The 51,980-nt window shown below is 62.1% G+C and carries 41 protein-coding genes; 24 read left to right on the top strand and 17 right to left on the bottom strand.

Annotation, left to right across the window (positions count from 1 at the left end; translation table 11 throughout):
• Positions 1-398 precede the first annotated feature (398 nt).
• On the bottom strand, positions 399-650 hold the full coding sequence (gene oprI, locus ACIPOO_RS27255; RefSeq protein WP_025113130.1) for an outer membrane lipoprotei OprI: 252 nt from the start codon (positions 648-650) through the stop codon (positions 399-401).
• Between the two features lie 683 nt (positions 651-1,333).
• On the opposite strand from oprI, the gene ACIPOO_RS27250 reads away from it, so the two are divergent.
• Positions 1,334-1,615 carry a GNAT family N-acetyltransferase gene (locus tag ACIPOO_RS27250; RefSeq protein WP_274136801.1) on the top strand — a complete coding sequence of 94 codons (282 nt, stop codon included), beginning with the start codon at positions 1,334-1,336 and terminating at the stop codon, positions 1,613-1,615.
• Positions 1,616-1,688: 73 nt separating this feature from the next.
• Here ACIPOO_RS27250 and ACIPOO_RS27245 read toward each other — a convergent pair whose 3' ends face one another.
• Entirely contained in the window at positions 1,689-2,765 is a 1,077-nt protein-coding gene (locus tag ACIPOO_RS27245) for a 3-deoxy-7-phosphoheptulonate synthase (RefSeq protein ID WP_274136803.1), read from the bottom strand.
• Between the two features lie 256 nt (positions 2,766-3,021).
• Between ACIPOO_RS27245 and ACIPOO_RS27240 the strand changes: the two genes are divergently transcribed.
• The 5 genes from ACIPOO_RS27240 (at position 3,022) to cysB (ending at position 7,014) form a co-directional block, all read left to right on the top strand.
• The gene (locus ACIPOO_RS27240; RefSeq protein ID WP_274136805.1) at positions 3,022-3,357 is read left to right on the top strand and encodes a thioredoxin family protein; all 336 of its coding nucleotides are present in this window, start codon (positions 3,022-3,024) and stop codon (positions 3,355-3,357) included.
• A gap of 26 nt (positions 3,358-3,383) precedes the next feature.
• A complete protein-coding gene (locus tag ACIPOO_RS27235) occupies positions 3,384-4,343 on the top strand; it encodes a putative 2-dehydropantoate 2-reductase (protein ID WP_400611155.1) in 960 nt (319 codons plus the stop codon).
• Between the two features lie 39 nt (positions 4,344-4,382).
• Complete coding sequence (locus tag ACIPOO_RS27230; RefSeq protein WP_400611153.1) at positions 4,383-5,285, top strand: 5'-nucleotidase; 903 nt, start codon at positions 4,383-4,385, stop codon at positions 5,283-5,285.
• A gap of 96 nt (positions 5,286-5,381) precedes the next feature.
• A complete protein-coding gene (locus tag ACIPOO_RS27225; RefSeq protein WP_274136807.1) occupies positions 5,382-5,882 on the top strand; it encodes a universal stress protein in 501 nt (166 codons plus the stop codon).
• A 157-nt stretch (positions 5,883-6,039) separates the two neighbouring features.
• Positions 6,040-7,014 (top strand): HTH-type transcriptional regulator CysB, encoded by a 975-nt coding sequence (cysB, locus tag ACIPOO_RS27220; RefSeq protein ID WP_062382408.1) that lies wholly within the window; start codon positions 6,040-6,042, stop codon positions 7,012-7,014.
• Between the two features lie 116 nt (positions 7,015-7,130).
• Here cysB and ACIPOO_RS27215 read toward each other — a convergent pair whose 3' ends face one another.
• Positions 7,131-7,865, bottom strand: a complete 735-nt coding sequence (locus tag ACIPOO_RS27215) for a phosphoadenylyl-sulfate reductase (protein ID WP_400611151.1) — start codon at positions 7,863-7,865, stop codon at positions 7,131-7,133.
• A 169-nt stretch (positions 7,866-8,034) separates the two neighbouring features.
• Here ACIPOO_RS27215 and thrH point away from each other — a divergent pair, with 169 nt between their 5' ends.
• A complete protein-coding gene (thrH, locus tag ACIPOO_RS27210) occupies positions 8,035-8,652 on the top strand; it encodes a bifunctional phosphoserine phosphatase/homoserine phosphotransferase ThrH (protein WP_400611149.1) in 618 nt (205 codons plus the stop codon).
• A gap of 97 nt (positions 8,653-8,749) precedes the next feature.
• On the opposite strand, the gene pabB is transcribed toward thrH, so the two are convergent.
• The 4 genes from pabB to ACIPOO_RS27190 form a co-directional block, all read right to left on the bottom strand.
• The gene (pabB, locus tag ACIPOO_RS27205; RefSeq protein WP_400611147.1) at positions 8,750-10,096 is read right to left on the bottom strand and encodes an aminodeoxychorismate synthase component I; all 1,347 of its coding nucleotides are present in this window, start codon (positions 10,094-10,096) and stop codon (positions 8,750-8,752) included.
• Between the two features lie 205 nt (positions 10,097-10,301).
• Entirely contained in the window at positions 10,302-11,270 is a 969-nt protein-coding gene (locus tag ACIPOO_RS27200) for an alpha-L-glutamate ligase-like protein (RefSeq protein WP_274136737.1), read from the bottom strand.
• Positions 11,270-12,820 carry an inactive transglutaminase family protein gene (locus ACIPOO_RS27195; protein ID WP_274136732.1) on the bottom strand — a complete coding sequence of 517 codons (1,551 nt, stop codon included), beginning with the start codon at positions 12,818-12,820 and terminating at the stop codon, positions 11,270-11,272. The genes ACIPOO_RS27200 and ACIPOO_RS27195 overlap by 1 nt, the downstream gene beginning before the upstream one ends.
• Positions 12,821-12,824: 4 nt before the next feature.
• On the bottom strand, positions 12,825-13,370 hold the full coding sequence (locus tag ACIPOO_RS27190; RefSeq protein WP_400611144.1) for an ATP-dependent zinc protease: 546 nt from the start codon (positions 13,368-13,370) through the stop codon (positions 12,825-12,827).
• A 266-nt stretch (positions 13,371-13,636) separates the two neighbouring features.
• On the opposite strand from ACIPOO_RS27190, the gene ACIPOO_RS27185 reads away from it, so the two are divergent.
• From ACIPOO_RS27185 to prpF, 5 genes are all read left to right on the top strand, one after another.
• On the top strand, positions 13,637-14,359 hold the full coding sequence (locus ACIPOO_RS27185) for a GntR family transcriptional regulator (protein WP_274136730.1): 723 nt from the start codon (positions 13,637-13,639) through the stop codon (positions 14,357-14,359).
• Entirely contained in the window at positions 14,356-15,246 is an 891-nt protein-coding gene (gene prpB, locus ACIPOO_RS27180; RefSeq protein ID WP_274136729.1) for a methylisocitrate lyase, read from the top strand. Before ACIPOO_RS27185 ends, prpB begins: the two co-directional genes overlap by 4 nt.
• A gap of 167 nt (positions 15,247-15,413) precedes the next feature.
• The gene (prpC, locus tag ACIPOO_RS27175) at positions 15,414-16,541 is read left to right on the top strand and encodes a 2-methylcitrate synthase (RefSeq protein ID WP_400611142.1); all 1,128 of its coding nucleotides are present in this window, start codon (positions 15,414-15,416) and stop codon (positions 16,539-16,541) included.
• A gap of 163 nt (positions 16,542-16,704) precedes the next feature.
• The gene (acnD, locus tag ACIPOO_RS27170) at positions 16,705-19,296 is read left to right on the top strand and encodes a Fe/S-dependent 2-methylisocitrate dehydratase AcnD (RefSeq protein WP_400611140.1); all 2,592 of its coding nucleotides are present in this window, start codon (positions 16,705-16,707) and stop codon (positions 19,294-19,296) included.
• Positions 19,297-19,423: 127 nt separating this feature from the next.
• Positions 19,424-20,614, top strand: coding sequence for a 2-methylaconitate cis-trans isomerase PrpF (gene prpF, locus ACIPOO_RS27165; protein WP_400611138.1), 1,191 nt, complete (start codon positions 19,424-19,426; stop codon positions 20,612-20,614).
• Between the two features lie 200 nt (positions 20,615-20,814).
• Here the strand turns inward: prpF and ACIPOO_RS27160 are convergent, their stop codons facing one another.
• Entirely contained in the window at positions 20,815-21,633 is an 819-nt protein-coding gene (locus tag ACIPOO_RS27160; RefSeq protein ID WP_274133407.1) for a pyruvate, water dikinase regulatory protein, read from the bottom strand.
• Between the two features lie 198 nt (positions 21,634-21,831).
• Here ACIPOO_RS27160 and ppsA point away from each other — a divergent pair, with 198 nt between their 5' ends.
• The 8 genes from ppsA (at position 21,832) to ACIPOO_RS27120 (ending at position 30,035) form a co-directional block, all read left to right on the top strand.
• The gene (gene ppsA, locus ACIPOO_RS27155; RefSeq protein ID WP_274133406.1) at positions 21,832-24,207 is read left to right on the top strand and encodes a phosphoenolpyruvate synthase; all 2,376 of its coding nucleotides are present in this window, start codon (positions 21,832-21,834) and stop codon (positions 24,205-24,207) included.
• Positions 24,208-24,322: 115 nt separating this feature from the next.
• Positions 24,323-25,315 carry an alpha/beta fold hydrolase gene (locus ACIPOO_RS27150; RefSeq protein ID WP_400611136.1) on the top strand — a complete coding sequence of 331 codons (993 nt, stop codon included), beginning with the start codon at positions 24,323-24,325 and terminating at the stop codon, positions 25,313-25,315.
• A gap of 222 nt (positions 25,316-25,537) precedes the next feature.
• Positions 25,538-26,026 (top strand): ribonuclease E activity regulator RraA, encoded by a 489-nt coding sequence (rraA, locus tag ACIPOO_RS27145; protein ID WP_274133404.1) that lies wholly within the window; start codon positions 25,538-25,540, stop codon positions 26,024-26,026.
• A gap of 37 nt (positions 26,027-26,063) precedes the next feature.
• Entirely contained in the window at positions 26,064-27,059 is a 996-nt protein-coding gene (locus ACIPOO_RS27140) for a zinc transporter ZntB (protein ID WP_400611133.1), read from the top strand.
• 77 nt (positions 27,060-27,136) lie between these two features.
• A complete protein-coding gene (locus tag ACIPOO_RS27135; RefSeq protein ID WP_274133402.1) occupies positions 27,137-27,388 on the top strand; it encodes a CrfX protein in 252 nt (83 codons plus the stop codon).
• Positions 27,389-27,390: 2 nt separating this feature from the next.
• Positions 27,391-28,215 (top strand): mechanosensitive ion channel family protein, encoded by an 825-nt coding sequence (locus ACIPOO_RS27130; protein ID WP_274133401.1) that lies wholly within the window; start codon positions 27,391-27,393, stop codon positions 28,213-28,215.
• An 87-nt stretch (positions 28,216-28,302) separates the two neighbouring features.
• Complete coding sequence (gene sigX / locus ACIPOO_RS27125; protein WP_274133399.1) at positions 28,303-28,893, top strand: RNA polymerase sigma factor SigX; 591 nt, start codon at positions 28,303-28,305, stop codon at positions 28,891-28,893.
• Positions 28,894-29,000: 107 nt separating this feature from the next.
• Positions 29,001-30,035 (top strand): OmpA family protein, encoded by a 1,035-nt coding sequence (locus ACIPOO_RS27120; protein WP_274133398.1) that lies wholly within the window; start codon positions 29,001-29,003, stop codon positions 30,033-30,035.
• A 201-nt stretch (positions 30,036-30,236) separates the two neighbouring features.
• Here the strand turns inward: ACIPOO_RS27120 and ACIPOO_RS27115 are convergent, their stop codons facing one another.
• From ACIPOO_RS27115 to ACIPOO_RS27100, 4 genes are all read right to left on the bottom strand, one after another.
• A complete protein-coding gene (locus ACIPOO_RS27115; protein WP_400611130.1) occupies positions 30,237-31,931 on the bottom strand; it encodes a protein kinase in 1,695 nt (564 codons plus the stop codon).
• Between the two features lie 18 nt (positions 31,932-31,949).
• Complete coding sequence (locus ACIPOO_RS27110) at positions 31,950-33,161, bottom strand: nitrate/nitrite transporter (protein WP_400611128.1); 1,212 nt, start codon at positions 33,159-33,161, stop codon at positions 31,950-31,952.
• A gap of 857 nt (positions 33,162-34,018) precedes the next feature.
• A complete protein-coding gene (locus tag ACIPOO_RS27105; protein ID WP_400611126.1) occupies positions 34,019-34,594 on the bottom strand; it encodes an ANTAR domain-containing response regulator in 576 nt (191 codons plus the stop codon).
• 12 nt (positions 34,595-34,606) lie between these two features.
• Complete coding sequence (locus tag ACIPOO_RS27100; protein WP_400611124.1) at positions 34,607-35,815, bottom strand: CmpA/NrtA family ABC transporter substrate-binding protein; 1,209 nt, start codon at positions 35,813-35,815, stop codon at positions 34,607-34,609.
• A 255-nt stretch (positions 35,816-36,070) separates the two neighbouring features.
• Between ACIPOO_RS27100 and ACIPOO_RS27095 the strand changes: the two genes are divergently transcribed.
• Positions 36,071-37,093, top strand: coding sequence for a quinone-dependent dihydroorotate dehydrogenase (locus ACIPOO_RS27095; protein WP_274133392.1), 1,023 nt, complete (start codon positions 36,071-36,073; stop codon positions 37,091-37,093).
• Between the two features lie 174 nt (positions 37,094-37,267).
• Here the strand turns inward: ACIPOO_RS27095 and rmf are convergent, their stop codons facing one another.
• Positions 37,268-37,483 carry a ribosome modulation factor gene (gene rmf, locus ACIPOO_RS27090; RefSeq protein WP_010223328.1) on the bottom strand — a complete coding sequence of 72 codons (216 nt, stop codon included), beginning with the start codon at positions 37,481-37,483 and terminating at the stop codon, positions 37,268-37,270.
• 576 nt (positions 37,484-38,059) lie between these two features.
• On the opposite strand from rmf, the gene rlmKL reads away from it, so the two are divergent.
• Both rlmKL and ACIPOO_RS27080 read left to right on the top strand, forming a co-directional pair.
• Positions 38,060-40,330, top strand: a complete 2,271-nt coding sequence (gene rlmKL, locus ACIPOO_RS27085) for a bifunctional 23S rRNA (guanine(2069)-N(7))-methyltransferase RlmK/23S rRNA (guanine(2445)-N(2))-methyltransferase RlmL (RefSeq protein WP_400611121.1) — start codon at positions 38,060-38,062, stop codon at positions 40,328-40,330.
• Between the two features lie 149 nt (positions 40,331-40,479).
• Positions 40,480-42,489 (top strand): diguanylate cyclase, encoded by a 2,010-nt coding sequence (locus tag ACIPOO_RS27080; RefSeq protein ID WP_274133389.1) that lies wholly within the window; start codon positions 40,480-40,482, stop codon positions 42,487-42,489.
• A 650-nt stretch (positions 42,490-43,139) separates the two neighbouring features.
• Here ACIPOO_RS27080 and ACIPOO_RS27075 read toward each other — a convergent pair.
• The 4 genes from ACIPOO_RS27075 to ACIPOO_RS27060 all read right to left on the bottom strand — a co-directional run bounded on the left by ACIPOO_RS27075 (position 43,140) and on the right by ACIPOO_RS27060 (position 48,462).
• Positions 43,140-45,371 carry a xanthine dehydrogenase family protein molybdopterin-binding subunit gene (locus ACIPOO_RS27075; RefSeq protein ID WP_400611119.1) on the bottom strand — a complete coding sequence of 744 codons (2,232 nt, stop codon included), beginning with the start codon at positions 45,369-45,371 and terminating at the stop codon, positions 43,140-43,142.
• Positions 45,372-45,385: 14 nt separating this feature from the next.
• On the bottom strand, positions 45,386-46,369 hold the full coding sequence (locus ACIPOO_RS27070) for an FAD binding domain-containing protein (RefSeq protein WP_400611117.1): 984 nt from the start codon (positions 46,367-46,369) through the stop codon (positions 45,386-45,388).
• Complete coding sequence (locus ACIPOO_RS27065; RefSeq protein ID WP_400611115.1) at positions 46,369-47,031, bottom strand: 2Fe-2S iron-sulfur cluster-binding protein; 663 nt, start codon at positions 47,029-47,031, stop codon at positions 46,369-46,371. The genes ACIPOO_RS27070 and ACIPOO_RS27065 overlap by 1 nt, the downstream gene beginning before the upstream one ends.
• A gap of 366 nt (positions 47,032-47,397) precedes the next feature.
• The gene (locus tag ACIPOO_RS27060; protein ID WP_400611113.1) at positions 47,398-48,462 is read right to left on the bottom strand and encodes an NAD(P)-dependent alcohol dehydrogenase; all 1,065 of its coding nucleotides are present in this window, start codon (positions 48,460-48,462) and stop codon (positions 47,398-47,400) included.
• A gap of 297 nt (positions 48,463-48,759) precedes the next feature.
• Here ACIPOO_RS27060 and ACIPOO_RS27055 point away from each other — a divergent pair, with 297 nt between their 5' ends.
• Entirely contained in the window at positions 48,760-51,645 is a 2,886-nt protein-coding gene (locus ACIPOO_RS27055; protein ID WP_400611111.1) for an EAL domain-containing protein, read from the top strand.
• Positions 51,646-51,980 lie beyond the last annotated feature (335 nt).

Below are 51,980 nucleotides of genomic sequence, written 5' to 3'. Positions count from 1 at the left end.
TTCCCTCGACTCCGGCGCCGTTCCGGGGGCACGCCGTGATGGGCCGTCCCTGGCCCGCACGGCTTTCGCGGCTTCCTGCCGCTCATCCCCCTGCACGACGCCTGCGCTCGGCCTGGCGCCTTGACGTCGCATTCTGCGGCGCCTGTGCCATCGCGCATGAAGATCAAAAGCCAGATCAAAATCTAAAGCACGCCACCGTCCCGTAGCAGCACGGCTTGCCGGCGGGGGCGTCCTCGAAATCGCCCCCGCCGGCAAGCCGTGCTGCTACGGGATCTGCGGTGTTTGTGCCTGGGTCGGTCCGTGCCGCATGCCCGGGATGACGCGTGCTTCCTCAAACCGCAGGCAATAAAAAAGCCGACCCGGAACCGGATCGGCTTATCAATAATCCCGAGGGATTATTACTTGCGGCTAGCCTTGTCCAGCATGCGCAGAGCACGCTCGTTGGCTTCGTCGGCAGTTTGCTGAGCTTTCTGAGCAGCAGCCAGAGCTTCGTCAGCCTTGCGGTAGGCTTCGTCAGCACGAGCTTGTGCACGAGCAGCTGCGTCTTCAGTAGCAGTCAGACGAGCTTCGGTTTCTTTGGATGCGCTGCTGCAACCGGTAGCCAGAACTGCGGCCAGGGCCAGAGCAGAGAATTTCAGAACGTTGTTCATCGTGTTCCCCTTAAAGGACTTCTATCAAATTAATCATCTCTCGAAAATGAGAAAATGACCGGCGTACATACTACCCATTGTTTGTAGTAAGTAAACGGACTAAGCGCAAGAACCGCATAAAATTCTTAGCTTTGAAAGCCTTCCGTGCGACTCCTCACGCTTTTTATCCGGAAAAAACCTCATGCTGTCAGGCAATTACGCTTGTCAGCAGGACGGGGGCGGACGGTTGTGCCGACAGGCTCCCGATGTCATCAGTGGGTCGAAAGTACTTCGTCCAGGCGGTGGCCAGGAGACGTTGAGCCACGTTGCAACCTTTTTTGTATAGACGATGATCGGCGAGGATGCTCGATTTTTGTTGCGTTGACGTGACTTTGACCCATGGATGCCGTCTTAACAGGCATTCTCCGGTGATCCGGGGCCTTCGTTGTGCCATCACGCCGGATACGCGGGCGGGCTTTTACTGCGGATTCACTTGAGCAGATTCCACAATGGTGCCTACTATTTGCAGGTGCTCGTTTGTTTGAGATCAGCAAGGCTCGTTCTCGGTGTCCAGACCAGGCACGGGGTGGCGTAGCAGGCAGTGCGCGAACGCAGAGGTGCGTTGGCCCTGACTGAAGAGGTTCCTTCGCCGGACAAACATCGGTAAGGTAGGGGTCAAAATCCAAGACCCGCGAGGAGTAGTGATGAGCGAGGCGCTGTCCATTCACCATGACAAGACCGGCCACCAGTTCGAAATCAACATCGACGGTCACCGGGCTTACCTGACGTACATGGATCTGGGGAAGCAGACCCTGGACATCTATCGTACCTTCGTGCCCAACGCCTTGCGCGGGCGCGGCATCGCGGCGGCCTTGACCGAAGTGGCCCTCGATTACGCCGAGAGCATGGGCTACACCGTGATTCCTTCCTGCTCCTACGTCGAACGCTACATGGAACGTCACCAGCGCCAGGCTGCGAAGATCTGAAGAAGAGCTGAAAAGCACTATCATAAAAAACGCCGAGCATTCGCTCGGCGTTGTCGTTTCAAGAACTGTGAAATCAGCCGCGCTTGCGCTTGGGCAACACGTCCTTGAGCTTGGCATGCATGCTGCGCAGGGTCTTCTCGGTGGTTTCCCAGTCGATGCAGGCGTCGGTGATCGAAACACCGTATTCCAGGTCCGCAAGGTCCTTCGGAATCGACTGCGCGCCCCATTTCAGGTGGCTTTCGACCATCAGGCCAATGATCGACTCGTTGCCTTCCAGAATCTGGTTGGCGACGTTTTCCATGACCAGAGGTTGCAGCGCCGGGTCCTTGTTGGAGTTGGCGTGGCTGGCGTCGACCATGATGTTCGGCTTGACCTTGGCCTTGGCCAGGGCCTGTTCGCACAGGGCGACGCTGACCGAGTCATAGTTGGGCTTGCCGTTGCCGCCGCGCAGCACCACGTGACCGTAGGCGTTGCCCTTGGTGGTGACGATGGACACGCCACCTTCCTGGTTGATACCCAGGAAGCGGTGCGGGCTGGAAACCGATTGCAGGGCGTTGATGGCAACGGTCAGGCCGCCGTCGGTGCCGTTCTTGAAGCCGACTGCCGAGGAAAGGCCCGAGGCCATCTCGCGGTGGGTCTGGGATTCGGTGGTGCGTGCGCCGATGGCCGACCAGCTGATCAGGTCCTGCAGGTACTGCGGGGAGATCGGGTCCAGCGCTTCGGTGGCGGTCGGCAGGCCTTTTTCAGCCAGGTCCAGCAGCAGCTGGCGGCCGATGTGCAGACCGTCCTGGATCTTGAAGGAGTCATCCAGGTACGGGTCGTTGATCAGGCCCTTCCAGCCGACCGTGGTGCGCGGCTTTTCGAAATAGACGCGCATCACCAGATACAGGGTGTCCGACAGCTCGGCGGCCAGGGCCTTGAGGCGCTCGGCGTATTCGTGAGCGGCCTTGATATCGTGGATCGAGCAGGGGCCGATCACGATGAACAGGCGGTGGTCCTTGCCATCGAGGATGTTGCGGATCACTTCGCGACCCTTGCTCACGGTGGCCTGTGCGGCGGCGGTGAGCGGGATTTCGCGCTTGAGCTGATCCGGCGTGATCAGTGTCTCGTTGGAGGCGACGTTAAGGTCGTCAATCGGTAAATCAGCCATCGTGTTACTCATCAGGTCACGGGTGCTGGCCGCCAACGGTCCCCGTGCGGCGGAGCCTAGCGTGATTGAGGGCAGCGGGGTGCCGAACCTTAGCGCGTTAACCCGTACTTCGACAATGGGTAAACTCAAGCTTTCGTCCGATGCAGCGGGCTTATCGCAACCGTTTGCCTGCCCAGGCGCGCACCGGGCCGCGCTTTGGCTTGCGGAGCGGGCGGGCAGTGCGGATATAGTGTGCGCAAGACCTGGGGAGATTGGCGTGGATCAACTGCAACTGACAGACTTCGATGTCGATCGACAACTGCTGACCCTGCCCGGCACATCGCTGCTTATCTTCACCGGCGCCGGTTGTTCCAGTTGCCGCTGGGCCCGACAGCATTTGCCGGAACAATCATTGCCCGTCGAGCGCCTGTGCTGGATCGACGCCGAGGAAAACGGCGGCGCGGTGCAGCGTTACGGGGTGTTCCACCTGCCTTCCGTGTTCGTTGTGCGTGACGGCGAATTCTACGGCGCCTTGCGCAGCCAGCTTTCTGCCCCAGCCATCATCGCTGGCCTGGATCAGGCGCTGGTCCGCGCGCCTGACGACTTGCCATGAATCCATAGCCTTGAAATGAGAGAGCCATGAGCGAAACCCTCCACACGCCCCGCATCGGCATTATCGGCACCGGCGCCATCGGCGGCTTTTATGGCCTGATGCTGGCACGCGCCGGCTTCGACGTGCATTTCCTGCTGCGCAGCGAGGTCAGCGCGGTGTCGCAGAACGGCCTGCACATAGACAGCCAGGTCCACGGGGCCTTGAGCCTGGAGAACGTCCAGGCCTACTCCTCGGCGGCCGACATGCCGCCCTGTGACTGGCTGCTGGTGGCCGCCAAATCCACCGGTACCGGCGGTGTGGCCCCGGCCATCGTGCAGGCGGCTGCGCCAGGGGCCAAGGTGTTGATGCTGCAGAATGGCCTGGCGGTCGAAGATGAACTGCGTGCGGTGCTGCCCGATTCGCTGCATGTGCTGGGCGGCCTGTGTTTCATCTGCGTGCATCGCACAGGGGCCGGCCAGATCACCCATCAGGCGTTCGGCGCGGTGAACATCGGTTACCACAGTGGCCCGGCCCCAAGCGATGCCGCGAGCCTCGAAATCGTGGAGCAGGGCGCCGCGCTGTTTCACGCCGCGGGGATCGAGTCGGTGGCCATGGCCAATCTGGGCAAGGCCCGCTGGCAGAAGCTGGTGTGGAATGTGCCTTACAACGGGCTTTCGGTATTGCTCAACGCCAGCACCACGCCGCTTATGGCCGATCCGGACAGCCGCGAACTGATCCAGGGGCTGATGGCCGAAGTGGTGCAGGGCGCCGAGGCCTGCGGGCATGTGCTGCCTGAAGGTTACGCGGCGCAGTTGTTCAAGGTCACCGAGCAGATGCCGGACTACCGCCCCAGCATGCACCATGACTTCACCGAAAAGCGCCCGCTGGAGCTTGACGCCATCTACGCAAAACCGCTGGCGGCCGCGCTGGCGGCGGGCTGCGACATGCCCAAGATTCGGGCCTTGTACCACGCGCTGGCGTTTATCGATCGGCAGAATCGCCGATAGCCAGGCACCTTGGGGGACAACATGGCCAACGACCTGACCATGAAAAGCGCAAGTAACAAGCTGGTTCTGGCGATTTCCTCGCGGGCGCTGTTCGATCTGCGGGAAAGCCACGCGATCTATGAACGGGACGGCGTGGCTGCCTATCGCCAGTACCAGATCGACCATGAAGACGAAGTGCTCGAGCCCGGGGATGCCTTCCTGCTGGTGGAAAAGCTGCTTAGCCTCAACACCAGCCTGACCCAGGCACGGGTCGAGGTGATTCTGGTGTCGCGCAACAGCGCCGACACCGGGCTTCGGGTGTTCAACTCGATTCAGCACTACGGCCTGGACATCTCCCGCGCCGCCTTTGTCGGTGGTCGCAGCCCGTTTCCGTATCTGGCGGCGTTTGGCAGCCATCTGTTTCTCTCCACCCACGCTGAAGACGTGCGCAGCGCACTGGATGCCGGTTTCGCTGCTGCGACCATTCTCTCCGGCGGCGCCCGGCGTGCAGCAAGCGCTGAGTTGCGGATTGCCTTCGACGGCGATGCGGTGCTGTTTTCCGACGAATCCGAGCGGGTCTATCAGTCGGGCGGTCTTGAGGCGTTTCAGGCCAGCGAGCGCGAGGCGGCGCGTCAACCCCTGCCCGGCGGGCCGTTCAAGCCGTTTCTTGCCGCGCTTAACCTGCTCCAGCGTGAATTCCCCGAGGAATCGTGCCCGATCCGCACCGCACTGGTCACCGCCCGCTCGGCCCCGGCCCATGAGCGCGTCATCCGCACCCTGCGCGAATGGAATATCCGGCTGGACGAGTCGCTCTTTCTGGGCGGTCTGGACAAGTCGGCCTTTCTGGAGGCCTTCGCCGCCGACGTGTTTTTCGACGATCAGCCGGGGCATTGTGAGCGTGCCCGGGAAGTCGTGGCCACCGGCCATGTCCCCCATGGCATCAGCAACGAGCTAAAACCCTGAACCTTTAGACCGGAAACTTGTATCAAGCCCGCCGATTCGTCCCGGCGCTGCTAAGCTGATCTGTGTCTGGGCCTTTGAAGGCTGGCAGGAGGTCACATGATTCGCTCGATGCTGTATGCCACGGACCTCGGTCTCTACGCGCCTTTTGTCCTGCAGCATGCACTGGCGCTGGCGCGCTCATTCGGGGCCGAGTTGCATGTGGTGCACGTCGTCGAGCCGATGGGGCTGTTCGCCGAATCCGTACTGCAGAGCTACCTGGCAGAGGACGTGTTGCGCGAGCTGCACAGTGAAGGCATCAACAACGTGATCGAAGGCATCGAGTCGTCCGTGCTCGCCGGTTTTCGTGATGAGTTGGGGGAGGGCAATCAGGATCTTGCGCTGATTCGCAGCGTGCGGGTGGTCCAGGGGGATCCGTCCAAAGTCATCCTCGAACAGGCGCAACGGCTGGAGGTCGATCTGCTGGTGGTGGGCAGTCACAGCCACGGTGCAGAAGGGGATACGCCGATCGGCCGCACGGCCGCGCGGATTCTGCAGCTTTCCCATGTACCTGTTTATATGGTCCCGATGGTGCAGAACCGCAGTGGCTCGTGGGCCTGAGGAGGACAGGCCGGGGGCGAGATAGAGGCTGCGTGCCATCAGATTCTGAAAATGCTGGCTAAAATTTATAAAAAGTTCTAACTTTGCCTTCTTGACCATTAATCCAGTTATATACCGTCGTGATGCCCGTGGCGTCTTCCGGCTTTGAGGGATACATATGAAGCTTCAGCAATTGCGCTACATCTGGGAAGTGGCGCACCACGACCTCAACGTTTCGGCGACGGCGCAGAGCCTTTACACCTCGCAGCCGGGCATCAGCAAGCAGATCCGTTTGCTGGAAGACGAACTGGGGGTCGAGGTTTTTGCACGCAGCGGCAAGCACCTCACACGTGTCACGCCGGCGGGGGAGCGGATCATTACCACTGCGGGGGAAATCCTGCGCAAGGTCGAGAGCATCAAGCAGATCGCCCAGGAATTCTCCAACGAGAAGAAAGGCACGCTCTCCATCGCGACCACCCACACCCAGGCACGTTATGCGCTGCCGCCGGTGATCAGCAATTTCATCAAGCAGTACCCCGACGTTGCGCTGCACATGCATCAGGGCTCGCCGATGCAGATCGCCGAGATGGCCGCTGATGGCACCGTGGATTTCGCCATCGCCACCGAAGCGCTGGAGCTGTTCGGCGATCTGGTGATGATGCCGTGCTACACCTGGAACCGCTGCGTGGTGGTGCCCCAGGGCCATCCGCTGACCAAGCTGCCCAAGCTTACGCTGGAAATCCTCGCCGAATACCCGATCGTCACTTACGTGTTCGGTTTCACCGGCCGCTCCAAGCTGGACGAAGCCTTCAGCCACCGTGGCCTGACCCCGAAAGTGGTGTTCACCGCCGCCGATGCCGACGTTATCAAGACGTATGTGCGCCTGGGCCTGGGTGTGGGCATCGTGGCCAAGATGGCGGTCGATCCGAAGCTGGACAGCGACCTGGTGGTACTCGATGCCAGCGAGCTGTTCGAGGCCAGCATCACCAAGATCGGCTTCCGTCGCGGCACTTTCCTGCGTGGCTTCATGTGCGACTTCATCGAGAAATTCGCCCCGCACCTGACCCGCGACGTCATGGCCAAGGCGATCCAGTGCCACAACAAGCAGGAGCTCGAAGAGCTGTTCGACGGCGTGGTGCTGCCCGAGCATTGATCCCCGTAGCCTGAACTCTGTAGGAGCGCGCTTGCCCGCGACGGCGTCGAGTCTGATGGCTCTGTGTTGCCTGATACTACGCTGTCGCGGGCAAGCGCGCTCCTACAGGGGTTGCATCAGGCTTTCGAGATCAGGTTGCCGGCATGCAGGCCGCATTCCTTCTGCGTGGCTTCTTCCCACCACCAGCGGCCTTCGCGTTCGTGCTGGTTTGGCAGCACCGGGCGTGTGCAGGGTTCGCAGCCGATGCTGATGAAGCCGCGCTCGTGCAGGCTGTTGTACGGCAGCTCCAGCATGCGGATGTAGTTCCACACCTCGGCGCTGCTCATCTGCGCCAGCGGGTTGAACTTGTACAGCGTGCGCTCGGGCGTGGAGAACGCGCCGTCGATCTCGGCCACCGCCACGTTGTTGCGGGTGCCCGGGCTCTGGTCGCGGCGCTGGCCGGTGGCCCAGGCTTTCACGTCCTTGAGCTTGCGTCGCAGCGGCTCGATCTTGCGCACGCCGCAGCATTCGCCGTGGCCGTCCTTGTAGAAGCTGAACAGGCCCTTTTCCTTGACGAAAGGCTCAAGCTTCTCGCGGTCCGGCGACACGATGTCGATGTCGATCTTGTACTGCTCGCGCACCTGATCGATGAAGCGATAGGTTTCCGGGTGCAGGCGGCCGGTGTCCAGGCTGAACACCTTGACGTTCTTGTTGATCTTCCACGCCATGTCGACCAGCACCACGTCTTCGGCGCCACTGAAGGAAATCCACAATTCGTCGCCAAACTGCTCGAAGGCGAACTTGAGGATGTCCTGGGCGGACTTGTTGGCGTAGGCCGAGGCGATTTCCTCGACATTGAAAGGATGACTCATCAGGCGGCTTCCTAATCAAGAGTGGCGCTTAGGCGCTCGTAATGGCGCAGATGGTAACAAAAACCTTCAGCCGATTGCCGCAAAACCTGCGTTTGCGCAGGGCGGTGCAGGCTGGTTAGAGTGCAGCTTGCCGACCCATCGCCTCCATGAGGCGCACAAGGAGTGAACTGTGGAAATTGCCTGTCTTGACCTCGAAGGGGTGCTGGTTCCGGAAATCTGGATCGCGTTTGCCGAGAAAACCGGCATCAAGTCGTTGCGTGCTACCACCCGCGACATCCCTGATTACGATGTGTTGATGAAGCAGCGGCTGCGTATTCTCGACGAGCACGGGCTCAAGCTCGCCGACATACAGGAAGTGATCGCGACTCTCAAGCCCCTCGATGGCGCCGTGGAGTTCGTCAATTGGTTGCGTGAACGCTTTCAGGTGGTGATCCTCTCCGACACCTTCTACGAGTTTTCGCAGCCCTTTATGCGCCAGTTGGGCTTCCCGACCCTGCTGTGTCATCGGCTGGTGACGGATGAGGCCGGCAGGGTGACCGATTACCAGCTGCGTCAGAAGGACCCCAAGCGCCAGTCGGTGCTGGCCTTCAAGAGCCTCTATTACCGCGTGATCGCCGCCGGGGATTCCTACAACGACACCAGCATGCTGGGCGAAGCCGCTGCAGGGATTCTGTTCCATGCGCCGGACAACGTGATTCGCGAATTCCCGCAGTTTCCGGCCGTGCACACGTTCGATGAGCTCAAGCGCGAGTTTATCAAGGCGTCGAACCGGGTGTTGAAGTTGTAACTGGACGCTGTCCGTAGCAGCACGGCTTGCCGGCGGGGCGGTGTGTCAGGCGAAATTGTTGTCACAGCCACACCGCCCCCGCCGGCAAGCCGTGCTGCTACAACCCCTCAAGCGTCTGCATCAGCACCCGCACTTTGGTGAAGGTTTCCTGGTACTCGGCTTCCCACTGGGAATCGGCGACGATCCCGCCGCCGCCCCAGCAGGAAATCTGCCCGTCCTGGGCCAGAAGGCTGCGGATGGCGATGGAGCTGTCCATCTCGCCGCGCACGTCCAGGTACAGCAGCGAGCCGCAGTACAGCGAGCGACGGCTGGGTTCGAGTTCGTCGATGATCTGCATCGAGCGGATCTTCGGCGCGCCGGTGATCGAGCCCCCGGGGAAGGAGCCGCCCAGCAGGTCCAGCGCGTCCTTGTCGGCGGCCAGCTCGCCGGTCACCACGCTGACCAGATGGTGCACGTTGGGGTAGCTTTCCAGGCCAAACAGTTGCGGCACCCTGACCGATCCTGTGCGGCAGGTGCGGCCCAGATCGTTGCGCAACAGGTCAACGATCATCAGGTTTTCCGCACGGTCTTTCGGGCTCGCCAGCAGTTCCTCGGCATAGGCGGCATCCTCGGCTGGCGTTTTCCCGCGCGGGCGGGTGCCCTTGATTGGCCGGGTCTCTACCTGGCGCTGGCTGACTTTGACGAAACGCTCCGGCGACAGGCTCAGGATGGCATCGCCGTCAGCCAGGCTCAGGTAACCGGCGAACGGCGTCGGGCAGGCGACGCGCAGGGCCTGATACGCCGCCCACGGATCGCCACGGTATTGGGCGCGAAAACGCTGGGCGAAGTTGACCTGATAGCAGTCGCCGGCCTGGATGTAGGCGTGAATGCGTTCGATGGCCTGTTGATACTGCCGGGCATCGATGTCGGTTGCGAAGGGGGCGCTCAGGTGGAAGCTGGCATCGTCTGCCGTGGGCAGTGGCTGCGCGAACAGTTCGATCAGGCGCTTGCGTTCGTCGTCGGCCAGCGCCGGATGGAACACCAACTGGCTGCTGCGCATCTGGTGATCGCTGACCATTGCCCAGCAGTAAAGGCCCAGGCGTGCCGTTGGCAGGTGCAGGTCATCCGCTGCCTGTGCAGGAAGGGGTTCGAGCAAGCGTCCGAAATCGTAGGCCAGATAACCGATCAGGCCGCCGGCAAAGGGCAGGGGGCTGTGTTCGGGCAGTTGCGCATCGCCCAGTCGGGCGAGGCTGTCGCGCAGGCGTTGGAGGAATGCAGTGCCGGTTTCGTCGGTCGCAGGCGCCAGGGTTTCCAGCGGCCAGGCACTGAGGATGTCGAACCGGCCCCGATCCGCCTCGGGGCGGCCGCTGTCCAGTAGTACGGCGCCGGGGGCGTGGCGAACGAGGGAGAAATACCCGGTCGGGTCAGCGTGGTAGGCGAGCGGGTAAACGGAACAGATTGGCATGGCAGGAAAAGACAGTCGTGGCGCGCGGACGGCGATTGTAGTCCTCCGGGGGGCTGGCTCCTAGAGGGGTGTCGGAATTCGGCATATCCACGCCGACCCGTAGCAGCACGGCTTGCCGGCGGGGGCGTCGTGTCAGACGGCACACCTGTGACTGATTCACCGCTCCCGCCGGCAAGCCGCGCTGCTACGGGGAATGTGGAGAGTGTTAAACGTGGCCGAACAGCTCTTGCACGAACCTGACCCTCTCTTGTGGGCTGTCGTGGCGTCCCTCGGCGGCCAGTTCCTCCAGGCGTTGCTCCACCGCCGTGGTGCGGTGAGTCAGGCCGCAGTCGTTGGCGATCTGGATGTTCAGGCCGGGGCGGGCGTTGAGTTCGAGGATCAGCGGGCCGCGCTCCTGATCCAGCACCATGTCCACGCCGATGTAGCCCAGGCCGCACAGCTCGTAGCATTCGGCGGCCAGCTTCATGAAACCGTCCCAGTTGGGCAGTTGCACGCCGTCCACGGCATTGGTGGTGTCGGGGTGTTTGCTGATGATGTTGTTCAGCCAAGTACCACGCAGGGTCAGGCCCGTGGCCAGGTCGACGCCCACGCCGATGGCGCCCTGGTGCAGGTTCGCCTTGCCGCCGGACTGGCGGGTCGGCAGGCGCAGCATGGCCATGACCGGATAACCCATCAACACGATGATGCGGATGTCGGGCACGCCTTCGTAGCTGATGCTCTTGAAGATCTGGTCCGGCGTGACGCGGTATTCGATCAGGGCACGATCCCGGTGGCCGCCCAGGGAATACAGGCCGGTGAGGATGCTGGAGATCTGATGCTCGATCTCCTCATGGCTGATGATGCGTCCGGACACCGTGCGGTAGCGGCCTTCGAAGCGGTCGGCGACCACCAGGATGCCGTCGCCGCCCGCGCCCTGGGCCGGCTTGATGACGAAGTCGTTGCGCCCGCCGATGATCTCGTCGAGCTTTTCGATTTCTTTTTCGGTGGAAATGATCCCGTACATTTCCGGCACGTGAATGCCGGCGGCGATGGCCCGTTCCTTGGTGATGATCTTGTCATCGACGATGGGGTACAGGCTGCGCTTGTTGTACTTGAGCACGTAGTCGGCGTTACGCCGGTTGATGCCCATGATGCCCTTGGCTTCCAGCGCCTTCCAGGTCTTCCACCAACCGATCATTTGACGTTTTCCCGTTCGGCGTCTTCCTTGATGAAGGCCTTGAAACGGATCAGCTCGGTCAGGCGGTAGCCGCGATAACGTCCCATCGCCAGCATGAAGCCCACCAGGATCAGCAGGATCGCCGGGAAAGTGAACACGAAATAGATGAACTCCGGCACGCTCATGATGATGTGCGCCAAGGAGGCGGCGAACAGGGTGCCGACCGCGACTTTCATGGCATGGCTGCCGCCGCGCTCTTCCCAGGTGATCGACAGACGTTCGATGGTCATGGTCAGGATCACCATCGGGAACAGCGCCACCGACAGCCCGCGCTCCAGCCCCAGTTTGTGGCTGAACAGGCTGATGGCGGCGATCAGCACCACCACGAAGGTCAGCACCACCGAAAGGCGCGGCAACATTTGCAGCTTGAGGTGCTCAAGGTAGGAACGCAGCGACAGCCCCAGTGCCGTGATGATGGTGAACAGCACGATGCCGAAGCCCAGTTGCGTCTCGCGGAAGGCCAGGGCGATCAGCACCGGGGTGAAGGTGCCCAGGGTCTGCAGGCCGATCAGGTTGCGCAGGATCAGGATCACCAGCACGCCGATGGGGATCATCACCATGATCATGAAGGTCTGCTGGGTCTGCAGCGGCAGGCCGTAGAGCGAGTATTCGAGGAAGTCGGCGTCGGTGCTTTCGTCGGTCAGCTTGGCCAGGCGGATGGCGTTCATCTCGCTGTTGTTCAGGGTGAAGCTGACCATGGCCTTCTTGCCGCCCTCGACGGTGATCAGGTTGTCGTCACCGATCCACCACAGCAGCCGGTCCTGGGGCAGGCCCGCCTCGCCGGTTTCCGGGTTGAAATACAGCCAGTCCTTGCCGTTGAAGCTGCGCAGCCAGAGTTCCGGGGTCTGCGGCTGGTCGGCCACCAGGCGAATGGTGTGCACTTTCTCCACCGGCACGTGAGCGATGGACAGCAGGATTTCCGTGACCCGCGCCTTGTTCTGCACCGACGGATCGCCGGCCAGCAGCAGCTTGACGTTGTCATCGGACAGGTTGTTGACCCGCTTGATGGCTTCGCTGACGAACGTCTCGACGTCCGCCGAGTGCTGGCGGATCGGCGCGAGCAGGGCGTCGGCGGCGATTTTCTCCGGGCCTTCGACGGCGATGCTGTCACGGAAGATCGGGCCTTTGACCTTGGCTTTTTCGCCGCTGTAGCGCTTGGTCAGCACCAGACGGTAGTAGAGGGTCTGGTTGCCGGTGGCGCGGCGGGCGGACCAGGTGACCTTGCGGTTGCCGTCGGCGCGGTTGACGTTGACCCCGTAATTGTTGGAGATGAAGCTTTCATTGAGGCTGATGTAGTCGCGCGAGAGCGGCGGTACGTACATCTGCACCTTGACCGAATCCTTGGGGTTGGCGACGAACTCGACCTTGGCGTCGATGTTCCACAGGTCGTCCGTTTCGTCTTCGGTCACCGGGATGCCGAGCGCCAATATCTGATAGGCCGTGATCGCGATGCCCAGGGTGACCAGGGTCGCGATCAGGATCTTCAGATGGAGGGTTAGAGAGCGCATGTAGTTACTCTGCGGTTTGAGCATCGGTGATGCAGGCCGGTTTGCCTGCAGCATATTTAAGGCTTGGATCGACCAGCGCATCGAAGCGCTTGAGCGCTTCGGAGCCAATCAAAAGCGGGTATTGGAATGCACTTCGGTCGGTCAAGTTCACTTCTATGGTGCGAGAAGTTGCACCCATGCACACATCCAGGCTGATGACGGGCCGCGAGGTGTACTTCTTTTCATCGTCCGGATCCAGATCGCCGGCCCTGCGCTTGATCTTGCTGACCCGCGCCAGCGGCCGCTCGATGGGGTGTTCGTGGGCGTCGTCGATGGCCAGGTAGAAGCGCACCCAGGATTCGCCATCGCGCTTGAAACGCTTGATGTCGCGGGCGCTGAGCGAGGCGGTCTTGGCGCCGGTGTCCAGTTTGGCCGCCACTTGCAGGTCGATCCCGGCGAGCTCTGCGTATTCGTTCAGCCCGTAGACGGTCTTGCCGGCGGCCAGGCACAGGTCGCTGAACAGAAAGCCTGACAGAAGGCACAGCAGAAAGAGTAGAGGATTGCGGCTCATAGGTCCTGGCGCGGTGTAAGGAATGCAAAGGGGTTGAAAAGGCGTGGGCCGCGACCAGCCTGGAACGTCTGTAACGGCGGGTAAATGCGGTCGGCATTCTAGCATGAAGGTTTTATGGCGCCAGCAAAGGGCTTTGCCGGACGGGTGGATGCCGAGGTTTTCAGAAGGGGAGGTTATTAGACGATTGTCGACAGTCTCTAAAATGTCTTTGACGCAAACAGGGTAAATGACTAGATTTGGCCTCATTGCTTTCAAAGGTGTCGACAATGTTGGATTCGACGGATTCTGCCACCCTTGCTCAGGTCGATTCGGAAACCCTGTCCGAGAACGTCTTTCGGCGTATTCAGGCGGCCATCGTCCGGGGTGATATTGCCCCCGGCAGCAAGATTTCCGAGCCGGAACTGGCGCGCACCTATGGCATCAGCCGGGGTCCGCTGCGCGAAGCCATCCACCGCCTGGAGGGCCAGCGCCTGCTGGTTCGTGTGCCTCACGTCGGTGCGCGGGTGGTTTCGCTCAGCCATGCGGAGCTGGTCGAACTCTACGAAATCCGTGAATCCCTCGAGGGCATGGCCTGCCGTCTGGCCGCCGAGCGCATGACGGTCGAGGAAATCCAGGAACTGCGTAACGTGCTGGAAACCCACGAGCGCGATTCGGCCTTTCAGGCCGGCGTCGGTTATTACCAGCAGGAAGGCGACTTCGACTTCCATTACCGAATCATCCAGGGCGCGCGCAACAGCACCCTGACCCAGATGCTCTGCGGCGAGCTGTATCAACTGGTGCGCATGTACCGCATCCAGTTTTCCACCACGCCCAACCGGCCACGCCAGGCCTTCAGCGAACACCACAGGATTCTCGACGCCATCGCCGAGCGCGATGGCGAGCTGGCTGAACTGTTGATGCGCCGGCACATCGGCGCCTCCAAACGCAATATCGAACAGCGCTATCAAGCGCAGGATCATCAAGCTGCTACTGCCCGAGGTGAACAATGACTTCAAGAACGACTCCCGGCCAACGCTTCCGTGACGCCGTCGCGAGCGAGCATCCGTTGCAAGTGGTCGGGGCCATCAATGCCAACCACGCGCTGCTGGCCCAACGTGCGGGCTTCAAGGCCATTTACCTGTCTGGTGGCGGGGTGGCGGCGGGCTCCCTGGGCGTTCCGGACCTGGGCATTACCGGCCTTGATGACGTGCTGACCGACGTGCGCCGCATCACTGACGTGTGTGACCTGCCACTGCTGGTGGATGTGGACACCGGGTTCGGCGCCTCGGCGTTCAACGTCGCGCGCACCGTGAAGTCGATGATCAAGTTCGGCGCGGCGGCCATGCACATCGAGGATCAGGTGGGCGCCAAGCGCTGCGGCCATCGCCCGGGCAAGGAAATCGTTTCGCAGCAGGAGATGGTCGATCGCATCAAGGCAGCGGTGGATGCGCGCACCGATGACAGCTTCGTGATCATGGCGCGTACCGATGCGCTGGCGGTGGAAGGGCTGGAGTCGGCACTGGACCGCGCGGCGGCGTGCATTGAGGCGGGCGCCGACATGGTGTTCCCGGAAGCCATTACCGAACTTGAGATGTACAAGCTGTTCGCCTCAAGGGTCAAGGCGCCGATCCTGGCCAACATCACTGAATTCGGCTCCACGCCTTTGTTCACCACTGACGAGCTCGCTTCGGCCGATGTGTCGCTGGTGCTGTACCCGCTGTCGGCGTTCCGCGCGATGAACAAGGCGGCGGAGAATGTCTACACCGCGATCCGTCGAGACGGTACGCAGAAGAACGTGGTCGACACCATGCAGACCCGCATGGAGTTGTATGAACGCATCGATTACCACGCTTTCGAACAGAAACTGGACGCGCTGTTTGCGCAGAAGAAGGGCTGAGCGCATTCGACTGGCTTTGTAGGAGCGCGCTTGCCCGCGACTGCGGTGTGTCAGACAGGCCTTTTTCACAGGCAGATCGCGTCGCGGGCAAGCGCGCTCCTACAGTGATCGACTGATGCAACACCGAATTGCCGATTCCCTTAAAACGACAAGATTTGGAGAGAGCAATGGCTGAAGGAAAAGTATTGAGTGGCGCGGGCCTGCGTGGGCAGGTCGCCGGACAGACCGCGCTGTCGACCGTGGGCCAGGCCGGTGCCGGCTTGACCTACCGTGGCTATGACGTGCGTGAGCTGGCTGCCGATGCGCGTTTCGAAGAAGTGGCCTACCTGCTGTTGTACGGCGAACTGCCGACCCAGGCTCAACTGGACACTTACCTGAAAAAGCTCCAGGGCCTGCGTGATCTGCCGCAAGCCCTGAAAGAAGTGCTGGAGCGCATTCCTGCCGACGCCCACCCGATGGACGTTATGCGCACGGGCTGTTCGATGCTCGGCAACCTGGAGCCCGAAGCCAGCTTCGAGCAACAGCGCGATTCCACCGACCGCCTGCTGGCCGCATTCCCGGCGATCATGTGCTACTGGTATCGCTTCAGCCACGAGGGCAAGCGCATTGATTGCGTGACCGACGAAACCTCGATTGGCGGGCACTTCCTCAAGCTGCTGCTGGACAAGACCCCGAGCGAACTGCACCGCAAGGTGATGGACGTGTCGCTGATTCTCTATGCAGAGCACGAATTCAACGCCTCGACCTTCACCGCCCGGGTCTGCGCCTCGACGCTGTCGGACCTGTTCTCGTGCATCACCGCTGCCATCGGCACCCTGCGTGGTCCGTTGCACGGCGGCGCCAACGAAGCGGCCATGGAAATGATCCAGAAATTCTCCTCGGCCGACGATGCGGTCAAGGGCACCCTGGAGATGCTGGCGCGCAAGGACAAGATCATGGGCTTCGGCCACGCGATCTACAAAGACAACGACCCGCGCAACGAGGTCATCAAGGGCTGGTCGAAAAAACTCGCGGACGAAGTAGGCGACAAGGTGCTGTTCCCGGTCTCCGAGGCCATCGACAAGACCATGTGGGAGCAGAAGAAGCTGTTCCCCAACGCCGACTTCTACCATGCCTCGGCGTACCACTTCATGGGCATCCCGACCAAGCTGTTCACGCCGATCTTCGTCTGCTCGCGCCTGACCGGCTGGGCGTCCCACGTGTTCGAACAGCGCGCCAACAACCGCATCATCCGCCCGAGCGCCGAGTACATCGGCGTCGAACAGCGCAAGTTCGTGCCAATCGAACAACGCTGAGTGGTGGGGCTGGCGACTCCCGTAGGAGCGCGCTTGCCCGCGACCGCGGTGTGTCAGACACATTGTTGTCACAGGCACGTCCCAGTCGCGGGCAAGCGCGCTCCTACACAGAAACCGGAATCAGCCGCTGCCCTTTGAAACACACCGTGACCGAGTCCTGACAATGAACACTGAATATCGCAAGCAGCTGCCCGGCACCTCGCTCGACTTTTTCGACGCCCGTGAGGCTGTCGATTCGATCAAGCCGGGCGCCTACGCCACCCTGCCGTACACCTCCCGGGTGCTGGCAGAAAACCTGGTGCGTCGCTGCGACCCGGCAACGCTCAAGGCTTCACTCACGCAATTGATCGAGCGCAAGCGCGACCTCGACTTTCCCTGGTTCCCGGCGCGCGTGGTGTGTCACGACATTCTCGGCCAGACCGCACTGGTCGACCTGGCGGGCCTGCGTGATGCGATTGCCGACATGGGCGGCGACCCGGCGCAGGTCAATCCAGTGGTGCCGGTGCAACTGATCGTCGACCACTCCCTGGCCGTCGAGTGCGGCGGTTTCGACCCTGACGCGTTCGCCAAGAACCGCGCCATCGAAGATCGCCGCAACGAAGACCGCTTCCACTTCATCAACTGGACCAAGCAGGCGTTCAAGAACGTCGAAGTGATCCCGCCGGGCAACGGCATCATGCACCAGATCAACCTGGAGCGGATGTCGCCGGTGATCCAGACCCTCAATGGCGTGGCCTTCCCGGACACCCTGGTCGGCACCGACAGCCACACCCCTCACGTCGATGCGCTGGGCGTGATCGCCATTGGTGTCGGCGGCCTGGAAGCCGAAAACGTGATGCTGGGCCGCGCCTCGTGGATGCGCCTGCCGGACATTATCGGCGTCGAGCTGACGGGCCGCCCGCAACCGGGCATCACCGCGACCGACGTGGTGCTGGCGCTGACCGAATACCTGCGCAAACAGAAGGTTGTAGGCGCGTACCTTGAATTCTATGGTGAAGGCGCCCGTGCGCTGACCTTGGGCGACCGCGCGACCATCTCCAACATGGCCCCGGAATACGGCGCCACCGCTGCGATGTTCGCCATCGACCAGCAGACCATCGACTACCTGACCCTGACCGGGCGCGACGACCAGCAGGTCAAGCTGGTGGAAACCTTCGCCAGACACACCGGCCTGTGGGGCGACAGCCTGACCACAGCCGAATACGAGCGGGTGCTGAGCTTTGACCTGTCCAGCGTCGTGCGCAACATGGCCGGGCCTTCGAACCCCCATGCGCGAGTGGCCACGGCGGACCTGGCGAGCAAAGGCATCGCCGGTGCCTGGCAGGAGACCCCCGGCGAGATGCCGGATGGGGCGGTGATCATTGCAGCCATCACCAGTTGCACCAACACCAGCAACCCGCGCAACGTCATCGCGGCCGGGCTGCTGGCGCGCAATGCCAACAAGCTGGGACTGACCCGCAAGCCGTGGGTCAAGTCCTCGCTGGCGCCGGGCTCGAAAACCGTGGCGCTGTACCTGGACGAAGCGGGGCTGACTTCCGAGCTTGAGCAATTGGGCTTTGGCGTCGTGGCGTTTGCCTGCACCACCTGCAACGGCATGTCCGGTGCGCTGGACCCGGTGATCCAGCAGGAAATCATCGACCGCGATCTTTACGCCACGGCCGTGCTGTCGGGCAACCGCAACTTCGACGGACGCATCCATCCCTACGCCAAGCAGGCGTTTCTCGCCTCGCCGCCGCTGGTGGTGGCCTACGCCATCGCAGGAACCATTCGCTTCGATATCGAGAAAGATGTGCTGGGTATCAGCGCCAATGGCGAAGAGATCCGCCTCAAAGACATCTGGCCCAGCGACGAGGAGATCGACGCGGTGGTCAAGGCGTCGGTCAAGCCCGAGCAATTCCGTCAGGTCTACATTCCGATGTTCGCTATCCATGAGGACACCGGTCCCAAGGTCGAGCCGCTGTACGAATGGCGTCCGATGAGCACCTATATCCGTCGCCCACCGTACTGGGAAGGTGCCCTGGCCGGCGAACGTACCCTCAAGGGCATGCGCCCGCTGGCGGTCCTGCCGGACAACATCACCACCGACCACCTGTCGCCGTCCAACGCGATCATGCTCGACAGCGCGGCGGGCGAGTACCTGGCGAAGATGGGCCTGCCCGAAGAGGACTTCAACTCTTACGCCACCCACCGCGGCGATCACCTGACCGCCCAGCGCGCGACCTTTGCCAACCCGAAACTGTTCAACGAGATGGTGCAGGAGAACGGCAAGGTGAAACAGGGTTCGCTGGCGCGGATCGAGCCGGAAGGCAAGGTCACCCGCATGTGGGAAGCCATCGAGACCTACATGGAGCGCAAGCAGCCGCTGATTATCGTGGCTGGCGCCGACTACGGGCAGGGCTCGTCCCGGGACTGGGCGGCCAAGGGTGTGCGTCTGGCAGGCGTCGAGGCGATCGTTGCCGAAGGTTTCGAGCGCATTCACCGCACCAACCTGGTGGGCATGGGCGTGTTGCCGCTGGAGTTCAAGTCGGGCACTGACCGCACCACGCTGGGCATCGATGGCACTGAAACCTTCGACGTGATCGGCGAGCGCACGCCCCGTGCAACGCTGACCCTGGTGATCCATCGCGGCAACGGCGAGCGCCTGGAAGTGCCGGTCACCTGCCGCCTGGATACGGGTGAAGAGGTCTCGATCTACGAAGCGGGCGGCGTGTTGCAACGCTTCGCCCAGGATTTCCTGGAATCTTCGGTGGCGTGACATTCAGTTGCGCGGGTGAATTCCCGTAGCAGCACGGCTTGCCGGCGGGGGCGATTTTGCGGACGCCCCCGCCGGCAAGCCGTGCTGCTACGGGATGTGTTAGACGTTACATAAAGGATGCGATCCAATGGCCCACACCGCACAAATCAAGATCCCCGCGACCTACATGCGCGGCGGCACCAGCAAGGGTGTGTTCTTCCGCCTGCAGGACCTGCCCGAAGCGGCGCAGGTGCCGGGCGCCGCCCGTGATGCCCTGTTGCTGCGCGTCATCGGCAGTCCCGACCCCTATGCCAAGCAGATCGACGGCATGGGCGGCGCGACGTCGAGCACCAGCAAGACGGTGATCCTGTCCAAAAGCACCCGGCCCGACCACGACGTGGATTACCTGTTCGGTCAGGTTTCCATAGACACGCCGTTCGTGGACTGGAGCGGCAACTGCGGCAACCTGTCCGCGGCGGTCGGGCCGTTCGCCATCAGCAACGGCCTGGTTGACGCCAGCCTGATCCCTCGAGACCGCACGGCGGTGGTGCGCATCTGGCAAGCCAACATCGGCAAGACCATCATCGCTCACGTGCCGATGACTGACGGGCAGGTGCAGGAAACCGGTGATTTCGAACTCGATGGCGTGACCTTTCCGGCCGCTGAGGTACAACTGGAGTTCATGGACCCGGCAGCCGAAGAGGAGGGCGCAGGCGGCTCGATGTTCCCCACGGGCAATCTGGTGGATGAGCTGGAGGTGCCGGGTGTCGGCACGTTCAAGGCGACCATGATCAATGCCGGCATCCCGACCATCTTCGTCAATGCCCAGGACATCGGCTACACCGGCACTGAATTGCAGGACGCGATCAACAGTGATCCGAAGGCCTTGAGCATGTTCGAAACCATTCGTGCCCATGGTGCTGTGCGCATGGGTCTGATTGCCCATGTCGATGAGGCCGCCAGGCGCCAGCACACGCCCAAGGTCGCTTTTGTCGCAAAACCCGAGGCCTACGTGTCTTCGAGCGGCAAGCGCGTGTCGTCAGGCGACACCGATCTTCTGGTGCGTGCCATGTCCATGGGCAAGCTGCACCACGCCATGATGGGCACGGCAGCGGTGGCCATCGGCACGGCGGCGGCGATTCCGGGGACGTTGGTCAACCTGGCGGCCGGTGGCGGCGAACGCAGCGCGGTGCGTTTCGGCCACCCATCGGGAACCCTGCGCGTGGGCGCCGAGGCGGTGCTGGTCGAGGGGGAATGGCAGGTGAAGAAAGCCATCATGAGCCGCAGCGCGCGGGTGTTGATGGAAGGGTGGGTCAGGGTGTCAGGCGAGAGTTTCTGATCCACCTACCGACCTCTTGCCTCATGACGAATGACCTGTAGGAGTGAGCTTGCTCGCGATCCGGTAGTTTCAGTCACTATCAACGTGCCTGAGCCACCGCTATCGCGAGCAAGCTCACTCCTACAGAGTCTGCGTTCAGCCTGAGGGGATCGGGTGCGCGCCAGCTTGCGGCTTGAAGCTTAAAGCTTGCAGCTGCTGCTCTACTTGAACCGCCGCTCAACCCCTTTCTCCACCAACACTTTCGCCGAGATTTCCTCGACCGAAAAGTGCGTGGAATTAATATTCGGAATGTTCTCGCGCCGGAACAGATTCTCCACTTCCCGCACTTCGAACTCGCACTGGGCAAAGCTCGAATAACGGCTGTTGGGCTTGCGTTCATGGCGGATCGCAGTCAGTCGGTCCGGGTCGATGGTCAGGCCGAACAACTTGCTGCGGTGCTGTTTGAGTGCGGCGGGCAACTGCAGGCGTTCCATGTCTTCTTCGGTCAGCGGATAGTTGGCCGCCCGAATCCCGAATTGCATTGCCATGTACAGACAGGTAGGTGTCTTCCCGCAGCGCGAAACGCCCACCAGGATGATATCGGCCTTGTCGTAATAATGGGTCCGAGCGCCGTCGTCGTTGTCCAGCGCGAAGTTCACCGCCTCGATCCGCTCCATGTAATTGGAGTTATGGCCGATGGAATGCGATTTGCCCACCGAGTAGGAGGAGTGTGAACTAAGCTCCTGTTCCAGCGGGGCCAGGAAGGTCGAAAAGATGTCGATCATGAAGCCGTCAGACGTGGCCAGGATCTCGCGGATGTCCTGGTTGACGATGGTGTCGAAGATGATCGGACGCGCCTCGTCCTTCTCCGCGGCCTTGTTGATTTGCGCAACCATGGCCCGGGCTTTCTCGACGCTGTCGATATAGGGCCTGGTGAACTTGTTGAACGTTATGGTTTCAAATTGCGCTAGCAGACTCTGGCCTAGTGTCTCGGCAGTAATGCCGGTGCCGTCGGAGATAAAGAAAGCGGATCGTTTCATTTGCGCCTTGGGCCTTAAGCTGGTGACGATTCTTGGATATGATAGGCCGGCTTGCGCGCCATGACCTGGCCGCATTCTACCCGTTTTTTCAAGATGCAGATTTTCCAAACCCAGGCTTCAAGTGCGCTGAATCGGTTTTTCTGTGATTTACGCACCAACGCTTTTCCCAACAACAAATTGGTTAGTGGAGAGATCACCTTGGTAGAGTACGTAGTTTCCCTCGATAAGCTCGGCAAACATGATGTTGAGCACGTGGGGGGCAAGAACGCATCCCTCGGAGAGATGATCAGCAACCTGGCGGGCGCAGGCGTGTCCGTCCCTGGTGGCTTCGCCACTACAGCTCAGGCCTACCGTGATTTTCTTGAGCAAAGCGGCCTCAATGATCAGATTCACAAAGCACTCGATGCCCTGAACGTCGACGACGTCAACGCCCTGGCCAAGACCGGCGCGCAGATTCGTCAGTGGATCATGGAGGCTGAATTCCCCGAGCAGCTCAACGCCGAAATCCGCGCAGCCTTCGCGACCCTGTCGGCTGGCAATCCGGACGTCGCCGTGGCCGTGCGTTCTTCCGCCACCGCAGAAGACCTGCCTGACGCTTCTTTTGCCGGTCAGCAGGAAACCTTCCTCAACATCCGTGGCGTCGACAACGTGATCCGCGCAGCGAAGGAAGTCTTCGCCTCGCTGTTCAACGACCGCGCCATTTCCTACCGCGTGCACCAGGGTTTCGACCACAAGCTGGTGGCGTTGTCCGCTGGCGTGCAGCGCATGGTGCGTTCCGAGACCGGAACCGCTGGCGTGATGTTCACCCTGGACACCGAATCGGGCTTTCGTGACGTCGTCTTCATCACCGGCGCCTACGGCCTGGGCGAAACCGTCGTACAAGGCGCGGTCAACCCGGACGAGTTCTACGTTCACAAGGGCACCCTTGAAGCCGGTCGTCCTGCGATCCTGCGCCGCAACCTGGGCAGCAAGGCCATCAAGATGATCTACGGCGACGAGGCCAAGGCCGGTCGTTCGGTGAAAACCGTCGACGTCGATGCCGCGGAGCGCGCGCGTTTCTGCCTGTCCGATGAAGAAGTCAGCAACCTGGCCCGCCAGGCGATGATCATCGAGAAGCACTACGGCTGCCCGATGGACATCGAGTGGGCCAAGGACGGTGACGACGGCAAGCTCTACATCGTTCAGGCGCGTCCTGAAACCGTGAAGAGCCGCAGCTCCGCCAACGTCATGGAGCGCTACCTGCTCAAAGAGAAGGGCACCGTTCTGGCCGAAGGCCGTGCCATTGGCCAGCGCATCGGCGCGGGCAAGGTGCGGATCATCAAGGACGTGTCCGAGATGGACAAGGTCCAGCCAGGCGACGTGCTGGTCTCCGACATGACCGACCCTGACTGGGAACCGGTGATGAAACGCGCCAGCGCCATCGTCACCAACCGTGGCGGCCGTACCTGCCACGCGGCGATCATCGCCCGCGAGCTGGGTATCCCGGCAGTGGTCGGTTGCGGCAACGCCACCGAGCTGCTGAAGGATGGCCAGGGCGTGACCGTTTCCTGTGCCGAAGGCGACACCGGCTACATCTTCGAAGGCGAGCTGGGGTTCGACATCAAGCAGAACTCCGTCGATGCCATGCCGGAACTGCCGTTCAAGATCATGATGAACGTCGGCAACCCCGACCGCGCATTCGATTTCGCCCAGTTGCCCAACGCCGGTATCGGCCTGGCGCGTCTGGAATTCATCATCAACCGCATGATCGGCGTGCACCCCAAAGCGCTGCTGAACTACCCGAACCTGCCGCTGGACATCAAGGAAAGCGTCGACAAGCGTATCGCCGGTTACAACGACCCGGTCGGTTTCTACGTCGAGAAGCTGGTCGAGGGTATCAGCACCCTGGCAGCGGCTTTCTACCCGAAAAAGGTCATCGTGCGCCTGTCGGACTTCAAGTCCAACGAGTACGCCAACCTGATCGGCGGCAAGCTGTACGAGCCGGAAGAAGAGAACCCGATGCTGGGCTTCCGTGGTGCTTCGCGTTACATCAGCGAAAACTTCCGCGACTGCTTCGAGCTGGAATGCCGTGCCCTCAAGCGCGTGCGCAACGAGATGGGCCTGACCAACGTCGAGATCATGGTGCCGTTCGTGCGCACCCTGGGCGAAGCGAGCCAGGTGGTCGACTTGCTCGCCGAAAACGGCCTGGCCCGTGGCGACAACGGCCTGCGCGTCATCATGATGTGCGAGCTGCCGTCCAACGCCTTGCTGGCCGATGAGTTCCTCGAGTTCTTCGACGGTTTCTCCATCGGTTCCAACGACCTGACCCAGCTGACCCTGGGCCTGGACCGTGACTCGGGCATCATCGCGCACCTGTTCGACGAGCGTAACCCTGCGGTCAAGAAGCTGTTGTCCAATGCCATCCAGGCCTGTAACAAGGCTGGCAAGTACATCGGCATCTGCGGCCAGGGCCCGTCCGACCATCCGGATCTGGCGCGCTGGCTGATGGAGCAGGGCATCGAGAGCGTTTCCCTGAACCCGGACTCGGTACTGGAAACCTGGTTCTTCCTCTCTGAAGAAGAAGCGCCAAAATGATGTAAGATGCGGGCCCGTTTCGGCGGGCCGGTTCTCTTGGGAAGGGCGGCCTTGATGAGTCCGCCCTTTTTTCATGGGCCGTTTTCGCGCCAATTCAGAATCAAGCACGAGTTCTATGCAAAGCAGCAGCAATCTCTTTCCTGTGGCCTTGATCAGCGCCGAGCGGCGTGGCGACCTGATCGAGGACGTGTACCGCCTCAAACCCGGCAACAGCATGGACTTCACCGTCGAGCTGGCCGTGACTCGCCTGGGCCTGGTTGCCAACCCCGACGTGCGCGGCGTGCCGGTGATCCTGCTGCATGGCAGCTTTTCCAACCGGCGTTTCTGGTACTCGCCCAAGGGCATCGGCCTGGGTGCCTACCTGGCCCGGGCCGGTTTCGACGTGTGGATTGCAGAAATGCGCGGTCACGGTTTGTCGGCGCGCAATGAAGCCTACCGACACAATCGCGTGGCTGACTACGCAAGGTATGACCTGCCGGCCATTGGTGCATTCGTCCGTGAGCAGAGCGGGCAGGCGCCGCACTGGATCGGCCATTCGCTGGGCGGCACCACTCTTGCCGCAGCATTGGGCGGGCATTACTTCGACGCAGGCCTGGTGGCCTCGGCAGCGTTGTTCGGCAGCCAGGTCAGCCGCAACTACTGGCCGCTGAAAGTGCCGCCCGTGCAGTGGAGTACGCGCTTGCTGCTCAAGCGTTTCGATCATGTGTCCGGTGCGCGTTTCAAGCGCGGCCCCGAAGACGAGCCCATGGGGATCGTGCTCGAAGCCATGGGCTGGCAGAGCCTGTTCGGCCGTTTCGGTGACAAGAAGGACGACTGGTGGTCAGGCCTGCGCCATGTGGACGTGCCGTTGCTGTGTGTCGCCGGGGCAGGCGATCATCAGGATCCAGAGTGGGCCTGTCGTCAACTCTTCGAGCAGTTCGGCGGCGAGCGCAAGGAGTTCTGGTGCCTTGGACGTGAGCAGGGTTTTGCCGAAGACTTCGGCCACGTGCAGATGCTGGTCAGCAAAGGCGCACAGGCGCAGGTCTGGCCGCAGGTCGCGGACTGGTTGAACCGGCAGGTCGGCGTCACTGAGCCTGAATCAACGCTGAACACGGTGGCAACTCCCTGATATAGAGCCCTCGCGGCCATTCCTATGCCCATCACTTGACGCTAAGCTAACCGCCAGTTGATGAGCAGTACCCGGATTTCAAGGCAGGGCAATACTCGTCGGTCAGGTTTTTGTTCTATATAAGGAAGCATTGTGGTGGTGGGCGCGGTCAGACGTGCGTGCCACATTAACCTGCATGATGCAGGTCTTCCTTGAACACCCAGCCTTTGACAGGAGTTCAGCATGCATTACATCACTCCGGATTTGTGTGACGCCTACCCTGAACTGGTTCAGGTCGTCGAACCGATGTTCAGCAATTTTGGTGGTCGTGATTCGTTTGGCGGGGAAATCGTCACGCTCAAGTGTTTCGAGGATAACTCGAAGGTGCGCGAGCAGGCCGACCAGAACGGCAAGGGCAAGGTGCTTGTCGTGGATGGTGGCGGTTCGCTGCGTTGCGCGTTGCTCGGGGACATGCTGGCCGAGAAAGCGGCCAAGAATGGCTGGGAAGGCATGGTCATCTATGGCTGCGTGCGTGACGTTGACGTCCTGGCGCAAACCGACCTGGGTGTGCAGGCACTGGCCAGCCACCCGCTCAAGACCGAGAAACGCGGCCTTGGCGATCTGAACGTGGTCGTGGCCTTCGGTGGCGTGACCTTTCGCCCGGGCGAGTATGTGTATGCCGACAACAACGGCATCATCGTATCCAGAAGCCCTCTGAAAATGCCGGACTGACCGGCCTTTTCGTCATCGAGGAAAGCAAGGACAACTGATGTTCGACGAAACAAACGCGCAGTGGGGGCTGGTACACGCCCTGGTACTGGACGGGAAGGGCGGGGCGCGTTCAATCGCTCGGACCGAGCTCGACAGCCTGCAACTGGCGCCCACGGAAAGCGTGTGGCTCCACTGGGATCGCAGCCATCCGCAGACCCAGACCTGGCTGCGCACGGCCAGCGGCCTGAGTGAATTCGTCTGCGACCTCATGCTTGAGGAAAACACCCGGCCACGGCTGCTGCCGCTGCCGGACGATGAAATGCTGTTGTTCCTGCGCGGCGTCAACCTCAATCCGGGCGCTGAACCGGAAGACATGGTCTCGGTGCGCATCTTTGCCGCGGCCCAGCGGGTGATTTCCCTGCGTCTGCGCTCGCTGCGGGCGACCGACGAACTGATCGACCTGTTGAACGCGGGCAAGGGGCCGAAAAGCGCTTCCGAGCTGCTGGTCTACCTGGCGCAACTGCTCACCGACAAGGTGCAGGCAGTGGTCAGCGAGCTGACCGAACTGGTCGATGACATGGAAGATCGCATAGATGCCGACGAACGGTATATGCCCGAGCACGGCAACATGGTGCACATCCGTCGAAGGGCGGCAGGCATGCGTCGATTCCTGGCGCCGCAGCGGGAAATCTACGCGCAATTGACCCGCAGCCGCTTGCCCTGGTTCGTCGAAGACGACTCGGACTATTGGAACGAATTAAACAACAGCCTGACCCGCTACCTCGAAGAGCTGGAACTGACCCGCGAGCGCGTCGGGCTGGTGCTCGAGGCCGAAGACAGACGCCTCAACGAGCGCATGAACCGGACCATGTACCGGTTCGGCATCATCACCGGGATCTTCCTGCCGATGAGCTTCATTACCGGTCTGCTGGGCATCAACGTTGGCGGTATGCCGGGTGCCGACAGCCCCTGGGGTTTCATGATCGCGTGCCTGGTGATGATCGTCCTGGGGGTGGGTCAGATCTGGTGGTTCAAGCGTCTGCGCTGGATGTGACGGATGAAAATTGGCGTGCGGATGTGTGACTTGTGCAAAATTGCCTGCGTCTGTCTGTGACATTACGTGAGGTGCCTATGCACGACCCGTTTGAAGAATCACTGCGCGACATGCTCAATTCATCGTCCGCCAGCCGGGATGATGACGCAGTCCTGGGGCGCGTCCTCAAGACCGCCAATCGCCAGGTCGGGGCAGGGGATCTGTTCGGTCTGCTCGGGCGCTGCACCCAGGCATTGATGATTGCCGTGAACAACGGCTCTGCTCACGTTTCACCTGTTTCGCGTCGCAAGGCGACGGTTGCCGGCACTACAGAAAACAAGGCTGATTGAATATGGAATTGGATCTCTGGACACAGAGCCTGGTCACCGCAATGACTGCGTTGTGGACCAAAGTCGCGAACTTCATCCCGAACCTGTTCGGCGCTCTGGTGGTTGTTCTGTTGGGTTTCGTGGTGGCCAAGCTGCTCGATACCCTGCTGTCCAAGCTGTTGGCCAAGCTGGGTCTGGATCGCCTGATGGGCGGTACGGGCCTGACCAAACTGATCAGTCGCGCAGGGATCCAGGTCCCGATTTCGACGCTGATCGGAAAGATCGTGTATTGGTTTGTGCTCTTGATTTTCCTGGTGTCGGCGGCAGAATCCCTCGGCCTTGAGCGGGTCTCGGCGACACTGGACATGCTGGCGCTGTACTTGCCGAAGGTGTTCGGCGCAGCCCTGGTGCTGCTGGTGGGCGTCTTGCTGGCACAACTGGTCAACGGCGTTGTGCGTGGCGCGGCCGAAGGCGTCGGGCTCGATTACGCCGCAGGCCTGGGGCGCATCGCTCAATGGCTGGTGATCATCATCAGCATTTCGGTGGCGATCAGCCAGCTGGAGGTCAAAACCGACCTGCTGAACCATGTGATCGTGATCGGATTGATTACCGTTGGTCTGGCAGTTGCGTTGGCCATGGGGCTTGGCAGTCGCGAAATCGCGAGCCAGATCCTGGCAGGAATTTATGTGCGGGAGCTGTATCAGGTAGGGCAACAAGTGCGTATTGGAGAGGTCGAAGGGCAGATCGAAGAGATTGGCACGGTGAAGACCACGCTGCTGACTGACGAGGGGGAACTGGTGTCGTTGTCGAACCGGATCCTGCTCGAGCAGCGAGTGAGCAGCCGCTGAACCGGCAAATCTGCTAATGTATGCCGCCCCAAAATCCCGGACGCCGGGATCTGGCGGACATTTTACTGACTGTCGGCACGACCTGTTTTGAATAAGCCCCAATCGCACTCACTGCGTTACGACCCCCGCGAGCTCTCCGACGAGGAGTTGGTGGCGCGCTCGCACGCCGAGCTGTTTCACGTCACTCGGGCGTACGAGGAGCTGATGCGGCGCTACCAGCGGACACTTTTTAACGTCTGCGCGCGCTATTTAGGGAACGATCGCGATGCTGACGATGTCTGTCAGGAGGTGATGCTTAAGGTGTTGTATGGCTTGAAGAATTTCGAGGGAAAATCGAAGTTCAAGACCTGGCTCTACAGCATCACCTACAACGAATGCATCACGCAGTATCGAAAGGAGCGGCGAAAGCGTCGGTTGATGGACGCCCTTAGCCTGGATCCTCTGGAGGAGGCGTCGGAAGACAAGACGCCGAAACCCGAAGAGAAGGGTGGGCTCGATCGCTGGCTTGTGCATGTGAACCCGATCGACCGGGAGATTCTGGTGCTTCGATTTGTCGCAGAGCTGGAATTTCAGGAGATCGCAGACATAATGCACATGGGCCTGAGTGCCACGAAAATGCGCTACAAACGGGCACTTGATAAATTACGTGAGAAATTTGCGGGCGTTACCGAAACTTAACTCGGAGCAAATATCTCTAACGGGCAGGCAAGTTCTGATAGACTTGCCGATGAGTTGTCTCTCGATTAGGGGGACTGCTTCACAATCACCAGATGGGGATTTAACGGATGAAACTGAAAAACACCTTGGGCTTGGCCATTGGTACTATTGTTGCCGCAACTTCGTTCGGCGCGCTGGCACAAGGCCAAGGCGCAGTCGAAATCGAAGGCTTCGCCAAGAAAGAACAGTTCGACAGCGCTCGTAATTTCAAAAATAACGGCAACCTGTTCGGCGGTTCTGTTGGCTACTTCCTGACCGACGACGTTGAATTGCGTCTGGGCTACGACGAAGTACACAACGTTCGCAGCGACGACGGTCGTAACATCAAGGGCGCGAACACCGCTCTGGACGCTCTGTACCACTTCAACAACCCGGGCGACATGCTGCGTCCGTACGTCTCGGCTGGTTTCTCCGACCAGAGCATCGGCCAGAACGGCCGTGGCGGTCGTGACCGCTCCACCTTCGCCAACCTGGGCGGCGGTGCCAAGCTGTACTTCACCGACAACTTCTACGCCCGTGCTGGCGTTGAAGCTCAGTACAACATCGACAAGGGCGACACCGAGTGGGCTCCTAGCGTCGGTATCGGTGTGAACTTCGGTGGCGGCTCCAAGAAAGTTGAAGCGGCACCAGCTCCAGTAGCTGAAGTGTGCTCCGACAGCGACAACGACGGCGTCTGCGACAACGTCGACAAGTGCCCTGACACCCCGGCCAACGTTACCGTTGATGCCAACGGTTGCCCGGCTGTTGCTGAAGTCGTACGTGTTGAGCTGGACGTGAAATTCGACTTCGACAAGTCGGTCGTCAAGCCAAACAGCTACGGTGACATCAAGAACCTGGCTGACTTCATGAAGCAGTACCCACAAACCACCACCACTGTTGAAGGTCACACTGACTCCGTCGGTCCTGACGCTTACAACCAGAAACTGTCCGAGCGTCGCGCTAGCGCCGTCAAGCAAGTTCTGGTTAACCAGTACGGTGTTGGCGCTAACCGCGTGAACTCGGTTGGCTACGGCGAAACCCGTCCAGTGGCTGACAACGCTACTGAAGCCGGTCGCGCTGTTAACCGTCGCGTAGAAGCACAAGTCGAAGCTCAAGCTAAGTAATTAGCCCACGCTTTGCGAAAAACCCGGCTCCGGCCGGGTTTTTCTTTTTCTGGATTCGGGTTCTGAACTACCGGGACCATGTCGGATATGTAGCCGTGAGGTATCGGCGAATGTACCGATGAACTGCCTGGTTAGTGGCAATTTAATATTCCTGCGGTCGCCACCAACTTCGGTGAATATCCAGGTGTAATCGACGCCCGTTCAGCACCGGAATAACCATATCCACAGCACAAGATTCAACAGCAATGACAGCAATGCCACCGTTCTCCAGACCTTGACGGGCTCGCGCTCGAGCAAGGGCCTCGGGCGGATGTTCAGCGTGGCAACGTCACCCTTTTGCAATTGCGAAAGCCAGTGCTCGGCCGTCTCGAATCGCTTGCCGGGATCTGCCTGCAAGGCCTGATCCAGATGCCGTTCGATCCACTCGGGCACGTCCGGACGATAGCGGCTGGCAGGAATGGGCCGGGCGAATCGCCGATGCTGGAACGCCTCGATCTCACCGTAGGGATAATGCCCTGTCAGCAGGTAATACAGGGTGACACTCGCGGCATACAGGTCCAGGGACGCTGCAGGCTCTGCGCCGTCGAAGGCTTCTGGTGCGATGTAGCTCGGTGTGCCGGGAACGTCACCCAACGCCGAAGCCGACAGGCCGGGGCAGAAGGCAAGGCCGAAATCCAGCACGCGTAATTCGCCGTCTTCGTCGATCAGCAGGTTTTCCGGCTTGATGTCCCGGTGCACGATGTTGCGTCGATGCAAAAGTCCCAGCGCACTGAGCAGATCCCGTGCAAGTGTCAGCCAGGGCGTCAGTGCCATCGGGCCTTGCCGTGCGAACGTCTGCGCCAGGGTTTGCCCCGGGTACTCGCGCATGACGTAATACAGGTGCTGACGATCCGCCAGTGGATGCACCTCGGGAAAGAACCGTCCGGCGACACGCCGCAGAAACCATTCCTCCAGCAACAGCGCCTGTCCCGCGCCATTGTCGTCATGGCGGGTGTCCGGCAGTGTCTTGAGCAGCCACGGCTGTTGCTGACCGTCGTAGACCCGATACAGCTGTGACTGGCGTGAGTCGCCAAGGCGGGTCTGGACCTTCCAGCCTTCGAAGTGCTGGCCCGGCTTGAGCGGCGGGGGCACTGGCCATTGCTGCAATTGCAGCAGCGTGTCCCCCAGCGTGTCGCTGCCCAGTTGCAGGACTTCGATCAGCACTGCACTGGCGTTGTCCTGGCTGCCCGCCAAGTGCGCCGACTGCACCAGGGTGCGTACAGCGGCGTCCAGATCGCGCTGCTCATTGAGAGTCGAGCGGATGCGATCGTCGCCCAGCACGGACCAGACTCCGTCGCTGACCAGCAGCAAGCGTTCGCCCTCACGTAGTTCGGCGTCCCGGTAATCCATGACCACATACTGATCCAGCCCCAGCGCGCGTTTGAGCACGTGCTGCATGTCCGGCTGCTCCCAGACGTGATCCTCGGTGATGCGCTGCAAGGTGCCATCCAGCCAGCGATAGACGCGGCAGTCGCCCACGTGGGCTAGGGTGAAGCGGCGCCCGCGCAGGACCAGCGCGCTGAGGGTGGTCAGCAGGCCATTGGCTTGCAGCCAGCGGTTCTGCGCCAGGAGCAGGCGGTCCAGTGCCTGTGCGATGCCCCAGGTTTCGGGCGTGGAGTAGTAATCCATGGCCAGCGACTGGAGGGTCGAGCGGGACGCCAAACCCCCATCGACGCACTGACTCACACCGTCGGCCAGCGCAAAGACATAGCCTTTGCTGGCCGCAAGCGCCGGGGCAGGGGTGACCAGGCGGGTGGCGTCCTGGTTTTCCGCCCTGGGGCCACTGGCGCTGAATTCGGCGAAGCGCAGTTGCAGGCCGACCGCAGGCTCGGGTTTCAGCGTCAGTGGCTGGTTCATCGTCAAGCCTCGTTGGCGTCAGACACGTGCTGCGGTCACGGCGGCCGAACCCCAGGTGGTTCTCCAGCGGCGCTTGACGTTCATCAGGCCGAACCACGCCAGCACACCCAGCAGGGCGAACAGCCAGAGTCCCAGTTGGTAGTCGCCGGTGTTCTGTTTGATCGCGCCCAGGCCTGCGGCCAGCAGGAAGCCGCCGATGCCGCCTGCCATGCCGATCAGGCCGGTCATGACGCCGATTTCCTTGCGAAAGCGTTGGGGCACCAACTGGAACACCGCGCCGTTGCCGGCACCCAGGCCAAGCATCGCGGCAACGAACAATGCCAGGGCAGCCCAGGAGCTGGGCAGGTTGAAGCCCACGGCGGCAATGCAGATCGCGGCCACCGCGTACATGCCCGAGAGGGTGCGGATGCCGCCGAAGCGGTCGGCCAGGGCGCCGCCCAGCGGACGCATCAGGCTGCCGCCGAACACGCACGCGGCGGTGTAGTAGCCGGCGGTCACGGGGCTCAGGCCATATTGATCGTTGAAGTAGCCAGGCAGGGCGCTGGCAAGGCCGATGAAGCCGCCGAAGGTCACGCTGTAGAAAAACATGAACCACCAGCTGTCGCGGTCACCCAGCGCCTTGAAGTAGTCCGCCATGGACTTGGCCTTGGGGCGCTCCGGCGCGTTTTTCGCCATCAGCGAGAACGCGAAGAGGGTCAGTACCAGCGGCACCACGGCGAAGCCGAATACGTTGTTCCAGCCGAAGCTTGCGGCCAGTACCGGCGCGATCAGCGCGGCGAATACGGTGCCCGAGTTACCGGCCCCGGCGATCCCCATGGCCTTGCCCTGGTGCTGTGGCGGATACCATTGGGACGCCAGGGGCAGGGCGACGGCGAACGAGGCCCCTGCCATGCCCAGGCCAACGCCCAGCAGCAGCGCCTGTTCATAGCTGTGGATCCCCAGTTGCCAGGCGCAGAACAGCGAGACGATCACGATGACCTGGCCGATGATCCCGGCGGTCTTGGGTGACAACTGATCGGCCAGCATGCCCATCAGGAAGCGCAGGATGGCCCCGGCCAGAATCGGCGTGGCCACCATCAGCCCGCGCTGTTGCGTGGTCAGGTGCAGGTCGGTGGCGATCTGCACCGCCAGAGGGCCCAGCAGGTACCAGACCATGAAACTCAGGTCGAAGTAGAGGAAGGCTGCAAACAGCGTGGGTTTATGGCCGGCTTTCCAGAAGCTTGTATTCATCTAACACCTCATCTGCAGGAATGTGTTGCGCGTGCCGGGTGCGGCGCACCGTCACGGGTCAGGTCTTGCAGGTGAAGCACCAGCCCGGCGCTCCACCCGGCCCGTTTCCGGGACCAGAACGAAAAAACGTCGCAACCCTGTCCGCCCATGGCGAAGGGGTGTGCGACGTCTTTGTCGAAAGTGGGGCAACCGCCGTTGGCTACCTGTGTGGTCTACCTAGCAAAACCTGGGCCAGCGCACCCAGGTCACCCCAATCCCGTAGCAGTCCGGCTTGCCGGCGTCAGCGCCCGCGAAATCGCCCCGCCGGCAAGCCGTGCTGCTACGGCTCTCCCACCACGCTGGGCCCGAACCTGTAGGAGCGCGCTTGCCCGCGACGGCGGCGTGCCAGGCAACATCGAAGCGTCAGGCCTAACGCCTTCGCGGGCGAGCCCGCTCCCACAGGGGATCGGGTGTATTCCCGGATGTTGTACTCGCCCCAATCCCGTAGCGGTCCGGCTCTGCCACCACCGCTTGGCCCTTATCTGTAGGAGCGCGCTTGCCCGCGACGGCGGCGTACCAGGCAACATGGAAACGTCAGGCCTGACGCCTTCGCGGGCGAGCCCGCTCCCACAGGGAATCGTATCCCCGGACTTTGTACTCGCCCCAATCCCGTAGCGGTCCGGCTCTGCGAGCACCGCTTGGCCTTTATCTGTAGGAGCGCGCTTGCCCGCGACGGCGGCGTGCCAGGCGACATCGAAGCGTCAGGCCTGACGCCTTCGCGGGCGAGCCCGCTCCCACAGGGATTGTGTGTATTCCCGGATGTTGTACTCGCCCCAATCCCGTAGCAGCCGGGCTTGCCCGCGGGGAGGCCCTTGAGGTCAGCCCAGCAACTCGCTCATGGCAATGATCTGCTCGGCGACCTGGATCAGCTTCTGCTGTCGACTCATGGCCTGGCGCCGCATCAGGGTGTAGGCCTCTTCTTCGTTGCAACTCTTCATCCTCATCAACAGGCCCTTGGCCGTCTCGATGCGTTTGCGCTCGGCCAGTTGCTGGTCACGGGCGTGCAACTGCGCGCGCAGGTCCTGGTCGCTTTCGAAGCGGGCCATGGCCACGTCGAGAATCGGCTGCAGACGCTGGGCGTAAATACCTTCGACGATGTAGGCACTGACCCCGGACTTGATCGCCTGACGCATCACTCCTGGGTCATGCTCGTCGGTGAACATCACGATCGGGCGGGGCTGGTCGCGGGTGACCAGCACCACCTGCTCCATCACGTCGCGGCTCGGGGATTCGGTGTCGATCAGAATCACGTCCGGGCGCACGGCCTCGACCCGCTTGGGCAGGTCGATGACCAGGCCGGACTCGTCGATCACCTCGAAACCCGCCTCGGTCAGCGCGTTCTTGAGACGCCCGACCTTCTTCGCCGTGTCGTTGATCAACAGGATTCGCAGCATGCAGGCGTCTCCTCAGTGATCAGCGGCGACAGGCGCGCAATCGGCCAGTGCGTGCAGGGTGAAGCTGCGGGCGTACCCGGCCGGATCGCTGCCATCCCAGACCTTGCCATCGATCAGCTGGCTGCTGCGCATGGAATCGCTCGGCACCCGTATATCCAGCGCTTCGGCGGCCTGGCGGTACAGCGCCAATTGCTGCACCTGCCGGGCGACGCCCAGGTAATCAGGGTCTTCGCGCAGCAGGCCCCAGCGGCGGAACTGGGTCATGAACCACATGCCGTCCGACAGCCAGGGCATGTTCACCTGGCCCTTGCGATGAAAACTCAAGGCGTGATGATCCTGCCAGTGATTGCCCAGCCCGTCGCTGTATTCGCCCAGCAGGCGCGCCTCGATGTCCTCGACCGGGGCGTTCACATAATCGGCACCGCTGAGCATCTGCGCGGTGCTGCGGCGGTTGTCCAGGCTCTGCTCGATGAAACGGCTGGCGTCGAGCACCGCCATCACCAGCGCACGCGCGGTGTTGGGGTATTGCTGGACGAACTCGCGACTGCAGCCCAGGACCTTCTCCGGATGATCCGGCCAGATGGTCTGGGACGTCGCCAGGGTGAACCCCAGGTTCTGGCTCACAGCCCGCGCACCCCAGGGCTCGCCCACGCAGAAGCCATCGATACGCTGCGCCTCCAGGTGATCGACCATCCGCGCAGGCGGCACCACCACGCTATCGACGTCCTGCAGCGGGTGAATGCCCTGGCTCGCCAGCCAGTAATACAGCCACATCGCGTGGTTGCCGGTGGGCAGGGTCTGGGCGAAGGTGAGTTTTGTCTCGCTTTGGTGCGTGCGTTGCTCCAGCGCCTCAGGAGTGACCACGCCCTGATCCTTCAGCGCACTGGACAGGTTGATGCTCTGGCCGTTCTGGTTCAGGCCCATGAGCACGGCCATGTCAGTGGCGGGGCCACCGATGCCCAGTTGCGCGGCGTAGATCAGGCCGTAGAGGCTGTGTGCGGCGTGCAGTTCGCGATTGATCAGCTTGTCCCGCAGCGCCGACCACGAAGGCTGGCGCCGCAGGTTGATGTTCAGGCCGTAGGGCTGGGCGAAGCCCTGGGTGGCGGCGACGATCAACGAGGCGCTGTCGGTCAGGGCCATGAAGCCGACATCGATGCTGTTCAGTTCCGGTGCATCGCTGCCGTTGATCCAGGCCAGTGGGCTGTTGAGGCTGTCAGTCATGATTGTCGGTTCCGCCTGAAGGCTGCCTGCCTTCCATAAAAAAACGCCGCATCCTCCGAACGCTGCCCGGACGATCGCGACGCCATTGTCCCGGACAGGACCCGCCGTTGGGTCGCGCCGGCTGTACAGGCTCAAGCAAGCGATATGCCAGCGAAGCCGGGCCTGCGCGCAAAGTTGCCGACATGCCTCGCACTCACCTCCGTGCACGTCTATAATCGGCGGCTGACTTCAGCCGCAATCGAGCCGCGCCCGCCCATGTATAACCTGGCCCGCCAGTTACTGTTCAAACTCTCCCCGGAAACCTCCCACGATCTGTCCATCGACCTGATCGGTGCAGGCGGTCGCCTGGGGCTCAATGGCCTGTTCAACAAGGCGCCCGTGCGGTTGCCGGTGACGGTCATGGGCTTGCAGTTCCCGAACCCGGTGGGCCTGGCCGCGGGCCTGGACAAGAACGGTGCGGCCATCGACGGCTTCGCGCAACTGGGTTTCGGTTTCGTCGAGATCGGCACCGTCACGCCGCGTCCGCAGCCGGGCAACCCCAAGCCACGGATTTTCCGCCTGCCCCATGCCGAGGGCATCATCAATCGCATGGGCTTCAACAACCTGGGCGTCGATAACCTGGTCAGCCGCGTGCAGGCGGCCAAGTACAACGGCGTGCTGGGGATCAACATCGGCAAGAATTTCGACACGCCGGTCGAGCGCGCCGTCGACGACTACCTGATCTGCCTGGACAAGGTCTATGCCCACGCCAGCTACATCACCGTCAATGTCAGTTCGCCCAACACCCCGGGCCTGCGCAGCCTGCAGTTCGGCGATTCGCTCAAGCAACTGCTCGAAGCGCTGCGTGTGCGCCAGGAAGCCCTGACCGGGATCCACGGCAAGCGCGTTCCGTTGGCGATCAAGATCGCCCCGGACATGAGCGACGAGGAAACCGTACTGGTGGCCAGCGCCTTGCTGGAATCGGGTATGGACGCGGTCATCGCCACCAACACCACCCTGAGCCGTGAAGGCGTTGAAGGGCTGCCCCATGCCGATGAGGCCGGTGGCCTGTCGGGTGCGCCGGTGCGCGAGAAGAGCACCCATATCGTCAAGGTGCTGGCGGGCGAACTGGGCGGCAAGTTGCCGATCATCGCGGCTGGCGGCATCACCGAAGGCCGTCATGCGGCCGAGAAGATCGCAGCCGGTGCCAGCCTGGTGCAGATCTATTCGGGTTTCATCTACAAGGGGCCGGCTCTGATTCGCGAGTCGGTTGACGCCATCGCGGCGATGTCCCGCTAAGCGCTGTTTTTTCAAGCCCAAAAAAGAGGGGCTCCGCTATGGAGCCCCTCTTTGGGCGCTAGCCCGCCGTCCGGATGGGACGTGCATGGTTATTTGCAAACGAAGCTGATTTTTTCCGATCTCTCTGTTTGAAGAAACCTTGATAAGTCGGGTTGTACCGTCGATTGTTGAGTGTCAGCCGACCGCGTGAAGTTCGTTGAGTCTGTGTATACCCGCAGTGCCGGTCATACCGTCCCAGTTGTCGCCGCGTCCTTCGCGCCAGCCGTTGATCCAGGCTTGACGTACTGACGGTAGAGTAAAGGGGCAAAGCTCACGGGATTTACCAGTTACGCCGTATTGATATCCGCGCGAAAAAGCTCTTTCCAACGGATCACGCTTAAGTCTTCTCATAGGGTGTTGCCCTCGTTTGTTGACTGTAATGTCCCTGGAGACCTCAGGTCGAGGTCGGGCAGAAATCTTCTGCCGTTGAATGCCCGCTGCCGGCGTCGCGGGCCTTGGTGCCATCGTCGTTGCGGCGACGGCCTGTGGTGATTTCTAACCATTGGGCGGGACGTTGTGAATGACCGTTTTGTCATAAGAACGTAACCCTTGAAGCATAAAGGCCATAAGTGCTGAATCGTTTCGAGTGGTTTTTTTCAGCCAAGCGCCCTGAAACGAGGGTCTTGATGAAATTTGCGAGTCGTTCTCATGTGCAAATGATGGCGGATTGACGTCAGATTTAAAACGACGAAGGGTCAAGGATGTGACTTTTTATTACTTCCGTTGTCGGGCTGAATAGTGGTTTTTTAATATCAAAATGCGCGCCGGGTGTTTCTGGCGAGCATAAACGCCGCAGACGAAATGTATCGTCGCGGCATTGGCACAACCGGTGTGCCGCGCAGGCGTTCTCCACGAAAGACGCCTGTTGTAAATCGGGCGGGACGATGCGTCGTCCCGCCACTCACAGCCAACAGGCCTGGAATACTCATGTCGGACCGTTTCGAACTTTTTCTCACCTGCCCCAAAGGCCTCGAAGGTCTGCTCGCCGAGGAGGCCACTGCACTTGGCCTGCTCGAAACCCGCGAACACACCTCGACCATCCGTGGCAGTGCCGACATGGAAACCGCCTATCGGCTGTGCCTGTGGTCGCGTCTGGCCAACCGCGTGCTGTTGGTGCTCAAGCGTTTCCCGATGAAGAACGCCGAAGACCTCTACCACGGCGTCAATGACATCGAGTGGGCCGACCACCTGGAACCCGATGGCACCCTGGCCGTTGAATTCAGCGGCCACGGCTCGGGGATCGACAACACCCATTTCGGCGCCTTGAAGGTCAAGGACGCCATCGTCGACAAGCTGCGCACGCCTGAGGGCGACCGGCCTTCGATCGACAAGCTGAACCCGGATCTGCGCGTGCACCTGCGCCTGGACCGTGGCGAGGCGATCCTGTCGCTGGACCTGTCCGGCCACAGCCTGCACCAGCGCGGCTACCGTCTGCAGCAAGGTGCGGCACCGCTGAAGGAAAACCTCGCCGCCGCGGTGTTGATCCGTGCCGGCTGGCCGCGCATTGCCGCCGAGGGTGGCGCGCTGGCAGACCCGATGTGCGGTGTGGGTACGTTCCTCGTAGAAGCTGCGATGATTGCCGCCGATATTGCACCGAACCTCAAGCGCGAGCGTTGGGGCTTCTCGGCCTGGCTGGGCCACGTTCCGGCTCTGTGGCGCAAGTTGCATGACGAGGCGCTGGCCCGTGCCGAGGCCGGTCTTGCCAAACCGCCGCTGTGGATTCGCGGCTACGAAGCCGATCCACGCCTGATCCAGCCGGGTCGCAATAACGTCGAGCGTGCTGGCCTGTCTGACTGGATCAAGATCTACCAGGGCGAGGTCGGCACCTTCGAGCCGCGTCCGGACCAGAACCAGAAAGGCCTGGTCATCTGCAACCCGCCCTACGGCGAGCGCCTGGGTGACGAAGCGAGCCTGTTGTACCTCTACCAGAACCTGGGCGAGCGCCTGCGTCAGGCCTGCCTGAACTGGGAAGCGGCGGTGTTCACCGGCGCGCCGGACCTGGGCAAGCGCATGGGCATTCGCAGCCACAAACAGTACGCCTTCTGGAACGGCGCCTTGCCGTGCAAGCTGCTGCTCATCAAGGTGTTGCCCGACCAGTTCGTCACCGGCGAGCGCCGCACCCCCGAGGAGCGTCAGGCCGAGCGCGAACAGGCGGCCTACGACCAGACCCCGGACGAGCCGCAGGAGCGCAAGTTCAACAAGAACGGCAACCCGATCAAGCCAGTGCCGGCTCCGGCGCCGGTCATCGAGCAGCCGCGCCTGAGCGAAGGCGGGCAGATGTTCGCCAATCGTCTGCAAAAAAACGTCAAGGCGCTGGGCAAGTGGGTCAAGCGCGAGGGCATCGACTGCTACCGCGTCTACGATGCCGACATGCCCGAGTACGCCATGGCCATCGACCTGTACCACGACTGGGTCCACGTCCAGGAATACGCCGCGCCCAAGTCCATCGACCCGCAGAAGGCGTCGATCCGCATGTTCGATGCGCTGGCGGCCATTCCCCAGGCGCTGAACATCGACAAGAGCCGCGTAGTGGTCAAGCGTCGCGAGCGTCAGAGCGGCACCAAACAGTACGAACGCCAGAGCGCCCAGGGCAAGTTCCAGGAAGTGCAGGAAGGCGGCATCAAGTTGCTGGTCAACCTGACCGACTACCTGGATACAGGCCTGTTCCTGGACCATCGCCCGATGCGCATGCGCATCCAGCGCGAGGCGGCGGGCAAGCGTTTCCTCAACCTGTTCAGCTATACGGCCACCGCCAGCGTGCACGCGGCCAAGGGCGGCGCGCGCAGCACCACCAGCGTCGACCTGTCGAAAACCTATCTGGACTGGGCGCGGCGCAACCTGTCGCTCAACGGTTTCTCCGACAAGAACCGCCTGGAGCAGGGCGACGTCATGGCATGGCTGGAAGCCAGCCGCGACGAGTACGACCTGATCTTCATCGACCCGCCGACCTTCTCCAACTCCAAGCGCATCGAAGGGGTGTTCGACGTGCAGCGCGATCAGGTGCAACTGATCGACCTGGCCATGGCGCGCCTGGCCAGCGGCGGCGTGCTGTATTTCTCCAACAACTTCCGCAAGTTCCAGCTGGAAGAAAACCTTGCCGAGCGCTATTCGGTCGAGGAAATCACCCAGCAGACCATCGACCCGGACTTCGCCCGCAACGGGAAAATCCACCGCGCCTGGAAAATCACCGCCCGGTGATGCCCATCGATGCGCTGACCGGCCCGGTCAGCGCATCGCGCAGGTCCCCCGCAGGGCGACACACAGCACTAGGCAAATTAGTGGCAAATAGCTATAACTGAACTCTGGCCGCGCGTTGCGGCAGCTCTGTGGCGTCATGAGTTCTGCGTATGTCGTCAAACCAGGCAAGCGCCAAGATCCTAGGTCTGATCAAAGTGGACACCTCGTCCTGGGTGGTGGCTTCGCTTGTGTTTGCAGCCGGCGTGCTGCTCACTGCGATGCTGGCACTGGCCAATGTCCAGGTCTATCAGCACCAGTTGCGCCAACGCTTTGAATGGCTTGCCAGCGAACGGGTCAGCCGCGTGCAGGACCGGCTCGAAGGCCAGATTCGCCGTCTGGATGGTCTGCGACGGTTTTTCGTGTATTCCGACGATGTCTCCGAAGAAGAATTCAACGGTTTCGCCCACCCCTTGCTGATCCTCACTCAGGCCTATTCCTGGGCGCCCAGAGTGATCGATGCCGACCGCCCGCAATTCGAAAGCACTGCGCAGCAATCGGGGCTGCGGGATTTTTCCATCCGCGACCTCGACGACCAGCAGCGCCTGAAGACCGCCCAGCCGCGTCCGGTGTACTTCCCCGTGCGCTACACCCAAAGCCGTAGCACGGTGGCACTGCCGTTGGGGTTTGACGTGAACTCCGAAAGCCGGCGCCAGGCCACCCTTGAGCAAGCCATCCGCGCGAACGGCATGGCGGCATCGCCGCGCATGGAGCTGGTCGGGCTGGAAGAGGAAAACCGCAAGGGCGTGCTGCTGGTGGCGCCGGTGATGAGCCGCCCGCACATCGGCGTGCCGGGGGCGGGAACCCTGCAAGGGTTTCTGATGGCGGTGATCAGCCTGCGCAAGATGTTGACCGAGGGCCTGCCGCCCACCGATCAGGACAATCTGGCGCTGACCCTTGAGGACATTACTGCAGGGCAACCGCCGGACCTCTTGTACGAATCCACCGCCCAGGCCGTGGGCGATGAGCTGCATGTCAGTCAGACGCTGACCTTCGCCGGGCGCGATTATCGGCTGATGATTCGTCCGACCGCGCTGTTCATCGGCACCAACCCCTCATCGAACGACAGCGTGGTGGTGCTCGGCGCGTTGTTGAGCTTCATGCTCAGTGCCTTGCTTTACGCGCTGATCAGCCAGCGCCAGCGTGCCCTGCGCCTGGTGGAGCAGCGCACGCTGATGCTGCGCCAGCGCGAACAGCAACTGCGCAATGCCCACGGCCAGTTGCGCAACGTGCTGGACGCCGCGACCCAGGTGGCGATCATCGCCACTGACCTGGAGGGGGTCATCACCACGTTCAACATTGGCGCCGAGAAAATGCTCGGTTACAGCAGCGCCCATGTGTGCGGGCAGTTGACCCTGCGCCAGTTGCACCTGCCCAGCGAACTGGCCGAGCACGTGTGCGAGTTGAGCCTGCGCTACGGGCGCTCGATCAAGGCCTGCGAGGCGATGCTGGTGGAGGCGGTGGAAGAGCACGGTCATCAGGCCCACGACTGGACCTTCGTGCGGCAGGACGGCAGCAAGCTGCGGGTCAACATGCAGGTCAGTCCGGTGCTGGACGAGCACGATCAGTGGATTGGTTATCTGGCGGTGTGCCTGGACATCACCGAGCGCAAGCGCGTGGAGGAAGAGTTGCGCACCATGTCGGTGACCGATGCGCTGACCGGGGTCTACAACCGCCGTTATTTCCAGGAGCGGCTGCAGGCGGAGTTGCTGCGGGTAGAGCGTCATGGTGGGGTGTTCGCGGTGGTGATGCTGGACGTCGATCACTTCAAGCGCATCAATGATCAGTTGGGGCATGCGGTGGGCGACCACGTTCTGCAGGCGATCTGCAAGCGGCTGTGTCACCGGTTGCGGCGCAGTGATGTGTTCTGTCGGTTGGGCGGGGAGGAGTTCATGGTGCTGTGCCCGGACACCGATGGCGACCAGGCTTATGGGCTGGCTTCGGAGTTGTGGGCGGCGTTGCGGGCGGAGCCGGTGGACGGGGTGGGCAGGGTGACGGCCAGTTTCGGGATTGCCAGTTGGCGCAAGGGTGAGGGTGGGGATTCGTTGCTGCTGCGGGCGGATTCGGGGGTGTATGCGGCGAAGATGGCAGGGCGTGACAGGATCGAGCCGGAGTTGCTTTGATCGCTGGTCATGATCGTTCCCACGCTTGATGATCGTTCCCACGCTCCGCGTGGTAACGGATTACTTGACGCTCCGCGTCGCTGGGTGACGTTTGGATCGGGTGTGTATCCGTTGTTTGTGGTGGTGCTGAGGGCGCCTTCCGCCCTTACGGCGGGTCACTTTTGGCATTCGCCCCAAAAGTAACCAAAAGGTCTTTGCGACAGGCTGGGGTCCTTCGGACTTCCCTCGACTCCGGCGCCGTTCCGGGGGCACGCCATGATGGGCCATCCATGGCCCGCACGGCTTTCGCGGCATCCCTGCCGCTCATCCCCCTCCACGACACCTGCGCTCGGCCTGGCGCCTTGACGTCGCGTTCTGCGGCGCCTGTGCCATCGCGCACGAAGATCAAGATCAAGATCTTTGGTTGTACACCGCCCCGTAGCAGCACGGCTTGCCGGCGGGAGCGATCTTGCGGACGCCATCGCGAGCAAGCTCACTCCTACAGGGTTGAGGTGACCACACCCGTAGCAGCACGGCTTGCCGGCGGGAGCGATCTTGAGGACGCGGTCGCGGGCAAGCGCGCTCCTACGGGGTTGAGGTGACCACACCCGTAGCAGTCCGGCTTGCCGGCGTCGGCGATCCTGCGGCCGCCCCCGCCGGCAAGACCGCTTTCACGCACTCATGGTCGGCGGCAATTCCATCAATTTGTCCAGGGTGATGGGCAGGTCACGGATTCGTTTGCCGGTGGCGTGGGCCACCGCGTTGGCGACGGCGGCGGCAAGGCCGGTGATGCCGATTTCTCCGATGCCCCGGGCGCCGAATTCGTTGAGTTCGTAGTCCGGATAATCCAGCAGGATCACATCGATCTCCGGCTGGTCCGCATGCACGGGCACCACGTATTCGGCGTAGTTGTTGTTGACCGGCATACCGTCGCGTTCGTCATAGTCCGTGGCTTCGAACAGCGCCATGCCCACGCCCATGACGATCGCCCCCTCGACCTGGTTGAGCGAGGTCTTGTGGTTGATCACCTTGCCGACATCGATCGCGCTGACCACCCGCGAAACCCGCAGCCGGGAGATGCCCGGATCCCAGCGTACCTCGACGAAGTGCACGCCAAAGGAGCGGAACGAATGCTTGCTGGTGTCGTTCATCCCGGTCTTGGCCTCGCCGAAGGCGCTGGACTGTTTCTGCGCCTTGAGCACGTCGGCGATGGCGAACGATTTCTCGCCGCTCTTCAACTGGCCTTGCTCGAAGCTGATCTGATCGACCTTGGTCCCGGCGAACACGCCCTTGGGTGCGGCGGAAAAGGCTTTCAATTGCTCCACCGCCTGGCGCGTGGCTTCGGCGATGGCTGGCAACACACTGGCGGTTGCCCATGAACCACCCGACACCGGCGCCGGCGGAAACGACGAGTTGCCCAGTTCGACTTCGATCTTGTCCAAGGGGATGCCGGTAATGCTGCTGACCACCTGGGCGACGATGGTGTAGGTGCCGGTGCCGATGTCCTGCACGCCGCAGATGGCGTAGGCGGTGCCGTCGGCGCGCAATGAAACCTGGGCCTCGGCGGGAGTGCGATAGGCGTCCCAGTTGCACGCGGCCATGCCGTAGCCAATGATTTCGTGGCCGTCTTTCATCGAGCCCGGCTTGGGATCGCGCTTGCTCCAGCCGAAACGTTCGGCGGCCTGGTCGATGCATTCCTGCAGATGGTTGCTCGACCACGGCAGGTCCTGGCTTTCGTCGCGTTCGGAGACGTTGAGCTTGCGAAAGGCCAGCGGGTCCATGCCGAGCTTGTCGGCCATCTCATCCATCGCCGACTCCAGCGCGAACAGCCCCGGTGCCGCGCCCGGTGCGCGCATGGAAGTGGGCGTGCCGCGATTGACCTCGATGGTCTTGTGGGTCACCTGCACATTGGCGCAACTGTAGAGACTCTTGGTCGAGGTGCCGCAGTTTTCCTTGTACGGGTCAGTGAAGGAGGTGGTGTTGATCGACTCGTGACGCACCGACACCAGCTTGCCTTTGTCGTCAGTCGCCAGCCGCAGGCGCTGTTGCGTCTCGGGCCGGTGCCCTGTGGTGGTGAACATCTGCGGACGCGGCACCACCAGTTGCACAGGGCGCTGGAGCACTCTGGCCGCGCCGCAGGCCGCCACCGAATGGGGCCAGATCCACAGCTTGCTGCCGAATCCCGAGCCGATGAAGGGCGCACGCACTTCGACCTTTTCCGGCACCAGGCCAAAGATCTTCGCCAGCGAATTGCGGTGGGCGACCACGCCCTGGCTCGCCTCGTAGACAATCAGCCGGCCGTCTTCCCAACTGGCGACGGTGGCGTGCATTTCCATCGGGTTGTGGGTTTCCACCGGGGTGGTGTAGGTCGCATCGATGCTGTGGGCCGCGCTGTCGAACGCTGCGCCTGCATCGCCTCGCGTGTGGCCGGGGCTGCCGTCCTGAAGCTTGCCGGCTTTCATGCCCTGGTCCAGGTTGGCCACGGCTGAGGTCTTGCTGTAGCTGACCTTGATCTTGTAGGCCGCAGCGCGGGCGTGCTCGAAGGTGTCGGCCACCACCAGCGCGACGAACTGGCCGGCGTAGTAGACCGTCTCGTCTTCGAACGGCAGGCGGCTTTCATCGGACTTTGCCGCTTTCAGAATCTGCGCGAAGGACATCGGCAACGCCGAGTTGTGGTACAGCTCGGGGAAGTTGCCGTGGTGGAAAACCTCCAGCACGCCCGGAGATTTGCGCGCGGCGTCCAGTTCAAGGCCGGTGATCTTGCCGCTGGCGATAGTGCTGAACACGCCGTAGCCGTAGGCCATGTTCTTGAGGTGATGGTCAGAGGCGTACATCGCGCTGCCCGTGACCTTGCGTCGGCCGTCGATGCGACGTGGCGCCGAACCTATGATGGGATCAGTCATGTGAAATGCTCCTGTCAGGCGCTCAGGGTGCTGAGGTTGCGCACGATCGCCTGTTGCCCCAGGGCAATCTTGTAGGCGTTGTGGCGGTAGGGTCTGGCACCTTGCAGCGCAAGCGCCGCGGCCTTTTCGATGTTCTGCGGTGTGAGCGTTGTGCCATTGAGCGAGCGCTCGGCTTCCACTGCCCGCCACGGTTTGGTGCCCACGCCGCCCATGGCGATACGGACCTCACGCACGGTGTCACCGTCCATCTGCACGATCACGGCGCTGGACGCCAGGGCGAACTGGTACGAGGCGCGATCGCGAAGCTTCAGGTAGCCCGATTTGCTGCCCGCCAGCGGCGCGTCCAGCACGATGTGGGTAATCAGTTCGTCATCGAGCAGGGCGTGTTCTTTCCACGGCGTGGTACCGGGCAGCAGGTGGAAGTCGAGAAAGTCGATGCTGCGCGAGCCTTTCGCACCCTGCACCTGAACCTTTGCGCCAATTGCCGCCATGGCCACGCACATGTCCGAGGGGTGGGTGGCGATGCACTGTTCGCTGGTACCCAGCACTGCATGCACGCTGCGGTTATGGCCGTCGATGGCGGCGCAACCTGAGCCGGGCTCACGCTTGTTGCAGGCCGAATGGCCGTCACGAAAGTAGTTGCAACGCACCCGCTGCATCACGTTGCCGCCGGTGGTGGCCTTGTTGCGCAACTGGGTAGTGGCACCGGACAGCAACGCCTGGGACAGCACCGGGTAATGCTCGACGATGTAGTCGTGCTGGGCGAGGGCGGTGTTGGTCACCAGCGCGCCAATGCGCACGCTGCCGTCTTTCTGCACCTCGATCTGCTTGAGGGACAGGTGATTGACGTCGATCACCTGGTCGGCGGGCATCACGTCAAGCTTGACCAGGTCCAGCAGGGTGGTGCCGCCTGCAAGGAAAAACGCTGACGGGCTCTTCGAATGGCTGGCAACCGCCTGCTCGACGCTGCTTGCACGGACATAATCAAGGGCTCTCATCAGCTCACCTCCTGCAGCTTGATCCGCGCGCTCTGTATCGCCGCCAGGATGTTCTTGTAGGCGCCACAGCGGCAGATGTTGCCGCTCATGGCTTCGCGCACGCTGTGGTCATCCTTGCCGATGTGCGAGTCTTGCAGCATGGCGACGGCGCTCATGATCTGGCCGCTGGTGCAGTAGCCGCACTGGTAGGCGTCGTGTTCCCAGAAGGCTTCCTGCACCGGGTGCAGCTTGCCGTCCTTGGCCAGGCCTTCGATGGTGGTGATTTCGTCGCCTTCGTGCATCGCCGCGAGCGACAGGCACGAGTTGATCGCCGTGCCGTTGACGTGCACGGTGCAGGCGCCGCATTGCCCGTGGTCGCAGCCTTTCTTGGTGCCGGTCAGTTGCAGGCGGTCGCGCAGCACGTCGAGCAGGGCGGCATTGGCGGGCAGGTTGAGGGCGTGGGTCTGGCCATTGACCTTGAGCGTCATGCGTCGCTCGTCTGGTGCGGGCGGGTCGGTGTCGTCGGCCACGGCCGCCTGGGCTTCCAGTGCCTGGGTCCAGATCGGTGCCGTGGCAGCGGCCAGGCTGGTCACGCCGATGGATTTCAGGAAGTTGCGCCGCGAAGGCGCGGTGAACGGCTTGAGGTCGGATTCGTTCGGGTTCGTTTCAGGCTGATCGGTCATGGACAGGTTCCTCGTCAGCATGGAGTCAAACCTGGCACCCGACGGTGGGCGAGTGGGCAGGCGTCTACGGCAGGGGTTGCGTGAAGCGATCAACGATAAACAATCATTGGCCTGCGCATTGATTCGAATATCTGCATGTACTCATGAGCGTTTTTCTCTAATCCACGGCGCGCCTGTGAAAGGCGTCTTGGAGTGGGAGGCATGAGCGCAGGGGTAAAGGTTGTGACCCGTGGGGGCGGGGATGGTTGCGGGAAAGTCCCGACCAGTTATCGTGCGAACACGACCCGTAGCAGCACGGCTTGCCGGCGGGTGCGATCTTGAGGACGTGCCCGCCGGTAAGCCGTGCTGCTACGGGCCGACCAAGTCTCAGGCGGCCGACGCTTCTTCCTTGAGGGTCGCCATGTCGATCACGAAGCGGTACTTCACATCGCCCTTGACCATGCGCTCGTAGGCTTCGTTGATGTCTTTCATGCGGATCATTTCGATGTCCGACACAATCCCGTGTTTGGCACAGAAATCCAGCATCTCCTGGGTCTCTTTCACGCCGCCGATCAAGGATCCGGCCAGGCTGCGGCGCTTGAAGATCAGGTTGAACACCGAGGGCGACGGGTGCGGATGGTCCGGCGCGCCGACCAGGGTCATGGTGCCGTCGCGCTTGAGCAGGTTCAGGAACGCATCCAGGTCATGGGGGGCGGCCACGGTGTTGAGGATGAAATCCAGCTTGTTGGTCTGGGTCGCCATCTCCTGCGGATCCTTGGACACCACCACTTCATCGGCGCCCAGGCGCAAGCCGTCCTCACGCTTGTTGGGCGAGGTGGTGAACAGCACCACGTGGGCGCCCATGGCGTGGGCGATCTTCACCGCCATGTGCCCCAGCCCGCCGAGTCCCACGACACCGACCTTCTTGCCGGGGCCGACCTTCCAGTGGTGCAGGGGCGAGTAGGTGGTGATGCCGGCGCACAGCAGCGGAGCGACGGCGGCCAGGTTGTCGCTGTGGGAAATCTTCAGGACGAACTTTTCCTTGACCACGATCTTGTCCGAATAGCCACCGAAGGTGTTCTCGCCACCGAACACTGGCCCGTTGTAGGTGCCGGTAAAGCCGCTCTCGCAATACTGCTCATCGCCTTCGGCGCAGGACGCGCAGTGCTGGCAACTGTCGACCATGCAGCCGACGCCCGCCAGATCGCCGACCTTGAAGTTCTTCACGTTGGCGCCGACGGCCGTGACCTTGCCGACGATTTCATGCCCTGGTACCGACGGGTACAGCGTGTTGTTCCACTCGTTGCGGGCGGTGTGCAGGTCGGAGTGGCAGACGCCGCAGAACAGAATGTCGATCTGCACGTCGTCGGCGCCCGGGTCACGACGTTCGATCTGGAAAGGCGCCAGGCGGTCGGTGGGTTTTTGCGCGGCATAGCTGTAAGTCTTGATCATGTTCGATCATCTCCAGTTGGGCAAAAGGGCTTCGGATATCCGCATCCGCACAGAGGCGCGGTGCGTAAACAGGTCAACAAGGGACAGGGGTCGCAAGTGGCAGTTCAGCTGACAAGCGTGCGTGAAAATTCTTTCATTTCAGTGGTCGTCTGCCGATAACGAAGTAAGGCATTCCATGAAATGTCGTGAAATGCGGATTTTTCGTCGTTTACAGGCAGCAATTACCGATATGGCGCTTGCATCCATCTGTCAGACCCCATGAAGATAGACCAGTCCCACGCTGGCAATGGAGCGCCTGTGAATTTTCATGTATCGAACCCGCCGCAGCGCTCGCCATCCTCCAATGAACAGGTGGCGCAACAGCCTGGCGATGGGGCCCAACGTCTTGTCTCGCTGAGTGACGAGCAGCCACTCGACGCGTTGCTGCGTGCCGCGCAGGAGGCCGCTCCCGACCTCAGTTGGGCGGCCTATCGCGCCAACCAGCACATGCATTTGCTGGCCCAGGGCGCACAGACTACCGAATGGCCCAGGCTCATCCCCCGTGAAGGCTTCGATGCCTTTTGTCGCGACCACGGCTTGCAGCGCTGGGCGACAGGGCAGGGTGAATCTGCGCTGGGATGGTTGCTGACGCCGGAGCGCGAATCGGGCAATCCGTTCCTGCATGCGCTGGCGAGCAAACTGGGGTTGCGTTTGCAGGCCGACGCACTGGCCCGGGCCCAGGCGACCCAGCGGGTGCTGTATGAAATCACCTACCTGGCCAGCTCCACGCGGGATCGCTCGGCGTTTCTGCAGGGCGTGCATGAGCAGTTGTCGACGCTGATCGACGCGGAAAACTTCTACCTGGCGCTCTACGAGAGCCACAGCGGCAAGATAACCTACCCCTATTACATCGACATTACTGACGTTGACGCCCTTGAGGCCGAGACTCAGGAGTTTCTCGATCCCGAACGCCTGTCCATGACCGGCTACGTGCTGACCACCGAGCAGCCGCTGTTCGTCAACGCTGCGGACATCGAGCGCGCCCAGGCTCAGGAGCGCTTCCATTGCGTGGGGCACCGCCCTGAGTTCTGGATGGGGGCGCCGCTCAAGAACGCGTCCGATGACGTGTTCGGCATGCTGGCGATGCAAGTCTATGACCTGTCGCGGGTCTACAGCGTCGAGGACCAGGAACTGTTTCTGGTGGTTGCACGCCACGTGGCCATGGCGCTGGATCGGATCCTGCACCGGGTGCATCTTGAAGAAACCGTGGTGCGCCGCACGCTGGAACTGTCCCGACTCAACGACGCACTGCGCAGCGAAGTGGCCGACCGCGAACGGGCCGAGCATTTGCAGAGCGCGCTGTTCCAGATCACCGAGCTATCCAGCCAGCCGGGGGACATGGCCGACTTGTTCGAACGCCTGCACGGCATTGTCGGCGAGTTGCTGTTCGCGCTGAACTTCTACATCGCCCTGTTCGACGATGACACAGGGGAGGTGACCTTCCCCTATTACGTGGACGAGCGTCTGGTGCGCCGGCCTGACCCGCGGCGGGGCGAGCGGGGCTTTACCGAATACGTGATTCGTCAGCGCCGGCCCTGCCTGATCGACAGCGCCGAGGCGCGGCGGCTGGAGACTACCGGTGAAATCACCATCCAGAATGAAATCAACCGGTCCTGTTCCTGGCTGGGAATTCCGTTGTTCGACGGCGACGTCGTGCGCGGCGTGCTGGCGGTGCAGAGTTACTCACCACATGTAAGCTATTCGCTGCGCGATCAGGACCTGTTGACCTTCGTTTCCCGGCATATCGACACCGCACTGTCCCGACGCAGCGCGGCCGAAGCCATCCAGACCGCCAACCTGCGACTGGAAGCCCGGGTGCAGGACCGCACCCGCGAGCTGGATTACGCCAACGCCAAGTTGCAGCATGAAAACGCCCACGACTCGCTCACCGGCCTGCCTAACCGCAGCCATCTGCAGCAGAGCCTGCACGGTGCCTGGGGCGAATTCTGCGATCACGGCCAGGAGCTGGCGGTGATGTTCATCGATCTGGACCGCTTCAAGATGGTCAACGACAGCCTGGGCCACCATTCGGGCGATCAGCTGTTGATCCAGGCGGCCGACCGGCTGCGCAGTTGCATGCGCGATTGCGACCTGCTGGCGCGTCTGGGCGGGGACGAGTTTGCGGTGCTGGCTTATCCTGCGCCGCCGGACGTCGCCATTGCCATCGCCGAGCGCATCCTGCTGGCCTTTGACGTGCCGTTCTACATCGACGGGCATGCGGTGTTTTCTTCGTGCAGCATCGGTGTCGTGGCGGCTGACCTGCAATTCCACAGCGAACCGGCTGACCTGTTGCGCGATGCCGACACCGCGATGTACCGGGTCAAGAATGCCGGGCGCGACAGTTACGCGGTGTTCAACCAGGAGGTGCGCCGCGAGGTTTCCGACCAGATGGAGCAGGAGACGGCGCTGCGCAACGCGCTCAAACGCACCGATGAACTGCTGCCGTATTTCCAGCCGATCATCGACGTGGAGAGCGGCCAGATCCTGGCGCTGGAGGCGCTGATTCGCTGGCGCCAGGCCGATGGCCGGGTGATCGCACCGGGTCAGTTCCTGCCCGCGCTGGAGGGCCTGCGCCTGATTGGCCGGCTGGATTTCTACATGCTCCAGCAGGTGGTGGCCTTGCTCGCCCAGCCCGAGCACGCGCACTGGCCGACGGTGCATGTGAACTGTTCCAGCTACAGCATCAGCCGCCCCGAGTTCGCCAATGAGGTGCTCGGGCTGCTCAGCCAGCACGGCGTGGCGCCATCGCGAATCTGCCTGGAGCTGACAGAAGGCGCACTGGTGGCCGAGCCTGAACTGGCACGCCAGACCATGGAACGCCTGGCCACCAATGGCGTGTCGGTGGTGCTCGATGACTTCGGCGCCGGGTTCTCGTCGCTGAGCTACGTGCACCAGTACCGTTTCAGCGGCTTGAAGATCGACAAGTCCTTCACCCTGGAACTGACCACCAGCTCACGCAGCCGTGCCATCGTCCGCGCCATCGTGCGCATGGCCGAATCCCTAGGCCTGACAGTGGTGGCCGAGGGCGTGGAAGATGCCGACACTTTGCAACTGCTGCGTGAAATGGGCGCAGGCCAGGCGCAGGGGTACTACTTCTCGATGCCGGTGCCTCAGGAGAAGCTGGATTTGAGCGGACTGGTCTGAATCCCCCGTAGCAGTCCGGCTTGCCGGCGTCAGCGATCTCAAGTCCGCCCCCGCCGGCAAGCCGTGCTGCTACGGGATTGAGGGATGCCTTCCATCATTGATTGCTCCGGATCCGTGGGAGCGGGTCTGCCTGCGAAAGCGGTGGCTCAGGCACCCCCGACGCGTCAGGCCCGGCGTCTTCGCGGGCAAGCCCGCTCCCACAGGCTATGGGTGCAGCACCCCCGAGGCGTCAGGGCCGGCGTCTTCGCGGGCAAGCCCGCTCCCACAGGCTATGGGTGCAGCCCTCACAAACGCGGTCACCACCGGTCCCGTAGCAGCACGGCTTGCCGGCGGGG

The organism is Pseudomonas sp. NPDC090201, assembly GCF_044746825.1.
Taxonomy (GTDB): domain Bacteria; phylum Pseudomonadota; class Gammaproteobacteria; order Pseudomonadales; family Pseudomonadaceae; genus Aquipseudomonas; species Aquipseudomonas putida_AD.
This window is presented reverse-complemented; position numbering and strand designations above follow the sequence as displayed.

Coding starts and splice junctions, on each gene's coding strand:
- ACIPOO_RS27160 (WP_274133407.1), bottom strand. CDS start 21,633: ATGAAACGATCCGCTTTCTTTATCTCCGACGGCACCGGCATTACTGCC.
- ACIPOO_RS27100 (WP_400611124.1), bottom strand. CDS start 35,815: ATGACTGACAGCCTCAACAGCCCACTGGCCTGGATCAACGGCAGCGAT.
- ACIPOO_RS27225 (WP_274136807.1), top strand. CDS start 5,382: ATGATTCGCTCGATGCTGTATGCCACGGACCTCGGTCTCTACGCGCCT.
- oprI (WP_025113130.1), bottom strand. CDS start 650: ATGAACAACGTTCTGAAATTCTCTGCTCTGGCCCTGGCCGCAGTTCTG.
- prpF (WP_400611138.1), top strand. CDS start 19,424: ATGGCCCACACCGCACAAATCAAGATCCCCGCGACCTACATGCGCGGC.
- ACIPOO_RS27150 (WP_400611136.1), top strand. CDS start 24,323: ATGCAAAGCAGCAGCAATCTCTTTCCTGTGGCCTTGATCAGCGCCGAG.
- ACIPOO_RS27130 (WP_274133401.1), top strand. CDS start 27,391: ATGGAATTGGATCTCTGGACACAGAGCCTGGTCACCGCAATGACTGCG.
- ACIPOO_RS27245 (WP_274136803.1), bottom strand. CDS start 2,765: ATGGCTGATTTACCGATTGACGACCTTAACGTCGCCTCCAACGAGACA.
- ACIPOO_RS27060 (WP_400611113.1), bottom strand. CDS start 48,462: ATGATCAAGACTTACAGCTATGCCGCGCAAAAACCCACCGACCGCCTG.
- ACIPOO_RS27095 (WP_274133392.1), top strand. CDS start 36,071: ATGTATAACCTGGCCCGCCAGTTACTGTTCAAACTCTCCCCGGAAACC.
- ACIPOO_RS27140 (WP_400611133.1), top strand. CDS start 26,064: ATGTTCGACGAAACAAACGCGCAGTGGGGGCTGGTACACGCCCTGGTA.
- rmf (WP_010223328.1), bottom strand. CDS start 37,483: ATGAGAAGACTTAAGCGTGATCCGTTGGAAAGAGCTTTTTCGCGCGGA.
- ACIPOO_RS27190 (WP_400611144.1), bottom strand. CDS start 13,370: ATGAGCCGCAATCCTCTACTCTTTCTGCTGTGCCTTCTGTCAGGCTTT.
- ACIPOO_RS27110 (WP_400611128.1), bottom strand. CDS start 33,161: ATGAATACAAGCTTCTGGAAAGCCGGCCATAAACCCACGCTGTTTGCA.
- ACIPOO_RS27065 (WP_400611115.1), bottom strand. CDS start 47,031: ATGACCGATCAGCCTGAAACGAACCCGAACGAATCCGACCTCAAGCCG.
- rraA (WP_274133404.1), top strand. CDS start 25,538: ATGCATTACATCACTCCGGATTTGTGTGACGCCTACCCTGAACTGGTT.
- acnD (WP_400611140.1), top strand. CDS start 16,705: ATGAACACTGAATATCGCAAGCAGCTGCCCGGCACCTCGCTCGACTTT.
- ACIPOO_RS27105 (WP_400611126.1), bottom strand. CDS start 34,594: ATGCTGCGAATCCTGTTGATCAACGACACGGCGAAGAAGGTCGGGCGT.
- ACIPOO_RS27195 (WP_274136732.1), bottom strand. CDS start 12,820: ATGCGCTCTCTAACCCTCCATCTGAAGATCCTGATCGCGACCCTGGTC.
- rlmKL (WP_400611121.1), top strand. CDS start 38,060: ATGTCGGACCGTTTCGAACTTTTTCTCACCTGCCCCAAAGGCCTCGAA.
- ACIPOO_RS27250 (WP_274136801.1), top strand. CDS start 1,334: ATGAGCGAGGCGCTGTCCATTCACCATGACAAGACCGGCCACCAGTTC.
- cysB (WP_062382408.1), top strand. CDS start 6,040: ATGAAGCTTCAGCAATTGCGCTACATCTGGGAAGTGGCGCACCACGAC.
- ACIPOO_RS27230 (WP_400611153.1), top strand. CDS start 4,383: ATGAAAAGCGCAAGTAACAAGCTGGTTCTGGCGATTTCCTCGCGGGCG.
- ACIPOO_RS27185 (WP_274136730.1), top strand. CDS start 13,637: ATGTTGGATTCGACGGATTCTGCCACCCTTGCTCAGGTCGATTCGGAA.
- ACIPOO_RS27070 (WP_400611117.1), bottom strand. CDS start 46,369: ATGAGAGCCCTTGATTATGTCCGTGCAAGCAGCGTCGAGCAGGCGGTT.
- ACIPOO_RS27115 (WP_400611130.1), bottom strand. CDS start 31,931: ATGAACCAGCCACTGACGCTGAAACCCGAGCCTGCGGTCGGCCTGCAA.
- ACIPOO_RS27120 (WP_274133398.1), top strand. CDS start 29,001: ATGAAACTGAAAAACACCTTGGGCTTGGCCATTGGTACTATTGTTGCC.
- ACIPOO_RS27235 (WP_400611155.1), top strand. CDS start 3,384: ATGAGCGAAACCCTCCACACGCCCCGCATCGGCATTATCGGCACCGGC.
- prpC (WP_400611142.1), top strand. CDS start 15,414: ATGGCTGAAGGAAAAGTATTGAGTGGCGCGGGCCTGCGTGGGCAGGTC.
- ACIPOO_RS27080 (WP_274133389.1), top strand. CDS start 40,480: ATGTCGTCAAACCAGGCAAGCGCCAAGATCCTAGGTCTGATCAAAGTG.
- pabB (WP_400611147.1), bottom strand. CDS start 10,096: ATGCCAATCTGTTCCGTTTACCCGCTCGCCTACCACGCTGACCCGACC.
- ACIPOO_RS27215 (WP_400611151.1), bottom strand. CDS start 7,865: ATGAGTCATCCTTTCAATGTCGAGGAAATCGCCTCGGCCTACGCCAAC.
- ACIPOO_RS27135 (WP_274133402.1), top strand. CDS start 27,137: ATGCACGACCCGTTTGAAGAATCACTGCGCGACATGCTCAATTCATCG.
- prpB (WP_274136729.1), top strand. CDS start 14,356: ATGACTTCAAGAACGACTCCCGGCCAACGCTTCCGTGACGCCGTCGCG.
- ACIPOO_RS27075 (WP_400611119.1), bottom strand. CDS start 45,371: ATGACTGATCCCATCATAGGTTCGGCGCCACGTCGCATCGACGGCCGA.